The 57,671-nt window shown below is 34.4% G+C and carries 52 protein-coding genes; 38 read left to right on the forward strand and 14 right to left on the reverse strand.

From position 1 onward, the window contains the following. Nucleotides 1-211, forward strand: a 211-nt coding sequence (locus tag ACWZFG_RS07740; protein WP_455577357.1) for a YwbE family protein, incomplete at its 5' end; no start/stop codon positions are given. A 28-nt stretch (nt 212-239) separates the two neighbouring features. Continuing rightward, complete coding sequence (locus ACWZFG_RS07745; RefSeq protein ID WP_455577358.1) at nt 240-572, forward strand: arsenate reductase family protein; 333 nt, start codon at nt 240-242, stop codon at nt 570-572. A 187-nt stretch (nt 573-759) separates the two neighbouring features. On the opposite strand, the gene ACWZFG_RS07750 is transcribed toward ACWZFG_RS07745, so the two are convergent. After that, nucleotides 760-1,329, reverse strand: coding sequence for a TetR/AcrR family transcriptional regulator (locus ACWZFG_RS07750; RefSeq protein ID WP_418627348.1), 570 nt, complete (start codon nt 1,327-1,329; stop codon nt 760-762). A gap of 128 nt (nt 1,330-1,457) precedes the next feature. On the opposite strand from ACWZFG_RS07750, the gene ACWZFG_RS07755 reads away from it, so the two are divergent. The 6 genes from ACWZFG_RS07755 to ACWZFG_RS07780 all read left to right on the forward strand — a co-directional run bounded on the left by ACWZFG_RS07755 (nt 1,458) and on the right by ACWZFG_RS07780 (nt 5,989). Further along, nucleotides 1,458-2,117, forward strand: a complete 660-nt coding sequence (locus ACWZFG_RS07755) for an HXXEE domain-containing protein (protein ID WP_418627349.1) — start codon at nt 1,458-1,460, stop codon at nt 2,115-2,117. Nucleotides 2,118-2,155: 38 nt separating this feature from the next. Next, nucleotides 2,156-2,797 carry an HXXEE domain-containing protein gene (locus ACWZFG_RS07760; protein WP_418627350.1) on the forward strand — a complete coding sequence of 214 codons (642 nt, stop codon included), beginning with the start codon at nt 2,156-2,158 and terminating at the stop codon, nt 2,795-2,797. A 593-nt stretch (nt 2,798-3,390) separates the two neighbouring features. Continuing rightward, on the forward strand, nt 3,391-4,194 hold the full coding sequence (locus ACWZFG_RS07765; protein ID WP_455577359.1) for a TVP38/TMEM64 family protein: 804 nt from the start codon (nt 3,391-3,393) through the stop codon (nt 4,192-4,194). 111 nt (nt 4,195-4,305) lie between these two features. After that, nucleotides 4,306-4,944 carry a sporulation membrane protein YtaF gene (ytaF, locus tag ACWZFG_RS07770; protein ID WP_455577360.1) on the forward strand — a complete coding sequence of 213 codons (639 nt, stop codon included), beginning with the start codon at nt 4,306-4,308 and terminating at the stop codon, nt 4,942-4,944. A gap of 404 nt (nt 4,945-5,348) precedes the next feature. Further along, nucleotides 5,349-5,576: a hypothetical protein gene (locus ACWZFG_RS07775; protein ID WP_455577361.1), complete on the forward strand. Its 228-nt coding sequence runs from the start codon at nt 5,349-5,351 to the stop codon at nt 5,574-5,576. Further along, nucleotides 5,573-5,989, forward strand: a complete 417-nt coding sequence (locus tag ACWZFG_RS07780) for an amino acid kinase family protein (protein WP_455577362.1) — start codon at nt 5,573-5,575, stop codon at nt 5,987-5,989. Before ACWZFG_RS07775 ends, ACWZFG_RS07780 begins: the two co-directional genes overlap by 4 nt. 66 nt (nt 5,990-6,055) lie before the next feature. On the opposite strand, the gene ACWZFG_RS07785 is transcribed toward ACWZFG_RS07780, so the two are convergent. Beyond that, nucleotides 6,056-7,393 carry an MATE family efflux transporter gene (locus ACWZFG_RS07785; RefSeq protein WP_455577363.1) on the reverse strand — a complete coding sequence of 446 codons (1,338 nt, stop codon included), beginning with the start codon at nt 7,391-7,393 and terminating at the stop codon, nt 6,056-6,058. 311 nt (nt 7,394-7,704) lie between these two features. Here ACWZFG_RS07785 and ACWZFG_RS07790 point away from each other — a divergent pair, with 311 nt between their 5' ends. Then, nucleotides 7,705-8,784 (forward strand): HAD family hydrolase, encoded by a 1,080-nt coding sequence (locus ACWZFG_RS07790; RefSeq protein WP_455577364.1) that lies wholly within the window; start codon nt 7,705-7,707, stop codon nt 8,782-8,784. Between the two features lie 234 nt (nt 8,785-9,018). Here the strand turns inward: ACWZFG_RS07790 and bioC are convergent, their stop codons facing one another. Both bioC and ACWZFG_RS07800 read right to left on the reverse strand, forming a co-directional pair. After that, entirely contained in the window at nt 9,019-9,813 is a 795-nt protein-coding gene (gene bioC, locus ACWZFG_RS07795; RefSeq protein WP_455577365.1) for a malonyl-ACP O-methyltransferase BioC, read from the reverse strand. Further along, nucleotides 9,814-10,518 carry an alpha/beta fold hydrolase gene (locus tag ACWZFG_RS07800; protein ID WP_455577366.1) on the reverse strand — a complete coding sequence of 235 codons (705 nt, stop codon included), beginning with the start codon at nt 10,516-10,518 and terminating at the stop codon, nt 9,814-9,816. A 337-nt stretch (nt 10,519-10,855) separates the two neighbouring features. On the opposite strand from ACWZFG_RS07800, the gene ACWZFG_RS07805 reads away from it, so the two are divergent. Continuing rightward, nucleotides 10,856-11,053, forward strand: a complete 198-nt coding sequence (locus tag ACWZFG_RS07805) for a WG repeat-containing protein (RefSeq protein WP_309320370.1) — start codon at nt 10,856-10,858, stop codon at nt 11,051-11,053. Nucleotides 11,054-11,238: 185 nt separating this feature from the next. On the opposite strand, the gene ACWZFG_RS07810 is transcribed toward ACWZFG_RS07805, so the two are convergent. Beyond that, nucleotides 11,239-12,447 carry a GNAT family N-acetyltransferase gene (locus ACWZFG_RS07810; protein WP_418626896.1) on the reverse strand — a complete coding sequence of 403 codons (1,209 nt, stop codon included), beginning with the start codon at nt 12,445-12,447 and terminating at the stop codon, nt 11,239-11,241. A 443-nt stretch (nt 12,448-12,890) separates the two neighbouring features. On the opposite strand from ACWZFG_RS07810, the gene ACWZFG_RS07815 reads away from it, so the two are divergent. From ACWZFG_RS07815 to dtd, 3 genes are all read left to right on the forward strand, one after another. Beyond that, nucleotides 12,891-13,736 (forward strand): hypothetical protein, encoded by an 846-nt coding sequence (locus ACWZFG_RS07815; protein WP_455577367.1) that lies wholly within the window; start codon nt 12,891-12,893, stop codon nt 13,734-13,736. A 128-nt stretch (nt 13,737-13,864) separates the two neighbouring features. Further along, complete coding sequence (locus tag ACWZFG_RS07820) at nt 13,865-14,137, forward strand: zinc ribbon domain-containing protein (protein WP_455577368.1); 273 nt, start codon at nt 13,865-13,867, stop codon at nt 14,135-14,137. Nucleotides 14,138-14,411: 274 nt separating this feature from the next. Continuing rightward, the gene (dtd, locus tag ACWZFG_RS07825; RefSeq protein WP_418626899.1) at nt 14,412-14,855 is read left to right on the forward strand and encodes a D-aminoacyl-tRNA deacylase; all 444 of its coding nucleotides are present in this window, start codon (nt 14,412-14,414) and stop codon (nt 14,853-14,855) included. A gap of 196 nt (nt 14,856-15,051) precedes the next feature. On the opposite strand, the gene ACWZFG_RS07830 is transcribed toward dtd, so the two are convergent. Continuing rightward, on the reverse strand, nt 15,052-17,451 hold the full coding sequence (locus tag ACWZFG_RS07830) for a lipase family protein (RefSeq protein WP_455577369.1): 2,400 nt from the start codon (nt 17,449-17,451) through the stop codon (nt 15,052-15,054). 835 nt (nt 17,452-18,286) lie between these two features. Here ACWZFG_RS07830 and ACWZFG_RS07835 point away from each other — a divergent pair. The 4 genes from ACWZFG_RS07835 to ACWZFG_RS07850 all read left to right on the forward strand — a co-directional run bounded on the left by ACWZFG_RS07835 (nt 18,287) and on the right by ACWZFG_RS07850 (nt 22,239). Beyond that, nucleotides 18,287-18,832 (forward strand): cysteine hydrolase family protein, encoded by a 546-nt coding sequence (locus ACWZFG_RS07835; RefSeq protein ID WP_455577370.1) that lies wholly within the window; start codon nt 18,287-18,289, stop codon nt 18,830-18,832. 34 nt (nt 18,833-18,866) lie between these two features. Further along, the gene (locus tag ACWZFG_RS07840) at nt 18,867-19,805 is read left to right on the forward strand and encodes a DUF1848 domain-containing protein (protein WP_418626901.1); all 939 of its coding nucleotides are present in this window, start codon (nt 18,867-18,869) and stop codon (nt 19,803-19,805) included. 265 nt (nt 19,806-20,070) lie between these two features. After that, nucleotides 20,071-21,480, forward strand: a complete 1,410-nt coding sequence (locus tag ACWZFG_RS07845) for an alanine/glycine:cation symporter family protein (RefSeq protein ID WP_418626902.1) — start codon at nt 20,071-20,073, stop codon at nt 21,478-21,480. Between the two features lie 267 nt (nt 21,481-21,747). Further along, on the forward strand, nt 21,748-22,239 hold the full coding sequence (locus ACWZFG_RS07850) for a cupin domain-containing protein (RefSeq protein WP_418626903.1): 492 nt from the start codon (nt 21,748-21,750) through the stop codon (nt 22,237-22,239). A gap of 39 nt (nt 22,240-22,278) precedes the next feature. On the opposite strand, the gene ACWZFG_RS07855 is transcribed toward ACWZFG_RS07850, so the two are convergent. From ACWZFG_RS07855 to ACWZFG_RS07865, 3 genes are all read right to left on the reverse strand, one after another. Next, nucleotides 22,279-22,968 carry a metal-dependent hydrolase gene (locus ACWZFG_RS07855; RefSeq protein ID WP_418626904.1) on the reverse strand — a complete coding sequence of 230 codons (690 nt, stop codon included), beginning with the start codon at nt 22,966-22,968 and terminating at the stop codon, nt 22,279-22,281. A 164-nt stretch (nt 22,969-23,132) separates the two neighbouring features. After that, nucleotides 23,133-24,668, reverse strand: a complete 1,536-nt coding sequence (locus tag ACWZFG_RS07860; RefSeq protein WP_455577371.1) for an SLC13 family permease — start codon at nt 24,666-24,668, stop codon at nt 23,133-23,135. Nucleotides 24,669-24,811: 143 nt separating this feature from the next. After that, nucleotides 24,812-25,459, reverse strand: a complete 648-nt coding sequence (locus ACWZFG_RS07865; protein ID WP_418626875.1) for a hypothetical protein — start codon at nt 25,457-25,459, stop codon at nt 24,812-24,814. Between the two features lie 153 nt (nt 25,460-25,612). On the opposite strand from ACWZFG_RS07865, the gene ACWZFG_RS07870 reads away from it, so the two are divergent. The 5 genes from ACWZFG_RS07870 (at nt 25,613) to ACWZFG_RS07890 (ending at nt 30,349) form a co-directional block, all read left to right on the forward strand. Next, on the forward strand, nt 25,613-26,083 hold the full coding sequence (locus ACWZFG_RS07870) for a methylated-DNA--[protein]-cysteine S-methyltransferase (RefSeq protein WP_418626874.1): 471 nt from the start codon (nt 25,613-25,615) through the stop codon (nt 26,081-26,083). A gap of 189 nt (nt 26,084-26,272) precedes the next feature. Then, nucleotides 26,273-28,009 carry an indolepyruvate ferredoxin oxidoreductase subunit alpha gene (iorA, locus tag ACWZFG_RS07875; RefSeq protein ID WP_418626873.1) on the forward strand — a complete coding sequence of 579 codons (1,737 nt, stop codon included), beginning with the start codon at nt 26,273-26,275 and terminating at the stop codon, nt 28,007-28,009. A 3-nt stretch (nt 28,010-28,012) separates the two neighbouring features. Continuing rightward, nucleotides 28,013-28,588 carry an indolepyruvate oxidoreductase subunit beta gene (locus ACWZFG_RS07880; protein WP_418626872.1) on the forward strand — a complete coding sequence of 192 codons (576 nt, stop codon included), beginning with the start codon at nt 28,013-28,015 and terminating at the stop codon, nt 28,586-28,588. Nucleotides 28,589-28,609: 21 nt separating this feature from the next. Next, the gene (locus tag ACWZFG_RS07885) at nt 28,610-29,908 is read left to right on the forward strand and encodes a phenylacetate--CoA ligase family protein (protein WP_418626871.1); all 1,299 of its coding nucleotides are present in this window, start codon (nt 28,610-28,612) and stop codon (nt 29,906-29,908) included. Nucleotides 29,909-29,926: 18 nt separating this feature from the next. Beyond that, on the forward strand, nt 29,927-30,349 hold the full coding sequence (locus ACWZFG_RS07890; RefSeq protein WP_418626870.1) for an ACT domain-containing protein: 423 nt from the start codon (nt 29,927-29,929) through the stop codon (nt 30,347-30,349). Nucleotides 30,350-30,401: 52 nt separating this feature from the next. Here the strand turns inward: ACWZFG_RS07890 and ACWZFG_RS07895 are convergent, their stop codons facing one another. After that, nucleotides 30,402-32,063 (reverse strand): ribonuclease J, encoded by a 1,662-nt coding sequence (locus ACWZFG_RS07895; RefSeq protein WP_418626869.1) that lies wholly within the window; start codon nt 32,061-32,063, stop codon nt 30,402-30,404. 539 nt (nt 32,064-32,602) lie between these two features. On the opposite strand from ACWZFG_RS07895, the gene ACWZFG_RS07900 reads away from it, so the two are divergent. The 6 genes from ACWZFG_RS07900 to panD all read left to right on the forward strand — a co-directional run bounded on the left by ACWZFG_RS07900 (nt 32,603) and on the right by panD (nt 39,582). Next, nucleotides 32,603-34,306 (forward strand): diguanylate cyclase, encoded by a 1,704-nt coding sequence (locus ACWZFG_RS07900; RefSeq protein WP_455577372.1) that lies wholly within the window; start codon nt 32,603-32,605, stop codon nt 34,304-34,306. Between the two features lie 248 nt (nt 34,307-34,554). Continuing rightward, on the forward strand, nt 34,555-36,276 hold the full coding sequence (locus ACWZFG_RS07905; protein WP_418626515.1) for a methyl-accepting chemotaxis protein: 1,722 nt from the start codon (nt 34,555-34,557) through the stop codon (nt 36,274-36,276). 193 nt (nt 36,277-36,469) lie between these two features. Beyond that, a complete protein-coding gene (locus tag ACWZFG_RS07910) occupies nt 36,470-37,108 on the forward strand; it encodes a hypothetical protein (protein WP_418626514.1) in 639 nt (212 codons plus the stop codon). A gap of 374 nt (nt 37,109-37,482) precedes the next feature. Beyond that, on the forward strand, nt 37,483-38,313 hold the full coding sequence (gene panB, locus ACWZFG_RS07915) for a 3-methyl-2-oxobutanoate hydroxymethyltransferase (protein WP_418626513.1): 831 nt from the start codon (nt 37,483-37,485) through the stop codon (nt 38,311-38,313). 22 nt (nt 38,314-38,335) lie between these two features. Beyond that, on the forward strand, nt 38,336-39,187 hold the full coding sequence (panC, locus tag ACWZFG_RS07920) for a pantoate--beta-alanine ligase (RefSeq protein WP_418626517.1): 852 nt from the start codon (nt 38,336-38,338) through the stop codon (nt 39,185-39,187). After that, nucleotides 39,187-39,582: an aspartate 1-decarboxylase gene (gene panD / locus ACWZFG_RS07925; RefSeq protein WP_418626512.1), complete on the forward strand. Its 396-nt coding sequence runs from the start codon at nt 39,187-39,189 to the stop codon at nt 39,580-39,582. The genes panC and panD overlap by 1 nt, the downstream gene beginning before the upstream one ends. Nucleotides 39,583-39,728: 146 nt before the next feature. On the opposite strand, the gene ACWZFG_RS07930 is transcribed toward panD, so the two are convergent. Further along, a complete protein-coding gene (locus tag ACWZFG_RS07930) occupies nt 39,729-40,688 on the reverse strand; it encodes an L-lactate dehydrogenase (protein WP_418626511.1) in 960 nt (319 codons plus the stop codon). A 96-nt stretch (nt 40,689-40,784) separates the two neighbouring features. Continuing rightward, nucleotides 40,785-41,219, reverse strand: a complete 435-nt coding sequence (locus tag ACWZFG_RS07935) for a MarR family winged helix-turn-helix transcriptional regulator (protein WP_418626510.1) — start codon at nt 41,217-41,219, stop codon at nt 40,785-40,787. 223 nt (nt 41,220-41,442) lie between these two features. Between ACWZFG_RS07935 and ACWZFG_RS07940 the strand changes: the two genes are divergently transcribed. The 7 genes from ACWZFG_RS07940 (at nt 41,443) to htpG (ending at nt 51,870) form a co-directional block, all read left to right on the forward strand. Beyond that, nucleotides 41,443-42,582 carry an efflux RND transporter periplasmic adaptor subunit gene (locus ACWZFG_RS07940; protein WP_455577373.1) on the forward strand — a complete coding sequence of 380 codons (1,140 nt, stop codon included), beginning with the start codon at nt 41,443-41,445 and terminating at the stop codon, nt 42,580-42,582. A gap of 15 nt (nt 42,583-42,597) precedes the next feature. Then, complete coding sequence (locus ACWZFG_RS07945; protein WP_455577374.1) at nt 42,598-45,753, forward strand: efflux RND transporter permease subunit; 3,156 nt, start codon at nt 42,598-42,600, stop codon at nt 45,751-45,753. A gap of 217 nt (nt 45,754-45,970) precedes the next feature. Continuing rightward, nucleotides 45,971-46,513, forward strand: coding sequence for a hypothetical protein (locus ACWZFG_RS07950; RefSeq protein ID WP_418626507.1), 543 nt, complete (start codon nt 45,971-45,973; stop codon nt 46,511-46,513). A 167-nt stretch (nt 46,514-46,680) separates the two neighbouring features. Next, a complete protein-coding gene (gene hdhA, locus ACWZFG_RS07955; protein ID WP_455577375.1) occupies nt 46,681-47,469 on the forward strand; it encodes a 7alpha-hydroxysteroid dehydrogenase in 789 nt (262 codons plus the stop codon). Between the two features lie 95 nt (nt 47,470-47,564). After that, nucleotides 47,565-49,340, forward strand: coding sequence for a methyl-accepting chemotaxis protein (locus tag ACWZFG_RS07960; protein ID WP_455577376.1), 1,776 nt, complete (start codon nt 47,565-47,567; stop codon nt 49,338-49,340). A gap of 185 nt (nt 49,341-49,525) precedes the next feature. Then, nucleotides 49,526-49,783, forward strand: a complete 258-nt coding sequence (locus ACWZFG_RS07965) for a DUF4405 domain-containing protein (RefSeq protein ID WP_418626503.1) — start codon at nt 49,526-49,528, stop codon at nt 49,781-49,783. A 149-nt stretch (nt 49,784-49,932) separates the two neighbouring features. Then, a complete protein-coding gene (htpG, locus tag ACWZFG_RS07970; RefSeq protein ID WP_418626502.1) occupies nt 49,933-51,870 on the forward strand; it encodes a molecular chaperone HtpG in 1,938 nt (645 codons plus the stop codon). Nucleotides 51,871-52,131: 261 nt separating this feature from the next. Here the strand turns inward: htpG and ACWZFG_RS07975 are convergent, their stop codons facing one another. Together ACWZFG_RS07975 and ACWZFG_RS07980 are read right to left on the reverse strand one after the other, a co-directional pair. Continuing rightward, entirely contained in the window at nt 52,132-53,385 is a 1,254-nt protein-coding gene (locus tag ACWZFG_RS07975; RefSeq protein WP_418626501.1) for a sensor histidine kinase, read from the reverse strand. Continuing rightward, a complete protein-coding gene (locus tag ACWZFG_RS07980; RefSeq protein ID WP_455577377.1) occupies nt 53,378-54,049 on the reverse strand; it encodes a response regulator transcription factor in 672 nt (223 codons plus the stop codon). Before ACWZFG_RS07980 ends, ACWZFG_RS07975 begins: the two co-directional genes overlap by 8 nt. Nucleotides 54,050-54,239: 190 nt before the next feature. On the opposite strand from ACWZFG_RS07980, the gene ACWZFG_RS07985 reads away from it, so the two are divergent. The 3 genes from ACWZFG_RS07985 to ACWZFG_RS07995 all read left to right on the forward strand — a co-directional run bounded on the left by ACWZFG_RS07985 (nt 54,240) and on the right by ACWZFG_RS07995 (nt 57,525). After that, nucleotides 54,240-55,568, forward strand: coding sequence for a DEAD/DEAH box helicase (locus ACWZFG_RS07985; RefSeq protein WP_418626499.1), 1,329 nt, complete (start codon nt 54,240-54,242; stop codon nt 55,566-55,568). Nucleotides 55,569-55,666: 98 nt separating this feature from the next. After that, a complete protein-coding gene (locus ACWZFG_RS07990; RefSeq protein WP_418626498.1) occupies nt 55,667-56,149 on the forward strand; it encodes a DUF134 domain-containing protein in 483 nt (160 codons plus the stop codon). 179 nt (nt 56,150-56,328) lie between these two features. Continuing rightward, nucleotides 56,329-57,525 carry a dicarboxylate/amino acid:cation symporter gene (locus ACWZFG_RS07995; RefSeq protein WP_418626497.1) on the forward strand — a complete coding sequence of 399 codons (1,197 nt, stop codon included), beginning with the start codon at nt 56,329-56,331 and terminating at the stop codon, nt 57,523-57,525. Nucleotides 57,526-57,671: the final 146 nt, after the last annotated feature.

Genomic DNA, 57,671 nt, shown 5'->3' on the forward strand with positions numbered 1-57,671 from the left:
ATATAGGAGAGTACATATTATGGATGGAACAATTCGCAGTAATATAAAAATAGGTGCAAGTGTTATGGTAGTACAGAAACAGGATCAGAGAACAGGAAAGCTTACTCAGGGAATCGTTCAAAGGATACTTACAAATTCACCGAACCATCATCGCGGGATAAAAGTAATGCTTGAAGGTGGTATTGTTGGTCGGGTAAAAAGTATCCATTGATTTCGGTATAAAGGGGAAGTAATTGTATATGAATGTTCAGATATTTGGGACAGCAAAATGTTTTGATACAAAAAAGGCACAGCGTTATTTTAAGGAACGGAACGTTAAATTTCAATTCATCAACTTAAAGGAAAAAGCGATGAGTAAGGGGGAATTTAATAGTGTAAAGCAGGCAGTCGGTGGCCTGGATGCTATGATTAATGTGGAGTGTAAAGATCAAGATACGGTAGCATTAATCAAATATATTACCGAAGAAGCAAAAGTATTGGAAAATCAGCAGGTATTAAGGACTCCGATTGTTAGGAATGGCAGAATAGCGACCGTTGGCTATAGCCCGGAAGTATGGAAAGAATGGAACTGAAAATTCTGCCTAAACTTGGTGTGTCAAATTAATATTTCTGATTTTATATTTTTCGAAATATATGCTTCGCTTCCAACAGCAAAAATGCGATTTGGGAAAATTGCTTTAGATATAAGATAAGGCGTTAAGACTTTTTGGTCTTAGCGCCTTTTTCGTATGGAAAAAAGAACTATTTTGGTAAAATAGTTTAATGTAGAGATTCTTTTTTTATTAGAGAGATTAAACCTTCCGTTAATAATGTATTTAATAATGAAGCAAGACTTTCTGGCGAAATAGGCATCTTTTTATCGTACCAATTAACAAGAGATGAAATAATTGCGCCTAAAGAAAAATCGCATATAATATCAATTCGAGGGTCATTATTATCTAGATTAAATTTGTTAAATAATAATGGTTTAAGCGCATTTTTATATTTCGTTGAAAATGCAGGGTCACCGTTTGGACCAAGTAAAATACTCAAATAATATCCAAAATGCTCATAAGTTTCAGCTGCTTTGATAATATTATCTTTAGATTCTAAATTGTTGATTGCGATATCTAGATATGCAATCAGTTCATTAATAAGCTTATCTTCTGCATATTCTAGTAAATTATCAATATCAGTAAAATACTGATAAAAGGTACAACGATTATAGCCAGCTAAGTCTGTAATCATTTTTATTTTAATTTTAGAAAATGTGTTTTCGTTATATAATTTCCAAAAGGATTCTAATAAATTTGCTTTAGTTCTTTCACTGGTATCAGATTTTTTTTGCATATTTTATACCTCCATAAATCCAACATTTACGCTTATATCTGTCGGTTGATAAATAAAATTATCAATGTTAAAATTATTATACAACATGTTGTTGGATTTTCAAAGGCGAAGAAAAAGGGAGGATTATTATGAATTACTATAGAGATAATTGGTTCTATTTGACTATTATAGTTTTTATCGGTTTATCATTCTATATGGGCTTTTGGGGAGATGGACTGAGTTATATTCAAAAAATTCTCATGTTTAGCTTCATGTCATTGCTAGTTCATCAATATGAGGAGTATGTTTTACCAGGTGGTGCACCAATTATTATTAATAAGATTTTTTATGGAGAAAAAGAAAATTTCCGTCGTTATCCAGGAAATATGAAATCAATTATGATAGTAAATACATCAGCGTATGTTGTCTATATTTTAGCTATTATATTTCCAGAGCTTATATGGTTGGGGTTAGGAACAATATTTTTTAGTTTGTCACAATTTTTTGCTCATGGGATAAAAATAAATTACGGGATGAAATCTTGGTATAATCCAGGATTAGCAAGTGTTATTTTTCTTTTTATTCCAATAAGTATTCACTATATGGAGTTTGTTGTTAGAAACCAACTGGTAACAGGAATAGATTGGCTTTATGGAATTTTAATTTTTTTTGTAGCAAGTATTTTGACGATTATTTTCCCAGTTCAGAGATATAAAGAAGCTAATTCTCCCTATGAAGTGCCACAATGGCAGGTTGATGCTTTTGAGAAAGTAAAGAGGGTTGCTTCTTTGAAATGTAATAAAAAGTAATCATAGTTTTTTTAATTCATAAAGAGAAAGGGAGTATCATGAGAGTTATCATAAGACACTTTTACAATATTAGTGCATTTATTGGAGGAATTTGTGTTATTTTTGCTGTTGTTTTTTGGCAAGAATTAAGCCTGCTTCAAAGGCTTGCACTTTTAAATTTTGCAGTCATTAATTTTCATTTTTTTGAAGAGTTCGGATTTCCAGGTGGATTTCCAGCCTTTGCAAATACTATGTTTGCATGTAAACATAGCCCAGCCCCTGACCGTTATCCTCTAAATCAGTTATCTGCTTGTCTCACAAACTGGGGAACTGCGATTGTATTATATTTCCCCCCTATTTTCTTTCCAGATGTTATTTGGTTTGGGCTAGCTCCCATTCTTTTTGGTGGAGTAGCTCAACTTATTATGCATGGTTTATATAATAATCTCTTGTTAAAAAGATGTTATAATGCAGGGCTAATATCAACTCTATTTGGTCATTTTCCGATTGCGATTGTTTATATAAATTATATTGTGATGAATGATATGGCAACAATTTGGGACTGGATCATTGGTATAGCTATTATGGTTATTTGGTATGTTGTTATTGTTCGAGGAATATTTTTGAAGGGCTTTGGTGATATAAATTCACCTTATCCTTTTGAAAAAGTAGAGATGGAACGTTTTAAAAGATCAAAGTAATAGACGTTCTAATGTGGAAAATACAATTAAATAATTTATTTATATTTTTAACGAGCTTCATTTTTAAGAGGGCTGTTTTGTTTACATTGAGTAAATATACGAGTTTAGAATTCGCTTTAATATAAGATTGGGCGTTAAGGCTTTTTCTTCAAATATAACTAATTTAGGAATAAACATGATATTATCACCTTTACGATTATAGATAGAAAAGTAGCAGTAAAGTACATTTTTTTGAATCCATTATGATTTTTCTTAGTTTTATCATATAGTTTGAGGTTTATCCAAAGTTTAAAATTGTGTGAGATCTGCATTCCCTAGCGAAGATGCAATTTGCGAAAATTGTTTTAACTATATAGATTAGGTGTTAAGATCTTTAGTCTTAACACCTTTTTGTATTTTAGAAGAAAAATGTTATACAGAAAGAAAACGTGTGTATAGATGTGGAAGGTGATTCCTAATCATAAAATTATTGTGTATAATGCGGGAAAATATAATGATTAGTAATTAATAGAAAAGAGTTGCCTGATAGATTATAAAGCAATACAATGGAGGAAGTATTTTCTATATGGAAGATTATACGAGGAGGTTCGTTGATGTCATTGGGAAAATCGACAGTAATAATAAAGATAGGGGCTCTTTTACTAATAGGATTGTTCATTCTGATCATTTATGTTAGCAATCCAAAAATTTTTACTGGGTTGTGGCAAGTTCTGATTAGTGGGAATATGCAGGAAACGATAGAATATATTAAATCATTTGGCAGTTTGGCAATGATAGTTAGCTTTTTTTTAGGAGTGCTTGTAAATCTTATAGGTTTTCCACCAGCTGTTATTTTTTCGGCAGCAAATGCATTAGTTTTTGGTATATTTCAGGGAATATTGTTGTCTTGGATAGCTGAAACAGTAGGAGTTACTTTAAGTTTCTTACTATTAAGATTTCTATTTCGGGATGTAGCTGAAAAAATTATTGCTCAGCATGCTTCATTAAAAAGAATTGATTCGTTTAGTGGTAAAGATGGATTTAAAGTTATGTTGATTGCGCGAACCTTGCCGTATTTTCCATCAGGAGTTTTAAATGCTTTGGGAGCGGTAAGCCAGATTACATTATTTGATTATGTGTTATCTTCGCTAATTGGTAAATTGCCATCAACTGCTTTAGAAGCGATGATTGGGCATGATGCTTTAACAGCAGGAGAAAATCCGAAACGATTGCTGGTAGGGGTTAGTGTAACAGTTATTTTAATTGTTGGTTATTGGCTGTATAATAATCGAAAAAAGAAGGTTAAAGTGAAGTTCACTTCTTCTTGTAGAATTAGCAATATGAACGATGAAGAGAATTCAATTGCAATAGATGAAAAAGCAAAGCAAATAGAGGAAGACAAAGTAAAAAAACTATAGGCGGTATTTAGGACAGTCTAATTTTACATACACTTAAGCTCTCTTATTCCCATATACTATTTCACGATTAACTAGTGATTACTAAAGTGGGATGAGAGGGGACAAAATAAAATGAAGTGGTTGATTATTTTAGGATTTGCAGTATCATCTAGTATTGATAATTTAGGCGTAGGTTTATCTTATGGAATAAGGAACATTCGTATAAATTGGCTTTCTAATTTAATTATTGCTGCAATCTGTTTTATATTTAGTTATTTTGGGATTTTATTTGGTTTATGGATAGCTGATATATTGCCTGGTTCTTTGCCAGATATAGTTGCTGCATTTTTGTTGTTTGTCATTGGAATACGGATTATTTTAATGACTACTCCGAGAAAAAAGAAAAAACAAAATTTACAAATAGAAGAGAAGCAGGATGATAAAAGTTATTTTGAGCAAATTTTAAGTAAGCCGGAAATTGCCGATTTAGATAGGTCTAATGAGATAGGAATACTAGAGTCAATAATTTTAGGCTCAGCCTTATCGGCAAATGCTCTTACGAATGGATTAAGTGCTGGTTTAATTGGTTTATCGCCATTTGCGATATCGCTTACAGCAGCTGTCGGAAGTTTGCTTACGATTTCATTAGGAACTAATTTAGGAAAGAGAATGTCTGATGTTCATATTGGAAGATTTTCTTTAGGGGAGTTTGGAACATTAATTAGTGCACTGATTATCATTTTAATTGCTTTGGAAACTGTTTTTTACTAGATGTATGGTTCCAGGTTTGTTTATTGACAATGATCTTTACTATATCGTGAGAAGTTTAGTATAAGCTGGTTTTCATCAGTAAGCATGCAATAATAAAATGGGCTGTTACACTAAGAATTAGTACAACAGCCCCATTTTATTATTGATTCTATAACGGATATCTTTATCTATATTTTAAATAATCCAAAAATTTTTTTACTGCCAATGAGGCAGTTTTTTTATTGCATAGAGCAATTGCGATATTTCTATATGCAAGAATATCAAGTTTTTTAGAAGAAGTTTATAGGGAGTACGCTTTAATATTAATTGTGGTAGAATGCTGATTCCTACAACGCTTTTTGCAAAGGGCAATAGTTTCAATCCATCAGAGGTTAGTTTTATACCCAAGCGACTACGTTTGAGCTGTGATACGTTCCATTGGAGCGAATGAGCTACAGATGAAAAAACGGTCAACGAGTATAAGGTTAAAAGAAGCGGCAGCAGTTGGACAATGTAGCATTATATACTTATATGATAAATTTTTTAATAATTATGATAAAACGATTGCACAGATTTTGTTGAATGCGGAAGATATGGAAAATGAGGAGAAAAAGGAAAATTTAATTAATAGCTTAACGCATTACTTGAAATGAAAATTATTCCAGTTGCAAATGAAAATGATTCAGTAAGTTATATTGAAATTGAGCCAGAGGATAGCTTGTTTGGAGATAATGATATGCTTTCGGTTGTGGTTGCAGTACTGCGCAGGGCGAAAAAACTTATTATTTTATCTGATATCAATGGTTTTTATAATAATGATCCGCGCCTTTATCCAAAGGCAAAATTAATAGAATGCATCACAAAGATAGATGGAAATATCTTATCTCTAGCTGGAGATGCTAGTTCGCGGCGCGGTACAGGTGGCATGAAAACGAAAGTGCAAGCAGCGGAAATGGTAACTGTACCGGGAAGTTTTATAAATAAAATTATTTCAATATGGTATTTTAATGTATGTAACAAAAATGCAATTTTAGAAATTTGCTTAAAAGGTAAAGATAGGCGTTAAGAATTTTTGTCTTAACGCCTGTATAGTAACGATGAGTATATTAGTAAAGGCTGATAGAACATAAATTTAAAGCTTCTCGTTTCGATTACTAAAAATGTAATACATAATGCAAAGAATGATAGACAAAGTTGTTGCAATAGGGGATGCAAGCCCTATTTCGAACATTGTGACACCCTCTACTTTACTCATAAAATAAGAAAATGGGATACGAATTAAAAATGCGGCAAGCAGACCTTGTATCATGACAAACATTGTTCTGCCACAACCATTGAAATATCCCATAAAACAAAATAGGATCGAAACGAGAATGCAGTCAATAGCATACGATTTCATATAATCGGCACATGCTTCAATTACGTCATTGTCAGTTGAAAAAATTCCTGCTATCAAATTTCCATGGAAGAAAGCAATATAAAACATAATAAAGCCGAAAATTAGAGAAGTTGCCATGCCGTAAAACATAGCAAGCCTAGCTCGCTTTGGTTTTCTTGCTCCGATATTTTGCGCTGAAAATGCTGAAATGGCAGACATGTAGGCTATAGGAATCAACATGATAAAGATTACAATTTTTTCACTTACTCCTACGGCGGCTGATGCAACGAGACCTAGCACGTTTACAATTGCGGTAATAATCAAGAAAGAAAGATTGGTAAGTGCATCTTGTAGTGCTATTGGAGAACCAAGTAATAATATTTTTTTGGTTTCATTTTTATGAAAGCTAATATGCTTTTGGGAAAAATTAAAGGGGAGTTTTTTTCTTTTAATTATCATAATAGATAAAATAACACTTAGTGCTTGTGCAAGCACAGTAGCTATAGCGGCTCCGGCTGCATCAAGTTTAAAAAAACCAATTAAAAGTAAATCTCCTAAGATGTTTACTATGCATGCGATAATAACAAAAATTAATGGAAGTTTGGAATTGCCAAGGCCTCTAAAAATACCACTAATGACATTATACGCTACAATAAAAATTAAACCTGATGAGCAGATCATTGTATATTGAACAGTTTTTTCAAATGCTTCCATAGGTGTATTAAGAAGTGTGGCTAGAGGACGGGCGAAAATTAATAATAGTATAGTCAAGATTATTGCGATTGCTGTAAAAATACAAATGGATGCTCCCATCGTTTTTGCAGCGCGAGATTTATTTTGAGCACCTATTTTTTGCCCCAGCAACACAGTAGTACCCATTGTTAAACCTGTGATAATTCCTGTAATAGTTTGCATAATTTGACCGCCAGTAGCAACTGCAGACACGCCAGAAGCATCGCCAAACTGGCCTACAATTATTAAATCAACAGCGCCATACATAGCTTGAAGAAATATGGCGCACAAAATCGGTAAAGAAAATTTAAGCAAAGGTACAAGAATAGCACCTTCAGTAAAAGTATTTTTTTGCTCCATTTTTTATCCTCCTAAAATAAAAAAAGCCGGATAAAATACCGGGCGATCCCCCGACATCTTATCCGACTGTTGTAATTGCGATTACAAGCCTCCGATGAACGTAAGAAATAGTATCATAATAAAATTTAGTTGTCAACTATAGCTTTGTTTTGTTAATTACAATGCGATATAGGTTTGGCAATAAAATAAAATTGATATTTTTTAGCGTAAAATACCATTAAATAAATATTAAGTACAAATTATGACAAAATTTTTAATTTAAAAGGAGTATATTGAAGTTGTAGCAAAATATTTCTTAGGGAGGCAAAAAAATGAAGAAAACGAAAAAACTGGTTTCATTTATCCTTGTATTTGCCATGGCGATAGGCATTGCCACTTGTACACAGGCAGCATCTCGTGAAGAAATCGCTAATATTCATGTATCAAAAGCCGGAGATTTTAAGTATTGGGCGGATAATTCTCCAGCAAAGCAGACTCTTGTTAACTATGTTAAAGATGTTACAAACAAAAAAAGTGCTAATTTTATTCCTGTTGAAGACAGAATTGCAGTATTCGATTTGGATGGTACACTAATCTGTGAAACTACACCATCTTATTTTGAATGGATGATGTACTTGGACCGTGTATTAGATGATCCTACATATAATGCTTCTCAGGAAGATAAAGATTATGCTAAAGTTGTAAAAGCTGCAATTGATGCAAGACATCTTCCAGAAGATATGGAACTTAAAGAAGCTATTGCACAATCAAAAGCATTTGCAGGAATGACTTTCCCCGAATATGAAAATTATGTGAAAAAATTCATGGAAACTCCTGCTGAAGGATTGACCAATTTAAAACGTGGAGAATCTTTCTATTTACCAATGGTAGAAGTTGTTTCCTATCTCCAGGCAAACGACTTCACTGTTTATATCGTATCTGGTAGTGATAGACCTGCGTTACGTATTTTAGTTGATGGTATTATGAAGATTGCGCCAAATAATGTAATTGGAACGGATGCTGATATTCTTGCATCTCATCAAAATGGAAAAGATGGACTTGATTATGTTTATGCAAAAGACGATCAAATTATCCGTGGTGAGTTCTTACGCAAAAATGTAAAAATGAATAAAGTCTCTAATATTGCACAAGAAATTGGTAAACAGCCAGTATTAGCATTTGGTAATAGCAGTGGTGATGCTAGTATGTTCCAATATACGATAATAAACAATAAATATAAGAGTGCTGCATTTACACTTCTTTGTGATGATCTTGATCGCGAACTTGGCAACCAAAAGAAAGCTGATTCAATGGCAAAGAGTGCAAAGGAAAATGGATGGGTAGCTATTTCTATGAAAAATGACTTCAAAACAATTTATGGACCTGAAGTTAAAAGAGCTGCTGCTCAATAATAAAAATAAAAAGGTGATAAATCTTAGTAGAAAAGAGAACTTATTCTGAATTTGAGAAGGTTGAGTTCGATAAAATATCCTGTTCTTGTATGAGAACAGGATATTTTATTTGCTGTAGAAATAATATTTTTATTTTTATTTTAATTTTTAATAAAGAAATATTTATTATGTATGTAAATGAATAAGTTAAGTTCGTCTTAATGAAGATCAACGGTACTTTATTCAAAAATTACTCTAAACTTTTTGATTTTTTCCGTAAATAGCATGATAGGTTGTGTATACTTGATCATCTTTAGAGAACGTATCTTCATAATAAGTGAGCATATCTGTCATAACTTTTTTATTAACAAGAACATGGTCTGCTTGTGAAGAATTATTTGCACCAATTTTTTTTATGCTTCGTAAAAAATCTTTAGGAGAAGGAAAATATTCTGTATAGAATTTTTCTTGATGCGTGGAAATGAAACCTATGCTAGTGGAAATATTAATGAGTTCATTCATTTTGGAAAAAGAAGGTCCGATAATATAGTTTTGTTTTATCTGATTTTTTTGATATGCATAGGTAAAAGATTGACTGAGCTCGATAAAAGTTTTAGGCCCAAAGGTAGAATAGATTAAGTACCCATTGGGATTTAAACATTCGAAAAAACGTTGAAATGTTTGATTATAATCTGAAAACCATTGAAAAACTGCGTTAGAGATAATTAGATCATATTTTTTATCGGTTGAAATTTTTTCGCCATCTAAAATAGCGTAAGTAATATTTTGATAGTTAGATAATTTGTATTTGGCTGATTCAAGCATATCGGGAGAAATATCTGTGGCTAAAATATTCGCATCTGGAAATTTATCAGCAAGAATTTTTGTTAAATATCCAGTTCCACACCCAATTTCTAAAATTTCGTAATTTGATTTCTCTTCTAACAAATCATTTAGGACCAATGCCATTTTCTTTTGTACTTTTGCATATTCATCATATTCTTTAGCAGCTTTTGAAAAATGTTTGGTAATGATATTTTTGTTTAACATTTAAACATCCTCCTTGCCTTGCGAAAAAAATATTTTCTCGCAAGCTTTTTGCTGTGTCAGAAATGGAATATGACCGCAAGTGGGTAGTAAGGTAAGCTCAGCATTAAATAAATGTTCATATAAATATTTACCTGCGTCGACAGGACATATTTTATCAGAGGTTCCGTGAATAATTTGCATAGGGATTTTTATCTCCTTTAAAATATTCCGTAAATCTTTTTGCAATAAATATTGTAAATTTTCTTGTAGGTTATCTATATTGCTTACGAGCATTGCTGGGGATTGCTTTTGGATAAATTCTTGTTGAAAAGATTGTTCTTCGATCGAAAACATTAACTTATAAAATTCTTTTTGTGCAGCGATGGAATTTCTATGTATTTTTCTAGACAAGTTTTTTACGATAATTTCATTTAGGCCACAAGGATATGTTTCGTCTTGAACAAATTTTGCAGTTGATGATATTAGAATAAGCTTTTTTATTTTTCTTGGATGTTGATGCGCAAGTTCTAAAGCGAACATCCCTCCTAGAGACCAACCAATTAATGTTAGCGGATGAGAAGATTTTTTGTAAAGATGATAAAGCTGATGTTCTAAGTCGGAAAAACTTTTGTGCAAAGAGACATCATAAAAATTACTATTTTGTCTTAAGTTAAGCTTAGACCAGATTGTTTGATTCGTTGCCCAACCATTAATAAATAAAACCATAGAAATCCTCCACAAAAATACAATTTATTAGTTAACTTATTTTAAATCGTAGTTAACGAAAAGATTGTATCATTTTATTATGCGAGATGCAATGCAGGGAGCTTTACATTTTGATATAAAATTTTAAAATTATTTTAGATAATTAAAAGGAGATGGCTAAATGAAAGTTAGACCAAAATTTGCAGCGGTATTGATTGGGGTGATGATAGCAATATATGGGCATATTGCTTATGGTGCTGAATTAAATCAACTTGTTAATTCTACAGCTAGCATGATTTGATAAAAGCAGAAAAGAAATAGTTCCTGCAATTTATGAAACTTCGGGGTAATGTTTTTGGTGAAAAAAGATAAGAAAGAAGGTTATTGTAATATAGATGGAACAGGTGTATTACCAATAGAATTTGATGAAGTTCCAGATGGTTATAATGGTTTTATTTCTGCAAAGAAAGATAATAAATGGGGATTTATAGATAAGACAGGAAATATGGTTATAGAACCACAGTATGAAGAAGTAGGTCGTTTTTTTAATAAGTAATGAAAAATCCCATAGAAATAATAGGTTGAATTCAGTATGCTTATTATAGAGGATAGTAAAAAAGTTATGATAAAATAGTAAAATCCGTTAAGATGAAACTCTTAACGGATTTTACTATTTTGGAGAATATTTAAAATGAAACAAGAGGTTGGGGAATTTTAATCGACCTAATACTAAAAACATTATTAAAAATAATCCGAGAAGTACGGAGTTTGCTGTTCTATTGCATCTTCTAGCATATCTATTGTTTGAGGCGTACACTCGATTCGACCAATTTTGTGCAGATAATCTGGTCGTTTATATCCTAACAGCATAGTTGTTAAAGTTTGAATATCAATTTTATCATGACACTTTTTCAATGAACGACGAGTAGATCCCTTACCATTTTTTGAAATTTTAAGTGTGAAGGTTCCTTGATTCCATGAAAGCAATGGATCGTGTAGTGTAAAAGTCCATTCTCTATCTATAATGGAGGTTTTGAAGGGATAAAGTTGAATGAATTGTTCAAAGTCAACGATTCTTGCCATAAAATAAGGAGAAATCGTTTCCTTGATATTTGCATCTTCTAACAAAAAAGCTAAAGGCTCATCTGTAAAGGTGTTTCCTATAACTTTAGAAATCATTGAGAAATGTGCACCAATAAAATTCCACAAACCTAATCGAGCATCTTCATTTAGAAAAATAATATCTTTGATATGAAATATATCATCGGCAATCCAATAGATTACATACCCGTCTGGTTTTTCATCTTCATTATAGTATATTGCTGCCATTAAGTCGTCAGAATCCCATAACCAATACTCATTCCAGGCGAGGTCGTCTCTTAATAAAGCGCCGTGAGTTTGATAAGCAAATCTATGATAAGCTTCTTTTAAGCTGTCGCTATCTGTGGATACACGACGGACATCTCCGCCGACTTGTTGTCTTTTGGGAAGCTGGTAATCGCAGATTTCATAAGTGATTTTATCAGAGATAATTTCCCAGCCTTTTCTTCGATAATATGGGATAGAATATGGATATAAATAAGAAATAAATTGTTTTTTATTTCTCATTTCATTTAAGACTTGATATAACAATTTATGCATTAAGCCTTGATTAGAATATTCAGGATAAGTCCCCACGCCTGTTAATCCACCCATATCATAAGTGCGATTAAAAATACGAACTTTCATAGGATATACCGCGACTTGGGAGATGAGGGTATCTCTATCAAACCAGCCTAAAACATTTGCTTTTTCCAATGTGGGAAATTTGGCCAGTTGTATGTCCTTTTCCTCCCAGCCTATTTTATTAAGATCATTTTCTGTAACTTGAAAAACATATCGTAGTAATTGGTTGTATTGTTCAAGATGTTCGATACTGACCTTTTTCATTTTTAAATTTTTTTTCTTCATTCTATTACTCCTATGATAAAATACATGAAATACTTTAATAGTATTTCACAGCAATATTAAAATAAAACTTTATCTTACGATAAAGTTTTATTTTAAAAAGTAACTACTATAGAGCATGGAATTATCAAACTAAAAAGGCTTCGGAGAAAAATTAAGACTATAGATTTTTTAAGAAACTTTTATAGAGGAGAATGATTACCGATTATCGAAATGGATAATCAATATAAAAACGACTAATTACAACAAATTTCTACATTTTTATTAAGGGAATAGAATAAATGTACGATAATTAAGTGGGGGGAAAATATGATAGTAGCAAGCAATAAAGGAAAAAGTTTGATTCTCTAATTCTAATTTAAATTAGATATTATTTTCTTAGTAAAATGAAGTTTGGTGAAAGCTATATCTAGCTAAATTTTGCTTTAATGGAAGGAGTGTAAAATTTGAATATTGGTTTTAAAAATAATGGGGGCTTTTTACACGATTTTTTTTGCAAGATAAATTTTTATTTTGAGAGCTTTAAATTTATAGAAAAGATTTTTTTTATCTTATTAGGATTAAGTATATGGACAATTTATATAAATGAGAATTATCAATTATTTAGAGTGCAGAGTGAAATTTTATTAACAATTGCTTTAACGATAATTTGTAGCGTGATATTTTATTTTGTAACGGCCCGTTATCCAGAGTGGAGAAAACATAACCAGTTGAGAAACAGTTATGCAGTTCATCTATTCTCTGAATTGGCTGATTTTTTGCTAGAATGTGAGGAAAGGCAAAGTAAAATTATTGAATTGAATCAAAAATATAACGTAATAGAGGATATGCCATGTTGTAAGGGAAATTCGATAAATGACATTATTTTGTATGCAATAAAGTATGAAAGCTTATTTTTAGAAAAATGTGACTGGAGTTTAATGAACAAGTTAAATTTTAATACTGGAGAGAGTGCCGAAAATTTTGCAGGAAAATTTTCTAATTTGTATAAAAAGATAAAATGGGCACCTATTGATATAGTTATTTATAGATTCTTGGAAGCAAAGGATATATTAATTATTAATAGTATTTTTGAAGAAGATGAAATTACTTTAATTAAGTATTTAGGGGAAAGATTTTCTTCATGCAAAGAGGAGTTTAAAATTTTAGATATTGATATAGCGAAAAATATCAAGACTAATATAGGAGAAGAATATCGTTCCTTTATTGAGGCAATTGACATAGTAAGAAATATTCGAGGATTTGAGCAACATATCTTACGAAGTCTTGAAGAAAAACGTAAGCAGAAATAATTTATACTAGAAAAAGTTTGTGGTGTTTTAATAATCGAAATTGTTTAATTATATGCGATATATTAAGAATCGAAATTGTTTAATTATATGCGATATATTAAGAATAAAAAATAAAAGGGAGCGTTTAAATGGAAGAAAAATATTGTCAAAGTTGTGGTATGCCAATGGGGAATACAGAAGAAATGTATGGTACGGAAGCTGATGGAGGTAAAAGTAAAGAGTATTGTAAATATTGCTATGAAAATGGAAAATTTGTCGCTAATTGCTCTATGGAAGAAATGATAGAATTTTGTGTTCCGCATATGGTAGCTGCACATAAAGAAATATCTGAAGATTCAGCTAGAAAAATGATGGGCGAATATTTCCCAAAATTAAAACGTTGGCAAAAAGATAATAGCTAATATTAACCATAGAAAGTAGTAAAACCTAACAATTTGAATATTGTTAGGTTTTCTACTTTAGGCTATATTTAAAATAAAATATTCAACAATAGAATTTGTAGAGCATTTCATTCTATACAAGACCTGTATAAGATAACGAGAGTAATTATTGGGAATTAAAGATATTAAAGGGAGTGCCAAAACATTTTAGTATTTATTGACGATTGGATGTAATTATGCGATTTTAGCATTTTAAAGATATTAGATCACTGTATATTTAAAAGGGGATTTGTACATGCGAGCAGTAGTAACTAGAGTAAAAAGTGCATCAGTTCTGATTGAGGGGGAAGTGAACGGCAGTATTGGACAAGGGTTTCTTGTCCTTTTAGGAATTGCGCCTGAGGATACAGAATTTGAGGCAGTCAAACTGGCAGATAAAATTTGTGGAGCACGCGTTTTTGAAGATGAAAACGGAAAGATGAATTTGAATCTAGAAACAGTAGGCGGACAACTTCTAGTTGTATCACAGTTTACGTTGTTTGCAGATTTAAAAAGTAGACGTCCGGGCTTTTCAAATGCGGCAAAACCATCAATTGCAATTCCATTGTATGAAAAGTTTATGGAGGAGTGTAGAAATCGTGGCTTTAGCGTAGAACACGGTGAGTTTGGAGCGGATATGCAAGTTGTATCAATCAACGATGGTCCAGTGACGTTACTTTTTGATACAGTGGAACTATAGTCAAGATGAGAATGAAAATTTTCTTACCTAGGGATTTAGCTGATCTTAATTGATAGAGCAGGTTAATTATCGGATAAAATCGTTTAAAGGAAAAGACTGGTAAATTTCACATCGTTTACTAGCCTTTTCCTTTTTATTTTTGTAATAATTATTTAAATTTTATGTATTGCTTTACGGAATAAATTATAACTAAAGACTAACTGATTTTAACAAAACTATTTTTTTCAATTTTGTAGTCACCATCATTAAATTTAAAACTATTTAGATTTTCGCCATAAGACCAGTTGGCTATAGTTAAGCTGTTGTTTATATTTGCTACTGTATCTTGATATGAAATTACCAAATCATCGGTGCTTTTTAGAATTGTATATTTTGCCATATCAAAGAAATCATTAAATTTGACTATATCTGAATTAGTACTGCCAATAATCTGATCATTCCCAAAATTGATATCAAAGACATAAGTATTTTTCCCTGCATTACCGAACAATAAGTCATTACCAAAACCGGAATATAAAACATTATCATTTATAGAGCCCACTAAGATACTGCCATTATACAATTTATTATTCTCTGCTTTTATATCTCCGCTACCGGCAACAACATTATATAAAGTATCGTCAACATAGGCTTTACCATTTGTAAAGGAAAATAATAACTGATTGCTATTGTTTGCAAAACTATCAAATGCATTCTTGAATGTTACACTTGCATTTTTGTTTCCTAAAGTATCTGTCATGATAATGTCACTTCCTGATTGACTCCACTTCATGTCTTGATATTTAATTTCATCAGCGAAATTAAATAATACGGTAGAATTTTCAGCGAGTTTTCCACCGAAAAATACAGAGTCATTACCGAAATTGGTGTAGTTCCGTTCCCATTTGATTTGCATTTGCCCGGCAGCTTTATCATTAATAATAAATGTGTCGTCACCAGCATTCCCACAAAGAATATCGTTGCCATTCTGCCAAACTAAAATATCATCACCGTCACCGCCGAATAATAAGTCATTACCAGAGCCGCCAATTAAAATGTCATTGCCAGCACCGCCATACAAGATATTATTTCCTGCGATACCATATAAAGTATCATTTCCTGCTTCGCCTGCTAAATAATCATCGCCTGATCCACCATAAATAGTATCATTACCTAAACCACCAGCTAAAATATTACCGCCTGATCCAGCATAAATAGTATCATTCCCATCACCAGCGATAACTATAGTTGCTTCATTGCCTGTTTCTATACAATTGGATTCATTACTTCCGAACATAGTTGCTTCTGGTAATCCTAAAGATGAGCCAGACCATGCCTGTTCAGGATATAGGGGATTATATTTTACGATATCACCTGACCATAAGGTAATGGATTGTTCAGGTTCATGTCTATCGAATCTCGTAATACTGATATTATCTAATCCAGATAATAATCCGAGTAAAGTGTCTGGCATCTTGTCCGGTGTTGTTAAATTCATTGATTGTAATTTTTTAAGATTTTCATAGCGTTCATCCATTAAATGTTCTCTTGCAGTTAATAAATACGGAACTTCTATACTGATTCCAACATGGCCATCTTTTTTTGCATCTTCATCATAGTTTATAAATCCAACCGGATCACCGATTGTAATTAAATTTATTATATTGCTAAAATCATTTGCAGAGAATGTCTCAACAATGGCTTTTGACATATCAATTCGTTTAGCTAAACTTTTATCTGCTAAACTCATCGTTGTTCCGCTGGGCAAAAAGATTGTTTCGCCTGCAATCAATTGCTGCTGTGCGTACATCTTAAGTTGTCTTAGCATACCTGGCCCGGCTTCAGCTAAAGTTGGCAATGCAATTCCAGTATCAATATAATACATTCCTGACATCATTTGGGCTAATCCTCCCCCCAATGAATGACCAGCTACAGATATACTATATTCTGGGCCAAAATCATTTTGCAGTTGTTTCATTATCTCTTTAAATTCTTTATAGCCTTCACGCATTTGAGGTGGAATAACACCTAACCCAATTTCTAAATCAGCCACTCCATCTTTACTAAGAAAAACTGAGCCAGACTCTTTATCTGCTTGGGTTCCTTCTAAAGTTATTGCTATTTGCTTACTTCCTTCATCTATATAGATACGACTATTATACCCATGTAAAGTAGTAGTATCTTTATATAGAGACCATTTGTTTAGCATTTCTGAATTTGTACTTAAACGGTTTTTATAAATTAGCCAAGATAAATCACCTATAGAAGTTCCTGTTTTAAAATTACTATGAATTGTTACATTGTCACTTGCAGAAATTGCATTTCCCTGCCTTTCCATAGTTTCTATCTCTGATCTACTTGGAAATATATTGATGATATTTGTAAGTGAATCAATTTTTAAACCGATAAGTCCACGTAAAAAATCTGCACCTTTACTTATAAGATTACTTTTTCTTTCTTCAATTGATTTTTGCCCTGCGATTGTACCATTTTGCTTATCTACCCCACTTAATAAGCTTGACAAATGTCTTCCGCGATCTGTACTTGCCATTGGTGTATCAGTATTCTCTAATGACTCACTGTTCCACCCTTTTTTCAATTTTTCAATTAAATCCATTTTACCTAAATCCTCCTCCGTTATTTTGCCTAGATTATTTATTAATAAAATTACGGGTGTAATTCTATTAACGTATGGTGTTTTCTATATATTTAACATTGCGAAAATATATTTATTGTACAGTTCGTAAAAATAATTGTGATTGAAGTAAGTAGAAGTTATCAAAAGGTATTTATGGGTAAGTTAATGAATTATATGATAAAAATATTATCTAGTGAATACCTAGTCGCATAAAAACAAAAGACTATGAAGTGATGAGGGATAATTCGACTAATTTCGACAAATTCCTGCAAAAGTAAGAATCTTTTAATATCAAAAATGCTACTAAATCGTAAATGATTCAATAGCATTTTTGATGGAGTTTCAAACATGTACTTTGACGTCAGCTTAGTAATGGATTCATCTAATGTCAAAGGTAAAGTAGCGGTATATTCTTTAAGAAAGAGCAAATAAAAATTTTATAAAAAGCTTCTTAGATTTTAGATGAAAAAACTGAGTTACTTTACTATACTGTAAATAAGTTATTATAAAAAATTTAATAGTAAAAATAGTTTAATACGATTCAATAAAAAGAAAGTTCTATAGAAAATAGATTATGATAAATACAATGGGGGTATTTTTATGATAGATTAAAGTGATAAATTTCGTTGTGGTAAAATTTTACATGGGACGGGTGATGGTATTATACAGATGTGTATGGAGTGATTTCAGATACGCCAATTTTTATTAAAATCAATTATTCGGTAAGGGAATATTTTGCAGTGGGGAAAATGCTGATGTTGAATTTGTATAATGAAGGTAAATTTTTGTAAGAGAATAAAATATGGGGGTTGGAATGATGGAGTGTACAGCAATTATCGTTATTGATATGCAGACAAGTTTAGTGGAAGGTAATCCATATCATAGGGATATATTAATTGAAAATATACGGAGTCTAATTGATATGGGAAGAAAAAAGAATTTTGCGGTAATTTATATTCGACATCATGGAAAATCGAGTGGATTGGTGAAAAATTCAGATGGTTGGCAGATTTATAAGGCGCTTACTCCGCAAAAAGATGAAAAAATATTTGATAAGCAATATAATAGTGCATTTAAAAATACTGGATTAAAGCAATATTTAGAAGAGAAGAAAATTAAAAATCTAATTCTTGTTGGGATGCAAACAGAATATTGTATAGATGTTACGTGTAAAGTTGCTTTTGAATATGGATTTAAAATTGTAATTCCAGAGGATGCAATTAGTACATATGATAATTCTTGGTTAAGTGGAAAACAATTGAATGAATATTATACGCAACGTATATGGAATCATTGCTTTGCAAATGTATTATCCACGCAAGAAATTTTGAAATCTGCTGAAAAGTTATTTATCAAATAGGAATTTTTCAGTGGGGCATTTTAGGTGAATACAAATGATTTTGAGTGTAAGCAGAAGAACAGATATTCCAAATTATTATAGTGATTGGTTTTATCGTCGATTGCAAGAGGGATTTGTTCATGTTCGTAATCCGATGAATTTTCAACAAGTGAGTAAAATTCCCATAACATCTGATGTTGTTGATTGTATTGTCTTTTGGACAAAAAATCCGGAACCAATGCTATCTAGATTGTATGAGTTAAACGGTTATCCTTATTATTTTCAATTTACGTTGAATGCTTATGGAAAAGATATTGAACCAATGCTGCCAAGTAAGGGGAAAGTTCTTATTAATACATTTAAACACTTATCAAAGATGATTGGGCGAGAAAAAGTGATTTGGCGATATGATCCAATACTTATTAATGATAAGTACACCGCAGAATATCATTTTAGGTACTTTGAAAAGTTAGCAGAAAAACTATGCAGGTTTACTGAGTGCTGCACAATAAGTTTTCTTGATTTTTATCGATGTATGAAAAAGCAAATGGAGAAATTAGGAGTCAAAATACTCAGTGAAAATGAGCAAAAAGAAATTGCTTTTACCCTTGCAGAGGTTGCTATGCGGTATCAAATAAAAATGAATGTTTGTACAGAAGCATTTGATTTATCAGAGCAGAAAATAATGCCTGCGCATTGTATCGATAAAGATTTAATTGAAAGAATTACTGGATATAAATTAAAAAGTAAAAAAGATAGATACCAAAGAAAAGAATGTGGATGTATAAGTAGTATTGATATTGGTATGTACGATACTTGTATCAATAGTTGTACATATTGTTATGCAAATCATCATCAAGATATTGAAAGCAAAATGAGGTTGCATGATCCATACTCTTCATTATTATATGGTTATTTAGTAAAGGGGGATAGAGTTTCTGATCGATTAGTAAAATCTCTGCGCAACATAGATATAGAATTATTTTCGAATTAAATAAAAATATTTCTATAACGTATGATTCAAATGAAGATAGGATAATATTATATAAAATAAGGATTTTATATAATAAATGACGAGTTTTAGCGATCGTTTTGCTGAGATTAAAATGAAGTTTACCTTATTTTGATTCCGGTAGTATTAAAACTATTTTTGAAAACACTTTGTTTATGATATAATAGCGGTTATGTAAAAACGTAATTTGTTCGTGTTAGGTTTTTATTGAATCAGTATGGATATAGAAAGGGTTGAAGAGGGATTTATGGAATTATTGGATTCTTTTGTAAATAGTATCAATGATATTATATGGTCATATATTTTGATTTTTATGTTGTTGGTACTAGGTGCATATTTTTCATTTGCAACGAAATTTGTGCAAATACGAATGATTGGAGAAATGTTTCGCTTACTTACACAAGGAGTTGGCAGTAAGGTTGGAGAAAATAGAGTTTCTTCATTTCAGGCTTTTTGTATTAGTACGGCGTCACGTGTTGGTGTAGGAAATATTGCTGGGGTTGCAATAGCAATCGTTAGTGGCGGTCCGGGTGCGATTCTTTGGATGTGGATTATTGCAATGATTGGTTCGGCAACTGGTTTTATCGAAAGTACATTAGCACAAGTTTATAAGATTAATGATGGTAAGGGTGGATATCGTGGTGGTCCGGCGTATTATATTAAAAATGCACTTGGACAGCGTGGGATTGCGATATTTTTTGCCGTGCTGATTAGTATTACGTTTGGATTGATTTTTAATTCTGTACAAGCTAATACGATTACGCTTGCCGTTCAATCGGCATTTGGTATTGAGCGGATGATGATGGGGATTGGTTTGGCAATTTTAACGGCCATCGTTATTTTTGGTGGTGTTACGCGAATTGCAAAAGTAACTGAGTGGTTAGTACCGATTATGGCGAGCATTTATATTTTAGTTGCTTTGTATATTATTGTTACGAATTTATCGATGTTGCCACTTGTCTTTGAAGAGATTTTCTCAACTGCATTTAGTGCGGATGCTGCATTAGGTGGTGGACTTGGAGCTGCAATGATGGCAGGTATTAAACGCGGCCTTTTTTCTAATGAAGCTGGGATGGGGTCAGTACCGAATGCAGCAGCGACAGCAGATGTTTCTCATCCAGTGCAGCAGGGCTTGATTCAAGCTTTGGGAGTATTTGTTGATACGTTAATCGTATGCTCATCTTCCGCGTTTATTGTTTTGTTAACTGTCGATTATAATATGACAAATTTAACAGGAATTGAGTTAGTACAAGCTTCGTTAGCTTCACATATCGGTGCATTTGCACCAAGCTTATTGGCGATTTTCGTATTGTTGTTTGCCTTTAGTTCTATTATTGGAAACTATTATTATGGAGAAAGTAATATTGAATTTCTACATTCTAGCCCAATTTGGTTAATGATTTTTCGGATCGCTGTAGTGGGGATGGTTTTATTTGGTTCAGTTGCGAAGATTTCGTTGGTGTGGGATCTGGCAGATTTATTTATGGGTCTTATGGCGATTACTAATTTAATTGCTATAGCTTTTTTAGCGAAGTATGCTTTAATTGCATTGAAAGATTATACAGCGCAAAAACGTAAAGGAATAAAAGAGCCTGTTTTTGACGCGGAGATTTTACCAAGTCAAAAAGGGATAGAAGTTTGGCACGATAAAGAATAAAAAAAAATCCAAGTGGTTTAATAAGCTGCTTGGATTTTTTTATTTTGAGAGTTGATAAAGTAAACTTTCTAAAAAATAAACTTATCCACAATAAATTGTTCTTATTTACTTATATTTTGTGGATAAGTTATAGTTAATTAAATAAATTATTGGGACGCAAATATTATTACGTTGTATTTTTGAATAAATTTTGATAGTCTAAATAGAAAAGCTTAGTAATAATATGCAATGGATATACGTTATTTAGATGAATGGAGTGTAATTTGAATGAGAGATACAAAGCAGTTAATTGTAGGACTTAATTTAAAGAAACATCCAGAGGGCGGTTGGTTTTCTCGAGTATATAGTGCTCCAAAGCGTTTGCAAGATGTTGATAGAGCAATATCAGGGAGCATTTATTTTTTATTAGACCGAGAAGAAGTTTCACATTTCCATCAAATTGATTGTGACGAAATTTGGTATTACCATGAAGGCTGCGGGTTAAAGGTATATTTGATTTATCCAGATGGACGATTGCAAGAAGAGGTTTTGGGAATAGATTTTACTAAGGGAGAAAAACCAATGGTGATTATACCTAAAGGAGCTATTTTTGCTGCGGAAAATATAAAGAGGGATGAATTTACTTTAATTAGTTGTGTAACGACGCCACAATTTACTTTTGATGGATTTAAACTTTTTACACAAGATGAATTACTTAAAAAATATCCGGAGTATCGTAGCATAATAGAAAAAATGGCTTTTGCTAAAATAGCCGAATAAAAAACTCTACAAAGGATACGTCCTTTGTAGAGTTTCTATTTAAATAGATATCGTTTCTTTGTAATTGATGAGTGTAGTGTTAAATCCATTTGACTGCATTTTTTCTTGCCATTCTGCTGGATTTGCTTGTATATCTTCAAATGTATCATAATGTATTGGTATATACTGTTTAGCTTTGATTTTTTTGGCGACGATAATAGATTCATCAATGTCGGTGGTATAAATACCGCCAATTGGAAGAGCTGCAATGGCAATTGTATGTGTATCGCCAATCGTTTTCATTTCATCAAATAAATATGTGTCGCCTAGGTGATAAAGTGTTTTGCCGTTCATTGTAAGAAGTATGCCTGTCGGTGGAGCAGTATCTTTGAGATTATTTATAATATCGACTTTATCCCCATGAATTGCTGGGGTTAATTCTATTTCGCCCCAAGCAAGTTGCGTTCTTACGCCTATTTGTGCAGAAATTGTGGATACACTATGATCGCTTAGTAGAAAATGATTACATAGTTGACGGCTGGCGACGATTGGGCAATGATTATTTTTGGCAATTGTGATACTATCTCCGATATGATCATGATGTCCATGGCTTACGATGACAGCATCAACGTTTATTGATTTTGGATCAATGTCAATGAGGGGATTTTTACTTAAATATGGATCAATAATTACAGAATAATTTTTTGACTGAACAAGTAGGCTGGCATGTCCTAGATATGTAATTTTCATAAATACCTCCGTTGCGTTTTCTTTCATTGCTATTTTAGGTGATTTTGCAATAAAAAGCAAAAGAAAGTTTGAATTGGAATATAAAGGTAGCCTATAGGAGAGACACTAAAAACTGTCGCCTATAGGCTACCTTTTAATTTGAAGTATTTTTTTTAGAATATATTTTAGCTTAATATCCAAGTGACAAAATAGATTACAATTGGAATCGTAATTAAAAAAATCCCGATTAAATCTATAATAAAGCCAGTAGAAATCATTTTTGTAATAGGTACATAGCCGCTAGCATATACGATTGCATTTGGTGGAGTAGAAACTGGAAGCATAAAGCCGAGTGACGCAGATAACGCAATTGCAACGGCTACTGGTGTAGGATCAAAACCAGCAGAAAGAGCCGCTGTAATTCCAAGGGGGCCAACCATATTGGTTGCGGCTGTATGCGAAGTTAGTTCAGACATGATTAATGCAAGTAAAGAAAACACGGTAACTATCATAAGTAAATTTGGCTCGCCTAAAGAATTGGCAATGCCATCGCCAATCCATTTTGATAAGCCTGTCGTGTACATCATGTGCCCTAAGGATAAGCCACCACCAAAAAGAATAAGTGTGCCCCATTCAATTCCATCTACAGCGTCTTTCCATTTTAATGTGAACGTGCGCTTTTCCCAATTTACAGGGAGAAGAAAAAGCAATAATGCGGCAAGCATTGCGACAATTGATTCAGGCAATAGTTGATCGTACAGTTTTAATACAGGAGAATCACTACCTAAAAATATATTAAGAATCCCAGGAAATATCCAGAGACAGACAGCTAGTCCAAAAGCAAATGCCGTATTTTTTTGCCCTTGTGTCCAACTGCCCAGTTCTTGTACTTTTTTATCAATCAGTTCTTTTGCACCATTGATAGAGGAAACGTCAGCTGGAAATAGCTTTTTTAAAAGCAGATAAGTGATAATAAAATAAAAAATCATTGCAATGGAGCCCCATGTCATCCATTCAAAAAAAGAAATCTTGATATTCGCCATTTGATCAAGAAATCCTAACATAATTAAATTTGGTGGAGTACCAATTGGTGTTAAAACCCCACCGATAGACGCCGCATATGCGGTCATTAGCATCAATCCAGTAGCATATTTGTATTCGTGCAAATGAATATTCCTTCCATTAGCGGCAAACATATCTTTGATTGCGGTTAATAAACCTAAGGCAATCGGCATCATCATAGCTGCTGTTGCGGTGTTGCTTACCCAACCGGAACAGAGCATAGAGGCAATTCCAATTGCCAAAAATATTCTTGTTGGACTTGAGCCAACCCATTTCATTGACAAAAGTCCAAAAGCGAACCTTTTATCTAATCCATGAACCATCATTGCTTTAGCGAGGATAAAACCCCCCATAAACAAGAAAATAATTGGATTTGCGAAAGGGGCAAATCCATCTTTTACAGAAATAACACCAAAAATAACTGCTAAAGTTGGTCCTAATAAAGAGGTAACTGCGATGGGGACAGGCTCAGTAATCCACCATAAAGAAACTAAGGTCATAATTGCAAGGAGTTTATGGGCCGACAATGTTAACCCTGGTATCGGTAAGAAAAAAATAATAAGTGCGAATAGAGGAGCGATAAATAAGCCTAAAGTATGACGTTTGCGATCAAAGCTATGTTCAAAGCTTTGAGATTTTTTATTTGTGGATGATGGCAATCGTTTCACCTCATTATAATGGTATTTTTAACTATATCACCATATTGTAGCAAAATTTTCTATAAATTTCAAATAAATTCAAAATAAAAAATATCCTATCTATTTAGCATAACGAAATAGATAGGATATTTCTATTCATTGGTTTATGATTCAATTATCGTACTTTCCGTGGAGCCTGCAAGCTTTTGCTCTAAGTCTGAAAAGCGTTTCATAATTTCATCATATGTATCGTTACAGATTTGAGGTAAAGATGATTTTGTCACGGAATTAAAAGTTGTACCAGCTTGTTTAAATCCTGCTTCAACGGCTGATTTCATGGTTGCGAGCCTTTCTGGATCGCCGTTTGCAATTTTTTCAGCTAAAGAAAAGATCCGAGTGGCCACAGCATCCACTGAGTAATTACCGCCTTCTGCTATTGCAGAAGCAGCTTCTTCTGGAGTTGTTCCAATGGATGGAAGATTGAATTCGCTAGCGTCTATAAATACACCATTAAAATTCAGTTGTACACCATTTTGATATTCTTGATTATGGCTTTGCAGAATGTTTTGCATCATAGATTGCAACATTTGTTGTTGTGAGGTTGCTTGATATTCTTGCAGTGCTCGTGTTTGCTCACTGCTTAATCCTTTAGGACGGTCATAAGTAACTTTTTCTGTAGATTTGCCAAGCGCAACAATTGTATCAGTATCCTTTTGATTATCTTTACTTGTTAATTTTTGAGTTGTTTCTTTTGCTGCTTGGGTATAAGATTGATTTACATATGTGTTTTGTATTGATGATGATATTTCCATTTGGTTTCCCTCCTTAGAAAAAATATATCCTTATACAAAATATATCGTATTTTTTAGAAAAAAAATAAGTGGTGAATGACGTAGCTGGCAGGATTACTGAAAATTAAAGACAAGGTATAATAAAAGTAAAATTTCTGAAAGCGGGAAGTTGAGATGAGATATTTTTCTTATGATAAAAATAATTATGGTGAATTTATTTTCGTGGAGGATGGAGTGGGCATTAGTCAACTTGAATTGAAAAAAGATTGCTTTTCATACGGGGAGATGGTAGAGAAAGAAACAGCTTTATTAGCACAGGCGAAATTAGAAGTAAGGGAATTTTTTATAGGAAAGCGAAAAAATTTTACTGTTCCCCTCAGCTTACACGGTACAGATTTTCAAATGAAGGTGTGGCAGAAACTTAGAGAAATTCCTTATGGACAAACCTACACTTATGGACAGCTGGCAACTTCAATCGGCAATCCAAAAGCTGCAAGGGCTGTAGGAATGGCAAACAATCGTAATCCTATTTTGTTTATGGTTCCTTGCCATCGAGTGATCGGAAGTACTGGTGCATTGACCGGCTATGCAGCAGGTCTGGATTTAAAAGCGAAATTATTGCAAATGGAAAAAGAATTTAAATAAACTATATAAAGTTTACAAATTTACAAAAACATTTAGACGTTATGTTTGATTTATTATATAATAAAATATGTATGTATTTTGACGAGAAATACAAATGAATGGAATAGTATAAGGATAAATTTATCTAAAGCTAATATTTTATCCTTAAAATATTAGCTTTAGATAATGGAATGAGAGGATTCTATTTCGATGAAGAAAAAAGTAATTTTATTAGGAAATGAAGCGATTGCCCGTGGGGCGTATGAAGCTGGTGTTAAGGTATCGGCAGCTTATCCGGGGACACCAAGCACAGAAATTAGTGAAAGCATTGCAAAGTATGATGAAATTTACGCGGAATGGTCGCCAAACGAAAAAGTTGCCGCAGAAGTGGCGATGGGAGCATCGATTGCAGGTGTGCGTGCATTGGCATCAATGAAACAAGTTGGACTAAATGTAGCGGCAGATCCACTCTATACGTTTTCTTATATGGGAGTCAATGGTGGAATGGTACTTGCAGTTGCCGATGATCCTGGTTTATATAGTTCACAAAATGAACAGGATACAAGAGCAGTTGCAAGAGCTGCTCACGTACCGGTACTTGAACCGTCAGATAGCCAAGAAGCGAAAGACTTTGTCAAATTTGCTTATGAATTAAGCGAAAAATATGATACGCCTGTGATTGTACGAACAACGACTAGATTGTCTCATTCACAAGGAATTGTTGAATTATGTGAGCGCGAGGATGTTTCCGATAAGGAATATGTACGTGACATCAAGAAAAATGTAATGATTCCAGGGCATGCAAAATTTCGTCATCCAGTAGTGGAGGAGAGAGATAAACGCCTTGCGGAAGATGGGGCGGATTTTCCTGTGAATTGTGTAGAAATGAACGATTCGAAAATTGGCATTATCACGAGTGGGATTCCGTATCAATATGTAAAAGAAGCTTTACCGACAGCTTCTGTATTAAAACTTGGAATTGTGAATCCACTCCCGCGTCCATTAATTGAAGCTTTTGCTGCAAAAGTAGATACGCTTTATGTCGTAGAAGAATTAGATCCTGTGATTGAAGAACAAGTGAAATCATGGGGGATAGAAGTTATTGGTAAAGAGATTTTTACTTTACAAGGTGAATATAGTGCAAATATGATTCGTCAAGCGATTGCAAAAGAAGAGTTACCGTTAGAAAATCCAGCGACGGTATCGCCGCGTCCACCGGTATTATGTCCGGGATGTCCGCATCGTAGTGTGTTCACGGTATTAAATAAATTAAAAATACATGCGGCAGGTGATATTGGTTGTTATACGCTGGGCGCACTGGCACCTCTTAATGTAATTGATGAATTTATTTGCATGGGTGCAAGTATTAGTACAATGCATGGAATAGAAAAAGGCAGAGGTAAAGAGTTTGCAAAAGATTGGGTTGCCGTTATCGGTGATTCAACGTTTTTACATACAGGGATCAATTCTTTAATGAATATGGTTTATAATAAAGCGACAGGTACGGTAATTATTCTTGATAATTCTACAACGGGAATGACGGGGCATCAAGATCATCCTGCAACAGGTAAAACACTAAAAGGTGAAACGACGTATATGATGAATCTTATGGCGTTGTGTAAAGCGATGGGCATCCCAAATGTTATGGAAATTGATGCATTTGATCTGGATGCGATGACAGTAGCAGTAAAAGAAGCTGTAGTAAAAGATGAAATTACGGTTATTATAGCGAAGTCGCCTTGTGTACTATTAGATAAACGCAAACGCATACCGTATATTGCCCTTGCGGATAAATGTCGTAAATGTGGAATGTGTTTAAAACCGGGCTGTCCGGCGATGTCAAAGAACGCAGATGGCACAATTCATATTGATGATACACTTTGTACTGGCTGTGGTCTGTGTCAGGATTTATGTAAATTTTCAGCGATCCGGAAAGCAGGTGAATAATTGATGTCAGTAAAAAATATTATTATTGCCGGCGTTGGCGGGCAGGGGACTTTATTAACAAGTCGTATCTTAGGTGGTTTGGCATTAGAAGCTGGCTATGATGTAAAATTATCAGAAGTTCATGGTATGGCGCAACGCGGCGGTAGTGTTGTTACCTATGTGCGATATGGTCAGGAAGTTGCTGAACCAATTGTTGAAGAAGGTATGGCGGATATTTTGATTGCGTTTGAACGTTTAGAAGCAATGCGCTTCGCCCATTTCTTGAAAAAAGATGGTGTAATTATCGCCAACGATCAACGGATTGATCCAATGCCAGTTCTATTAGGAATGGACGAGTATCCTAAAAATATTTTTGAGCAGTTAGAAAAAAAATATCAAGTTTATGCAATTGATGCTGGCTTGGAAGCAAAAAAATTAGGTAATCCAAAGGTATCCAATATGATTGTCCTTGGGATTGCTGCAAAGAATATGAACTTCAGCAAAGCACAGTGGTATGATATTATTGAAAAAATTGTACCGCCGAAAACAGTGGAGTTAAATAAAAAAGCCTTTGATATCGGCTATGAATTCAGTAAATAATGAAGTAGAGGGATGAAAAACATGATTTGGAATGAAGCAAAAGAATGCATGAGCCGTGACCAGTTGAAGGTATTGCAAAGTGCAAGACTAGTGAAAATGGTGGATCGTGTATATCGTCAAGTACCGTTTTATCGTCGTAAGATGCAAGAGTTAGGAATCGAGCCTGGCGATATTCAAAGCATTGAAGATTTAGATAAACTTCCATTTACAACGAAAGATGATTTAAGGGGAAATTATCCGTTTGGATTAGTTGCAGTACCGCGTTCACAAGTTGCCCGTATTCATGCGTCATCAGGTACGACGGGCAAAGCAACAGTTGTTGCCTATACTCGTCGCGATATTGACATATGGTCAGAATGCGTAGCTAGAGTTTTAACTATGGCAAATATTACAGCAGAAGATATGGTGCACGTTGCTTATGGTTATGGCATTTTTACAGGTGGACTAGGTCTTCATTACGGTGTTGAATACCTTGGGGGAACGGCACTTCCTATGTCTTCCGGCAATACGAAAAAGCAAATTACAATGATGGAAGATTTCGGAGCTACAGCTCTTGCATGTACACCTTCGTATGCGGTACATTTAGCAGAAGCATTAGAGGAAGCTGGGAAGATTGATAAAATAAAATTGAAATCAGCCATTTTAGGCGCTGAACCTTGGACAGAAAATATGCGTCTTCAATTGGAAAATAAACTAGGAATTAATGCTTTTGATATTTATGGGCTTAGTGAAATTATGGGACCTGGTGTTGCAGGCGACTGTATTTATCATAAAGGACTTCATGTGTGTGAAGATCATTTTGTACCTGAGATTATTGACCCGAACACATTAAAACCGGTAGCGGAAGGTGAAACGGGTGAGCTTGTATTCACTACGGTTACAAAAGAAGCATTGCCACTCTTTAGATATCGAACGAAGGATTTAACGAGCATTTCTTATGAAAAATGTGAATGTGGCAGAACGTCAGCGCGCATTTCACGCTTCAAAGGACGTTCAGATGATATGCTGATCATTCGTGGCATTAATGTGTTCCCTTCACAAGTGGAAAGTGCATTGCTTGAAGTAGATGGAATTTTACCGCAGTATATGTTAATCGTCGATCGTGTAGATAATCTTGATACATTAGAAGTACAGGTAGAAGTAGAAGATCGTTTCTTCTCCGATGAAATCAGACATTTAGATGCATTGACAAAAAAGATCAGCGGCGTATTAAAAAGCGCACTGAACATCGTTGCGAAAGTAAAATTGGTGGAACCGAAAACATTAACACGTAGCGAAGGTAAAGCAAAACGCGTAATCGACAAGAGACATTTATACTAAGAGAGGGGTGGAGTTCTTATGTTTATTAAACAAGTGTCGGTTTTTATTGAAAATCGTGCGGGAAGGTTGGCTGATTTATTAGAGATTCTAGCAAGAAATAACGTGAATTTAATCGCGCTTAGCTTGGCTGATACAGCGGAATACGGAATGATGCGAATGGTTGTGTCCGATGCTGAGGCTGCAATCAAGGCGCTGAAGGCAGAAGGAATGTCGGCAATGCTTACGGATGTCATTTGTGTTCGCATTGATCATGCGGCAGGCTCTCTACATAAGGCGATGAAGGACATCATTACGGAAGTTGGTATTGAATATATGTATGCGTTTTCGATTGGCAAAGAAGCATTGAATGTTATCAAGTTCTCTGAGCCGGAAAAAGCTGCCGAGTTGATTAAAAAAAATAATATCGGTATTTGGAATGCTGGAGATATTGAAAATATCTAAATAAACATAAAAAAGTGCAGTTCGAAATGAACTGCACTTTTTATGTTTAGGATTAGACTTCCATAATGATTGGTAGAATCATCGGACGGCGTCCTGTTTTTTCATATAAATATTTTCCTAGTGCTTCACGAATTTGTTGTTTTAATGTTGCCCATTCCATAATATTGTTTCCCAAACAATTTTCAAGGGCGGTTTGCACTCTAAATTGTGCTTCATTCATGAGTTCTTCTGAATCACGAACATAGACAAATCCACGTGATACTAAGTCCGGACCGGCAAGAATGATATTTCCTTCTTTTTGCAAAGTAACAACGACGATAACGACGCCTTCTTGAGAGAATTGTTGACGATCACGTAAAACGATATTGCCGACATCGCCAACACCAAGACCATCGACAAATACTTTACCAGATGGAACTTTTCCGTTAATTTTCGCGCTGTCTGACGTAAATTCAAATACGCAACCATTTTCACCGATTAAAATATTTTCTTTAGGAATTCCTAAACGTTCAGCGATTTTACCATGTTGTTTTAACATACGATATTCGCCGTGAACTGGGATAAAGAATTTTGGACGAACAAGGTTAAGCATTAATTTCAATTCTTCTTGGCTGGCATGTCCAGAAACGTGAATGCCCGAAATTTTTTCGTATACGACATGTGCACCTAAGCGAAGTAAGTTATCAATTGTTTTTGATACGGATGTTTCGTTGCCTGGAATTGGTGTTGCTGCAATAAGAACGGTGTCACCAGGATTTACTGAAACGGTACGATGATTATTTGTAGCCATACGGCTAAGACCGGACATCGGTTCACCTTGGCTGCCGGTTGTTAAAATTAAAACCTGATCTTCGCGATAATTATTCATTTCTTCCGGTTCAATTAAGGTGCCTTCCGGCATTTCTAAATAGCCGAGTTGTGTAGCGATATTCACAACATTTACCATACTGCGTCCGAAAATAATAACTTTACGTTTATATTTGCAAGCGGAATGAATTGCCTGTTGTATTCGCGATACATTAGATGCGAAGGTTGCAAGTATGATACGTCCGCGTGATTGTTGGAATGCATCATCAAGGGTGAGGGATACTTCCATTTCAGAACCAGTATATCCTGGACGTTCAGCATTTGTACTATCTGACATTAGCAGTAAAACACCTTTATTTCCAAGTTCAGCAAATTTATGAATATCAATTAACTTACCGTCGACAGGTGTTTGGTCAATTTTAAAGTCCCCCGTATGGACAACTGTACCGACTGGAGTATTGAAATAGATGCCGCAAGCATCTGGAATGGAATGGCTGCCTTGAATAAATCCGACTTTAAATATTCCTAGCTGAATGATATCACCAGCTTGTACTGGAACAAGTTTGCAAGCCCCGACATTATTTTCTTTTAAACGACCTTCTACTAAGCCAAGTGCTAACCTTGTTCCATATACAGGAACATTGATTTCTCTGAGTAAGTAGGATAATGAACCAATATGATCTTCGTGTCCATGTGTCAAGACAACTCCACGAACTTTATCGATATTGTTTTTTAGATACGTTATATCAGGAATTACTAAATCAATTCCATACATATCATCATCTGGGAATGCTAGACCGGCATCTAAAATGACGATATCGTCACCATATTGAAACACGGTCATGTTTTTCCCTATTTCCCCCAATCCTCCTAGGGGAATTACTAATAATTTGTTTTGATCTTCCAAGAATAGTACCTCCAATATTTTGATATTTATCTGATGAGCATTCTTTCATTTAATAGCTCATTTAAGACTAAAAGTTTAATTCATGATGCTTATTATTTTTTATCAATATAAATAAAGTAAGACTTAATTCAAGTGAAGTTCTAACTTCCTTGAATCTTAATCGCACTTGTCTCAGGAACAATCTACTCTTACTCCCGATTATAGAAGTTGGGAGCCTTAAAACAGACTAGTTACCAGATAAAGCAAACGAATAGATTTTATCCTACTAATCAAACTTTCCTACATAATAAAAATCCGCTCAAAATCATTATCTTGATTGTATCATAGTTATGGCTAGAAATTCAAATGAAAAGCATAAATTATTTATATTTTTCTAAAATTAAAGTGAATTCCCTTAATTTTTATATTTATCTAGAAATAAATAGTTTTACCTAATTTTAAAACTGATTTCCTAAATTCTTTTATTTTCCACGAAGAAAAAAAATGATATGATATAAATAAGAAAATAAAATTTAGAGAAAATGACTGTGGTGAAAGTTATGAGGGAAAAAAATTCTTTTTTAATCGCAAAAATTATGCTTTTAGTTTTCTTATTAAGTAATTATAGTGTCGCATTGTGTTCAGAGCTCAATGGTGAATGGAAATACCATGAAGGCGATTCATTTGTAGCAGAAGACAAAGCAGAATTATGGCTTCAATCTGCAATCGCGAATGATCATGAATGGAAATCTTTTGACTTTCCTCAACAACCTCCGCTGTCTGTAAATACGAATGTCGTATGGTTAACGACTACTTTGCCAAAAGGCCAGTATATTCGCCCCTTATTATTTTTTACGACAACTGAACAATCTTTTCGTGTTTATTTAGATAAAAAAATGATTTATCAATATGGAGATATCCAATATAAACGCTTTTCTTATGGAATGAGTTGGCATATGGTCGCGTTGCCAGAAAAATATGAAGGAAAAAATTTAACATTTCAAATGTATTCAAATTATCCTGATCGTTTGGGGATTTTTGATAGAATGATGTTGGATGATAGCGTTCGTCAGACAATAAGGCTATTTCAATACGATGCTATGTATGTCGTTGCTTTTCCGGTAACAATTTTTATGATTTTAATTATGATATGTTACTACCTTAGTATGCATAAACATTATAGATTACATGTATATGCGATGATATTTTTCTCATTTTTTGCATTATGGCTCGTCGCGGCATCAAATACAAAACTACTTTTTCTTAATTTTCCAGTGATATGGTGGTATTTACTACTTCTTTCTGTCTATAGTATGCCCGTTTTTTTAAATTTAACAGTCTATGAAGTTATTGAAGAGAGTGAAAAGAAAAAAATAAAATTTGTTGTAGCATATTACATAACTTTAGCTCTAATTGCTCTTATAGGTGAGTGTATTGGATTAAGTACGATGAATTACTTATTATCGCCATTTTATATTAGCGGCGGGATTGTGCAAACCTATGTAGCATATCAATTGGCGGTATCGGCTTATCGGGGAAACGAAGACAGCAAAGCGTTACTTATTGGATTAATGGGATTACCATTAGCTGCTTTGTATGATGGTTTAGGTGCCCATTTTAGAATTGTTCCCTGGGTTACGCATGTAACGCCTTTAGGGATTTTTGCATTTGCATTTTTTATTTTGAGAATCCTTAGCTACAATGTAAGAAAAGAACAAGAATTAGCTGATTTAGCTTTAAATCTACAAGATGAAATTGCTGTTGTTACACGAAAATCGCAAATTGATGATTTAACGAAATGTTATAATCGTAATAAATTTAACGAAGCGTTAGAGAAAGAAGTTGCCCTCAGCAGTCATAATACATCTCCATTGTCTATGCTTATGATAGATATAGATCTTTTTAAAAGAATTAATGATACTTATGGACATGATGTAGGCGATGAAGTACTGATTAGATTTACTGAGGTTATTCGAACTAAGCTGGATAAACGACATATTTTTATTCGTTATGGGGGAGAAGAGTTCATTATTTTATGCCGAGATTCGGATAAGGTGGAAGCTTCCCAGCTAGCTGAATTAATAAGAAGAACAGTTGAGGACACTATATTGCTTGAAAATGAAAAGATTACGTGTAGTATAGGTGTAAGCCAATGGCGTAATACGGGAACGAATAGTGGTAATTTCCTAAAGAGGTCAGATTTAGCATTATATGCCGCGAAAAATCGCGGAAGAAACAAAGTTATTGTTGAAGATCAAATATAAGATACAAAGGTTGCTCTTATTTTATAATAAACAAAATTAAAAAAATTTTTATGTAAAAAGTACAAAAAAATTTTTGAACTGTAGAAAAGTACAATAGATGAAAAAAATTTGGGGAAAATATGTCGAATTTTGAGAGGGGAGAAGAGGAAAGAAGAGAATATAAATAAAGTAACATATTTATATTTTCATTAGACTAAGGAGGATAGATTAATTTATTTGCAAGACGATGAATTAAAAGGAGGATAAAAATGTCAATTAAAGCAAAGTTAATTACTAGTTTTACAGTATTAGTCTGTTTACTTATTGGGTTAGGTTCATTTGCAAACTATTCATTATCAGAAGTGAATAGTAAAACCGTTGAAATTACTGATAGTTGGATGGAAGGAACACGCATATTAAATAATATTGGCACAAATTTAGATAAAATACGCAGAGAAGAACTAAATCATTTGATTGAACGAGATATAAATAAAATGACAGCGATTGAAAAAGATATTGAAAAAGATGTTTTGTCTGTCAATAATGAATTTGAAGAGTATAGAAAATTGATAGATAATATTGAGTATAATAGCCAAGAAGAAAAAGAGAAAGATATAGCAGCTATCAATGAAATTGAAAAATTATATCAAGATTATTATGGGATTTCTAAAGAGGTAATAAAGTTTAGTCGAGCTGGTGATCAAATTCAAGCTGGTGATTTGGTAAGGGGGCGTTCATTTGAGGTATATGCTGACTTAGCAAATAAAGTACAGGGATTAATATCATTTAATAATGATGGTGCAAAAGCCGCAAAACTGGAAAGTAACGAAATTTATAAATCGAATAGTTTATATTCAAATATTATTATGGTAGCTGCATTTATTATTGCGGTTGCAGTTGCTTATTTTATGGTTCGGGATATTAGAAAATCTATTCTGGAGCTTATGCGAGTTTCAGAGGCAGTGAGTAAAGGCGACTTAAATGTACAGGCAGAAGTGTATTCTAATGATGAATTAGGAAAATTATCTACTGAATATAATGGTATGATTGGCAGCATTAAGGCGCTGATTTCACAAATTCAAAAGACCTCTAGTCAGGTGGCAGCCGCATCAGAAGAATTGACAGCTAGTGCGGATCAGTCAGCTCAAGTTACTCAACAAATAGCACAATCTATTACGCATGTATCTGAATTCTCAGAAAATCAAGTAGATGCGGTAAATGTGACGACTGATGTCGTGCAACAAATGTCGGCAGGAATAGAAGAAACCTCTGCAACAATTAGTATGACAGCTGATCAAACTAGCGAAGCGGTAAAGGCAGCACAAGACGGCAATGAATCTATTAAAAATGCTGTAATGCAGATGAATAATATTGAGATGACTGTAAGTCGTTCAGCACAGGTTGTTACTAAACTTGGGGAAAATTCCAAAGAAATTGGACAGATTGTAGAAACGATATCAGGGATCGCAGGGCAGACAAATCTTCTGGCTTTAAATGCGGCAATCGAAGCAGCGCGTGCAGGTGAACAAGGAAAAGGTTTTGCTGTAGTTGCAGAAGAGGTTAGAAAGCTTGCAGAACAATCGAAAGCAGCAGCAGAACGTATTGCAAATTTAATTGAAGGCATTCAAAAAGATACAGAAGAAGCAGTCGTTGTAATGAATGAAGGAACTGCTGAAGTTAAAGTTGGAGCTGAAGTTGTTAGTGCGGCAGGTAGTGCTTTTGAAAAAATATTAGAAATGGTTAATCATGTGAATCGTCAGTCGAAGGAAATTGCAACGACGATGGAAGAAATGGCAAATGGAACACAGCATATTGTTACTTCTGTAGAAGATATAGATAAATCATGTAAGAAGATGTCTGATGAAACGCAGACTGTATCTGCATCGACTGAAGAGCAGTCAGCGGCTATGCAAGAAATTGCCTCTGCAAGTCGAAGTCTAGCAGTTCTCGCGCAAGAATTAAATGAGGAAAGTGCTAAATTTAAGTTATAAAAACTACTTTTAAATAAACCATAACGCATAATATTTTTGCGTTATGGTTTATTTTATCTGATAACTTACCCATTAGATAAATGTAACGAGGATTTGAATAACGCCAAAAATCCTACCATTTATTGCCCTGGAGAAGGATTTATGATATTTTAAAGGTAAGATTAGTTTAAATCTGTAAAAGAGGTGAAGAGAAGTGTTACAAAAAGTCGTTTTAATTTTTGCTGGAATATTTCTATTTATGATAGGAACATGTTTTGCCGAGTTGTCACAAGATCAAAAATTTAATGTGAATTATACTGGGATTAATGGAGAAAAACTGTCTTTTGATCATGAAGAAGGATCTTCGCAAATTGTTGTAAAAAACAAATCTACAAAAAGCAAGCCAATTGATATTATTTTGAAGTTAAAGAATTCTCCGGATACAATTCATGACAAGCGGATTTTGACACTGCGTCGCATCGATGTTGCCGGTAAATCTTTTTGGTATGTGAAAAGCAGTTGGAGTGGAAAAGAGGCAGTTTCAATTAATACGCAATTTTGGTTAATTGGAGAATGTAATGGGAAAATTGTTCCCTATGCAACTGAGAAAATATTTGGTGATGTTGATACATATGATTCTATTTATATTATGCCTGCACAAGCTTATCGAAAACAAACGGCAAATGGTGTATTTAACCCAGAACCGGTGCTTGTTGTCGAAAAACATTTAGCAAACGATTATTTAAAAATGGAAACAGCGATTATTTATTGGGATGAAGACGCACAATGGTTCTCATATACGGGAAAATATTTATATCCATATCCCGTATATGTAGATGGAAAAGAAATATAATAAAAAAGTTATTTCTTCATAATTAATTGGAGAAATAACTTTTTTTGTGACAATTTTATGAAAATTACAACTTCTTTTACTTCTAAAATTTAAATAAATGAAATGCTTGTATTTCATTTATGAGTGTGCTATTATCCATTTGTGGCAGGTAGTAGATAACATCCTTGTTGGAGTTGTACTGTGGCTTGCTAGAAATTATATTCATAAATTAAAAGAAAATTTACCCGCTTAGATCTATAGTAGACTGAGACGGAAGGCGAATTTTTTATAGGATAACTATGCCTTTCGGAGTCTGCCGAAAGGCTTTTTTATTTGCCTGAAGCAGCAAAAATCTCGAAACTCCAATTGAGGTCTGCGGTGTTGGAGGATGGAAAATGGCAAAAATAACGGTAGCAACATTAAAGGAAAGAAAGCAAAGGAAAACACCAATTACAATGCTTACTTCCTATGATTATGCGATGGCAAGAATGGTTGATAATGCTGGCATAGATATGATATTAGTAGGCGACTCTTTAGGAAATGTTGTATTAGGGTATGAATCGACGATTCCTGTAACTGTTGATGATATGATTCATCATGCAAAAGCAGTATGCCGTGGGGTAAATCAGGCGATGGTGGTTGTTGATATGCCATTTATGTCATATCAAATAAGTGTTGTAGATGCACTGCGTAATGCTGGTCGCATCATGAAGGAATCTGGTGCACAAGCGGTAAAAGTTGAAGGTGGAAAAGAAATTATTGAAGTAGTGCGAGCAATGGTTGACGCGGGGATTCCTGTCGTTGGACACTTAGGGCTTACACCGCAATCTATTCATCAATTGGGTGGATTTAAAGTACAGGGAAAAGATATGGAAACAGCACAGAAGATGATTGATGATGCTAAATTGCTTGAGGATGCTGGTGTGTGCGCTTTGGTTCTTGAATGCGTCCCAGAAAAATTGGCACAGAAGATTACAGATACAATTCATGTACCGACGATTGGAATTGGTGCTGGTAATGTCTGTGATGGTCAGGTTTTGGTAGTGAATGATATGCTTGGTATGTATAGTGACTTTACACCGAAATTTGTTAAAAAGTTTGCTGATTTGAGTAAATTAATGCAAGAAGCAATTGAGGAATATAAACAAGAAGTTATAAATCGCGAGTTTCCTGCAAAGGAGCATACGTTTACAATATCGGATGAGGTTTTAGAAAAATTGTATTAATTGCGAGGTTAAATAAATGAAAATTAAAGTGTTAACTACGGTAGCAGAAGTTAAATCATTTGTTAGAGCAGTGAAAAAAGCAGGAAAAACGATTGGGTTAGTTCCGACAATGGGAGCGCTACATGAGGGACATTTAACGTTAATGCGTCATGCGAAAAAAAATGCGGATGTTGTTATTGCAAGTGTATTTGTAAATCCGACACAATTTGGTCCGAATGAAGATTTTGATGCATATCCGCGTGAATTTTCCCGTGATTGTGAAAAACTAGACTCCGTTGGTGTTGATGCGGTTTTCCATCCGAGTGCAGAAGAAATGTATCCAAAGGGATATACAGCTTATGTAACTGTAGATGGAGATATTACAAATAAATTATGCGGTGCAAAGCGTCCAGGACATTTTCGTGGTGTAGCAACAGTTGTTACAAAACTATTTAATATTACGGAGGCTGACAAAGCTTTCTTTGGACAAAAAGATGCACAACAAGTCGTTGTGATTAAAAGGTTTGTGCGTGACTTAAATATGAATGTTGAAGTGAATATGGTGCCGATTGTTCGCGCCGAAGATGGTTTAGCGCTTAGTTCGCGAAATAAATATTTATCCGATAAAGAAAAAAAAGCCGCTCTCGTTTTATCGCAAAGTTTGAAAGAAGCACAAAAAGCTTTTAAAAGCGGCAAAAAATCCGTAACGGAATTGAAAGCGTTAATAACGGAAAAAATTCAAGCAGAACCGTTAGCACAAATTGATTATATAGATATTTATACTTTCCCTGACTTAGAAGAATGTGAAATGATAGTGAAAGAAGCGCTGGTTGCATTAGCAGTTAAGTTCGGTACAACTCGCTTAATTGACAATACAATCCTAGGAGGAGAATAATGTTACTTAATTTATTGAAGTCAAAAATTCATTGTGCAACTGTTACAGAGGCAAATTTAAAATATATGGGCAGTATTACAATTGATGAAACGCTAATGAAAGCGGCAAACATATTACCAAATGAACGTGTACAAGTGGTGAATAATAATAATGGGGCCAGGCTTGAAACTTATGTTATTCCAGGTAAAGCCGATTCAGGTGTCATTTGTTTAAATGGATCAGCAGCAAGACTTGTGCAACCAGAGGATGTTGTTATTATTATGGCGTATGCTTGGATGGAAGAAAAAGAAGCGCAAGAATATCAACCGATCGTCGTTATGGTAGATGAGAAGAATAAAATGCGTGAAATACGCAGTAAAGAAAAAGAACGTCAAATAGATAAACAGAGTTCTTAACTCCATCTGAATTTTAGAAATCGTTATCCAAAGATAAAAAAGCGAACAAATTCAAATTTAGAATTTGTTCGCTTTTTTATTTGATAGCTAGGACAATAATGGTTTAAAATTCTACCTTACTCCTAGTCTATTTTATATAATATGAATTAAATTAACTTGTTTGCTAGTAGAACACCCTTTATGCTATTTGCACTGAAATGTAATTTTTCTAATTCGTCAGTTGGAAGGTTGACTTCAAAACGACGTTCAATACCGTTTTCGCTAATTAATGAAGGAAGACTTAATGCAACCTTTGTTAAACCGTACTCACCCATTAATGGCGTAGATACAGGAAGGATACTTCTCTCATTTCCTAAAACTGCCTTTGCGAGTCGACAAGCCCCCATCGCAATACCTGTATTAGTATAGCCTTTGCAATTGAGAACGTCGTAAGCAACTTGAACAACTGATTTTGCAACTTCCTGACGGTCGAGTGATTCCGATTTCTTAAAAAATTTATCAAGTTGATCAGCCGGAATTCCACCAATATTAAGTAAACTCCAAGCGGGAAATGCTGAATTTCCATGCTCCCCTAACATATACCCTTGTACATCTTTAGCATCTACGTTATAGTGATTTGCAATAATGCGTTTAAACCGTAATGTTTCTAATGTTGTACCTGTTCCAAATAAACGATTCTCTGGATAGTCAAAACATTTGGCTGCGCAATAAGTTGTAACATCTAATGGATTTGTAATCATGATGATTACAGCATCTTTTGTATAGTGGGTAATTTGTGGCATAATGTCATGAATTACGGCGATGTTGCGCTCTGCAAGTACAAGTCTGTCTAAATTTTCTCCAGGCATTATACTTGGCCCAGCAGCGATAATAATAACGCCTGCATCTTTACATTCTGAATAATCGCCAATGTGGACATTGATGTTTTGGCTATAGTTACAAGGTGTAGCGTGACTTGCATCAAGTGCTTCACCAAAGGCTTTTTTTTCATCCGTATCAATTAAAACAATTTCATTTGCTAATTGAAAAGCAATTGCTCTATTCAAAACGGCAGAGCCAACATGACCAACGCCGATAATTACCAGTTTACTTTTAAGAAATTTCATAAAGAACAACTCCTTAGATTAATCTTATCAATCAATGAAATTAAGTTTACAACTTTACAATAAATGAGTCAATAAAAAACAGAGGAAAATCCTCTGTTAAAAATACTTATTAATTAAGCGTATTAACGCAATTTGTGCTTGTCTTATTTCTTCGAGATTATTTATATTTGATATTGTTTCTAATCTTTGTTCAAATAAATGTACAATATTATTATGGTGGGCAAAAAGTAGGTTATAGCCCTCGGAAGTAATGGATATATTTACACTACGGCGATCATTTTTATCTTGTTCACGCGTGATATATCCAGACTTATGTAATTTGTCAATAATAGGAGACATTTGCTGCTTGGAAATTTTCAACTTACATGATAATTCACCAATCGTTTGTGTACCGTTATTACCGAGGCAGATCAGCGTTCCAAAATGGTTTAATGGCAAAGGAATCGAAAGAGGTTGAATAAATTTTTGATGAAAAATAGTAAGTAAATGTGAGAAATTTTCTGCAATTTCTTTATTTCTAGCAGTCGACATTGGTATAAGCTCCATTCTGTTTTTTAATGAAAATCCATTGACAAAATTATAGTATTACTATACTATAGAATTCGTGAATAGTAAATAGTTATTTACTATTGTAAAGGGGAAAACCTAAAATTTGCGGTGATTTTCATAAACTTTTAAATAAGCAGTCATGAAATTGTTGTAGGTTTTAAATAGTAAAGGGAGGTAGAGGAAAATAGTATTTTCAAGAAAAAAAATGAAAGCCTGTTGCTTAAGCTTGGTTGCTGTATTTGCGCTTTCGGCTGTTTTAGGGTGTGGCAATACGAAACAAGCATCACAAAGCGGACAACCAGTTAAAGTAAAAGCTGTTCAGGTCATTCAAAAAGATACACCGATGACTTCTGAATATGCTGGGCAAATTCAGGCAAAAAATGAAATTAAAATTCAAGCAAGAGTATCTGGCAATATTATTGAAAAGCTAGTCAATGGTGGGGATAGTGTACATAAAGGGCAACCTTTATTTAGAATAGATCCTCGTCAATATGAAAGTGCATTAAATTCTGCACAAGCAAGTTTAGCACAGGCAGAAGCGAATTTGAGTAATGCACGACTAGATACAGACCGCTATCGTCAATTGGCGGCCGCTGATGCAATTGCAGAGCAAACTTTAAATACACAACAATCTGTAGAAGAACAAAATGCAGCTGTTGTAGAATTTAATCGTGCAAATGTTCAAAAAGCAGCGGATGACCTTGCAGATACAGTAATTGTTTCTCCAATTGATGGTCGTATGGACGTTAACGATTTAAGTGTTGGTACGTATGTTACAGCAGGTTCTACTACTATGGCTACTGTATCATCAACGAACCCTGTATTCGTTCAATTTAGCATGAGTGAAAATGAATACTTAAAATTGGCCTCATTACACAAAAATGGAATGACAGAACAATGGGGGGAAACTGTTGCGATCACACTTAGTGATGGAACACAATACCCTATTACAGGTAAAGTAACGCAAGTCGATAGGGGCTTAGCACAAAATAGTGGGACATTAACTTTTAAAGCAACTTTTGAAAATCCAAATGCAATTTTAATCCCTGGTATGTTTGCTAGAGTAAAAATTAGCGGGGAAACAATTCCAAATGCCATCTTGGTTCCACAACGTGCTGTTCAACAGTTGTTGGAAAAGAGTTTCGTAACTGTAGTTGGTGCGGATAATAAAGCGGAATCACGTGAGGTAAAACTTGGTTCTAAAGTGGGTAGTTACTATATTGTCGAATCCGGTTTAACAGCGGCTGATCAAGTTGTTGTTGAAGGTTTAACAAAAATTCAAAGTGGTGTAGCCCTAGATGTGACTTTAGTAACTCCAGAAGAGTTGCAATTGTCCTTAAATTAAGGGGGCGAATAGATAGTGGCAAAATTTTTTATTGAACGTCCGATTTTTGCAATCGTAGTTTCTGTGATGATGGTACTTTTAGGTACGATTTCAGCTTTCAGTTTACCGATTGCACAGTATCCACAGATTCAGCCTCCGACAGTTAGTGTATCGACTTCTTATACAGGAGCGAATGCTGATGTAGTTAACCAGACGGTTGCTCAGGTAATTGAGCAGCAGATTAATGGTGTTGAGGGTATGGACTATATGTCATCTACAAGTGATGATAGTGGTCGTTATAGCCTTAGTGTAACATTTTCTTCTGACACTGATGGGGATATCGCATCAGTACAAACACAAAATAAAGTAGCACAGGCAAATGCGAGCTTGCCAAGTGAAGTAAAACAAGTCGGAATTACGACGAAAAAAGCTTCAACAGATATGTCCTACATGGTTGCTTTATATTCGCCAAACGGAACATACGATTCGGTTTTCTTAAAAAACTATGCGGATATTTATATCTTTGATGCATTAAAACGCGTTAAAGGTGTCGGCGATATTATGGTATTCGGTCCGGACTTTTCCATGCGTGTATGGATTAATCCGGATAAAATGGCAGAGCTAGGATTAACGATTGCCGAAGTTTCTAAAGCAATTCAAGAACAAAATATTCAAGCTCCGGCAGGTACAATTGGTCAGATGCCAGCTCCTGACACACAAGAGTTTCAATATACGGGTAAAGTTCAAGGACGTCTTACAACAGCAGAGGATTTTGGAAACGTAATTGTTCGTGCAGAGCCTAATGGTTCTTTTATCTATTTAAAAGATATAGCTCGAGTAGAAACAGGTGCGAAAACTACAAATATTAATAGTACTTTAAATAATATGAATTCAGTTGGCTTTGGTATTCAATTAACAAATGATGCTAATGCGCTTGAATCTGTTGATGCTGTAAAAGCAGTTATTGAGGATGCGAAAAAGAGCTTCCCACCAGATATGGAAATTAAAGAGATTGTTGATAATACAGAGTATGTAAGGGAATCCATTCATGAAGTTGTTAAGACTTTCTTTGAAGCTTTATTACTTGTATTATTAGTAGTATTCCTCTTTTTACAAAGCTGGCGTGCAACGCTTATTCCAATGCTTGCAATTCCAGTATCGTTAGTTGCGACCTTCGGTGCGTTCGCCGTATTGGGATTCTCAATCAATACGCTAACGTTATTTGCGATGGTTCTTGCGATTGGGCTTGTAGTTGACGATGCGATTGTTGTTATTGAAGCCGTTGAGCACAATATGCGTTATAAAGGTTTATCTCCAAAAGAAGCAACAAAACTTGCTATGGATGAAGTATCAGGCCCGGTAGTTGCTATTGCATTCGTACTTGCTTGCGTATTTATTCCAGTTGCATTTTTCAGTGGAATGACAGGAATTCTGTATAAACAATTCGCGCTCACAATTGCGATATCAATGGCTTTATCTGCTTTCGTGGCATTGTCGTTAACGCCAGCACTTTGTGCGATGATGTTAAAACCACATGATCCTAATGCCCATAAAGGCTTCTTAGGAAGGTTCTTTGATAAATTTAATGAATGGTTTGAAGCAAAAACTGAAAGCTACGGTAAAGCTGTTCATGCAGTAATTAAGAAAGCAAAATATGCATGTTTATTTTTGCTGATTGTTATTATTGGCACATATGGAATGTTTAAAATTGTACCAAGTACATTTATTCCAGATGAAGACCAAGGGTTTTATCTAGTATCAATTTCTTTACCAGAAGGTACGAGCTTAAATCATACAAAAGAGACAGTAAAAAATGTTGGTGAAGTATTACGATCTCAACCAGGCGTAAGAGATACTTTAGAGATTGTCGGTTATGATATTTTATCTGGTTCTTCTAAATCTAATGCGGGAACGATGTTCGTTGGGTTAACTCCTTGGAGTCAAAGAACTACTGAGGACTTAAAAATTGATGCGCAAGTAAAACGCGCTTATGGTGCTACTGCTCAATTTGGTGAAGCTAGTATTATGGCAATGAATATGCCAGCATTACCTGGTCTTGGCATGGTTGGTGGTTTCACAATGATGCTTCAAGATATGTCTGGACATACAGATGAAGAGTTAGATGCGATTACAAAACAATTTGTTATGGCGGCGAATCAACGTCCAGAAATTGCGAAAGCATATTCAACGTTTAAAATTAATTCTCCAGGAATTGAATTTGAAGTTGACCGTGAAAAAGTAAAAAATCTTGGGGTAAATCTTGATGATGTATTTACTGCTCTGCAAGTAAACTTTGGTGGTACACAAGTCAATGACTTTAATCGCTTTGGGCGTACTTATAAAGTTATGATGCAGGCGGATACACAATTTAGAAATGAAGCAGATATGACACGGTTCTTATATGTTAGATCTTCAACGGGGATGATGATTCCTGTCGATACTCTTTTAAAACCAAAAACGATTACTGCGGCATCAAGTATTAGCCGTTTTAATGCAGCACGCAGCATTCAAATTAATGGTGCAGCAGCTCCGGGCTATAGCTCTGGTCAAGCATTGAAAGCAATGCAAGAAGTTGCAGAACAAACTTTGCCTGATGGATTTAAATACGAGTGGTCAGGGCAAAGTCGTGAAGAGTCAAAAGCAGGCAGCAGTACGATGATCATCTTTGCGTTAGCAATCATCTTTGTATTCCTCTGTTTGGCAGCTCTTTACGAAAGCTGGAGCGTTCCGTATGCGGTATTGCTTTGCGTACCGACAGGTATTTTTGGGGCTCTTTTAGCAGAGTACTCAAGAAATCTTCAAAATAGTGTTTATATGCAAATTGGGCTTGTTATGTTGATTGGTTTAGCGGCGAAAAATGCAATTCTAATCGTAGAATATGCAAAAGTTCGTGTTGATCGTGGTATGGAACCAGTTGAAGCTGCGATTGAAGCTGCTAAACTCCGTTTACGTCCGATTATCATGACGTCACTTGCCTTTATTATTGGATGTCTTCCATTGGCTGTGGCAACTGGTGCAGGGGCGGCATCAAGAAATGCAATGGGGACTGCCGTTGTTGGTGGTATGTTAGTAGCAACGATAATGGGAATTTATCTAATTCCGGTTATGTTTGTTGTTGTTGAAAAACTAGCAGCTAGATTTAATACACGGAAAAAGAAAAACGTGCAAAAAGATGTTACAATAACTAAATAAAGTATTTTCAATAGGCTTTATTTTAGAAATGCGTTTGGCATAGCCAAACGCATTTCTTTTAAAATCCTCAAAACTGTAGTATAATGGTAAAACTAAGATAAGTAGACTGTTATAGAAAACGATTAGAAATCTCTATGGACAGTTGAAACATTCAATGAAATAATAGCTTTTTTAAGCAGATTGATCATTGAATAAATAAAGTAGGAGGAATAAACGAATGAAAAAACTATTTTATCAAAGTAAGAAACATTTATTTATTTTTGCAGTAACTCTTTTCGCAATAATCGTGCTACCACTTAGAACTGAGGCGGCTCCATATACATATACGAATACGGAATATGGTTTTTCTATTACTTGCCCAGATAAACCGCAAGGCATTATTTCTTTAAATCGAACACGGGATGAAAAAGGGGTCCTCTTAGTATTTGAGGGAGATGCGAATGAAGTGAAGTATGGTTGGCTAATTTTAGTTGATGCTTTTACGGATAAAGATATGCCAAAATTGAAAGATATGCCAAAGCAGGAGTTGGATGCTTATATGCAACTTTTACTTCATAATGGGGCAAATGAAGTTGTAGCTGTAGTGCCAATTGAAGAAGACCCAGCACTTTACACAATTAATAAAGGTGAAAAAAAGGAAGCCGTTACATATATTCAAAGTAAACGTAACTATATGGTAACTTTAATTTCACCAATGGATAAATTTAAAGAAAGAATTAATCCATATCAAGAAGGGTTAATTAGCTTTAAATCAAAATAAATTATTTTTGCTATTAAAAGGCTTTCGGGCACGGCAAATCAGTAAGATAAAAGGGATGTTAACTAATATTAGTTAGCATCCCTTTTTGTATAAATCCTACTTTTTTGAACAAGATAATTATAAAATTTATAAAAAAGAAGCTTTGTTCTGCGAGAAGGAGTGTTAGAATGGGGATTTTAGATGGAAAAGTAGCATTAGTTACAGCGGCAACACAAGGAATTGGTAGAGCTTCAGCTATTATACTAGCGAAACATGGAGCTAGTGTATATATTGGGGGGCAAACGATTGAATCAGGGGAAGAGGTAGTAAAGGAGATTGAAAAAAACGGTGGACGAGCAAAAGCGCTTTTTTTTGAAGCAACACAAATTGAGACTTATCAATCAATTGTAGAGGAAACTGTAAATACTGAAGGAAAAATTGATATTTTAGTTAATAATTATGGTCGCACAAATGTGAAAAAGGATTTTGATTTATTAAAAGGAGATACTGAAACTTTTTTCGGAATTTTGCAAGATAACATTCAAAGTGTTTATTTGCCGAGCAAATTTGCAATTCCGTATATGATAAAAAATAATGGCGGTAGCATTGTTAATATTTCAAGTATAGGTGCAATTTTACCTGATGTGTCAAGGTTGGCTTATGGTGTTTCAAAAGCAGGAATTAATTTTTTAACGCAAAATATCGCAGTACAATATGCACGTCAAAATGTAAGGTGTAATGCAATTATGCCAGGCTTAATTGCAACTAATTCAGCAATGAACAATATGAGCAAAGATTTTATTGAGACTTTTTTAAAACACGTTCCAATAAAACGATTTGGTAAACCAGAGGATATTGCAAATGCAGTTTTATTTTTTGCCAGTGATCAATCTGCATTTATTACAGGGGAAACACTTCCTGTTGCAGGTGGTTATGGTCTTCCAGCGCCTCTTTATGGTGAAAATGTTATGCAATAACAAGAAATCCATAAGAAAAGACTTTAGGCTACTTTTATTTTTCTGAATATTTAGTATAATTAAACTATTAGGAAAAAGATAGGGGGAAATGTAGAATGAAGTCAATAAAAGCACAAATAATCTTAACAATGAATCTTATCAGTATTATCTCTATTTTTTGTATAGGTGGATTCTTCATTTATCAGATGATTAGCGCTAATGTGAATGCAAGAGAAACTTATCGTACACAGCTTGAAGAAAAGTATAATGATGAGTTTCGATTACAAGTGCAAAATGTAGTTAGTTTAGTAGAAAAATTTCATCAGGATCAGGAAAAAGGATTGTTAACAGAAGAACAGGCGAGAAAACAAGCAGCAGATTTAGTAAGAGAGCTGCGCTATGATGATGGCAAAGGATATTTTTGGATTGATACAGCAGAGGGGATAAATGTTGTTTTATTAGGACGCCCGGCAGAAGGAAAATCTAGAATTAATGATGTTGACCCGAATGGTGTATACTACATAAAAGAAATCCTTCAAAATGGACAAAAAGATGGTGGTGGCTATTCGGAATATTCTTTTCCAAAGCCTGGTGAAAGTGAGCCATTAAAAAAACGTGCATATAGTATAGCGTACAAGCCTTATAATTGGGTAATTGGCACAGGGAACTGGGTGGATGAAATCGATAAAAAATCAGCAATCTATAATGAGAGCCTTAATGAAAATTTGAAAAAAGATATTTTACTTGCTATAGGTATTCTGATTGTAATTCAAATGATTGTTTTATTTATTTCAGTTTATATTGGACGATATTTTGCTGCACCAATTATTGCTGCGACGAATAAAATTGATAAGTATTCAAAAGGCGATTATTCCCATGATGGAAGTTTAGCAGTTTTTCAGCGAAAAGATGAAATTGGCACGATGATTAAAGCACTCTATCTTTTAGATTTAAATATGCGAAATTTATTAAAGTCAATTTCAAGCTCTTCTGAGCATGTAGCATCTGCATCAGAAGAACTCACAGCAAGTGCGGACCAATCGGCTTTAGTTAGTGGACAAATTGCAACATCTATTACAGACGTAGCAGCTTCCTCAAATCAACAAGTGGATGCGATAAACTCTGTCTCTTCCGTTGTTCAGCAATTATCTGCAAGCATTGAAGAAGCATCGGCAAATGCATCTCTGTCAGCAGATAAAGCTTCTCAAGCAGCTGAGACCGCTAAAACAGGTGGTGCGGATGTATATAATGCAATTAATCAAATGAATTTAATTGAAGCTGCAGTGAATGATTCAGCAGAAGTGGTAAGAAAATTAGGAGAACGGTCAAAAGAAATCGGAATGATTGTTGATACAATTTCAGGAATTGCTGGACAAACTAATTTATTGGCACTAAATGCAGCAATAGAAGCGGCACGTGCGGGAGAACATGGACGTGGCTTTGCAGTTGTTGCTGAAGAAGTAAGAAAACTTGCAGAGCAATCACAAGATGCAGCAAAACAAATTGCAAATTTAATTCATGAAATTCAAGGTGATACAGATAATGCTGTACTTTCTATGGATAAAGGTACAAAAGAAGTGCAAGATGGAACAAAAGTAGTGATCAGTGCGGGAGAATCGTTTAAGGAAATTGTAAATTTAGTAGAAAGTGTTGCACAGCAATCTAGAGGGATTGCTGCAACGATTCATGAAATGGCTACAGGAACAGAACAAATTGTAATTTCTGTACAGTCAATTGATGAAAGGACAAAAAGAGTAGCTGAAGAATCAGAAACGGTATCAGCAGCAACTGAAGAACAAACTGCATCTGTTAATGAAATTGCTACAGCTAGTCAGTCCTTAGCGACGATGGCACAAAAACTACAAGTGGAAGTAAATAAATTTAAAATTTAGACAAATAATTATGGGTAAAGGTTGTAGTTTTTACTGCAACCTTTATTTTATAAAATAGTTATATAAAGAAGGCTTTCAGATAAGATTTATTTTTGTTGAAAATCCATTAAATAGAATGATTTTGTCATATTTTTGTCGTGAATTTTTGATAAAATAACTTCAAGAAATAGGCAGAGGTGATAATAATGAATAAAAATTTACGTTTTTTATATTGTATGAATTGGACATTGCTTATCATTGGCATCGTTTGTCTAGTTACGGGTTATATTTTAGATTTTCATATTTTCCGTGAGATCTTTGTTCGATCAACAATGGGAATTTTTAAACAGGTGCATAAATGGAGCGGTTATTTTTTCACAGCGTTCTTACTTTGGCATTTGCTTAATAAATGGGGATGGTTTAGCGGAATGACAAAAAAATTAAAAGAAATAAAAGAGGAGTAGAGTTTAAATTATGCTAAAATTTCTTGAAGATTTAGCATAATTTTTTTATCAGATATTGATTTCAACGCAAAATCGCGGTATTATATCAATAGATTAGCACTCACGACGTTAGAGTGCTAACAATAATACTGAAAAAAGGGGTTTGAATAATGGCAAAAGAAATGCGCGAGTTTCAAGCTGAAACGAAACAATTACTGGACTTGATGGTTCATTCTATTTATACGAATCGTGAAATATTTTTGAGGGAATTGATATCTAATGCGTCAGATGCGATTGATAAACTTCGTTTTGAATCATTGACGAATAAAGAATTACTAGAAGGCAAAGAAGATTTTGAAATTTTCTTAGTCCCAGATAAAGAGAGTCATACATTAACGATTTCTGATAATGGGATTGGGATGACTTATGATGAAGTGATTGAAAATGTCGGAACGATTGCAAAATCAGGCACAAAAGCATTTTTAGAAAAATTAAAAGAAGAAAAAGAATCTACGACGGATAAAGATTTAATTGGACAATTTGGTGTAGGTTTTTATTCTGCATTTATGGTAGCGGAAAAAGTAACTTTAATCACACGCAAAGCCGGCGAAACGAAAGCAGTAAAATGGGAATCCACAGGTGACGGTAGTTACAGTATTGAAGAAACGGAAAAAGAAACGCGTGGGACAAGCATCATTTTAACGCTTGGTGAAGAATTCTATGGTGATAAAGCAGAGGAAGACTTTACGAATGAATATGCTTTAAAAGCATTAGTAAAAAAATATTCCGATTACGTTCGCTTCCCAATTAAAATGAATTTTGAACTTGAAGAAACACCAAAAGATGATGAAGGAAAAGAAATTGAAGGGGCTGAAAAAGTAAAACGTATTGAAGTACGTACATTGAATTCTATGCGTCCACTTTGGACAAAGAATAAGAGCGAAATAAAACCAGAAGAGTACACTGAGTTTTATAAAAATTTATTCCATGAGTGGGAAGAACCGTTTGAAGTGATTCATTCCAAAGCAGAAGGTACAGTGGAATATACGACGATGTTATTCCTGCCAAAACGTGCACCATATAATTTATATCATACGGATTATGAACCTGGCATTCAATTATATTCTCGTCATGTATTTATCATGGATAAATGTAAAGAATTATTGCCAGATTACTTACGGTTCGTGCGTGGGCTTGTAGATTCACCAGATTTTTCTTTGAACATTTCTCGTGAACTTTTACAACAAAGTCGTGAATTAAAATTAATTGGGAAAAATCTTGAAAAGAACGTATTGAAGACTTTAGATAAAATGCTTAAAAATGAGCGTGAAAGATATGAAACGTTCTGGAATGAGTTCGGGAAATCCTTTAAAATTGGCGTCTACACTGCTCCTCAAGATAGCAGCAAATTAAAAGACTTATTGCTATTTGCTACATCTAAAGAAGGCACAGCCCTTACAACATTAAAAGAATATATAGAAAGAATGCCGGAAAGTCAAAATTTAATTTACTATGCAACTGGTAAAGATGCAGCTACTATTGAAAGATTACCGCAAATGGAATTATTGAAAGAAAAGGGCATTGAAGTTCTATACTTATATGATAATGTAGATGAATTTGCTATTGAAGCATTACGTGAATATGGTGATAAGAAATTCCATTCTGTAAGTCGTGGCGATTTAAATCTCGATGATGTAGAATCACAAGAAGTTAAGAAAGAAACAGAAACAATTGCGAAAGATAACGAAGATTTAATCAAGGCAGTGAAAGAAAATTTAGAAGGCAAAATTGCTGATGTGAAAATTAGTAACCGTCTAAAATCAAGCGCTGTTTGTTTAGTCAGCGGCGATAACGGCATCAGCTTGTCAATGGAACAGGTTTTTGCTGAAGCAAATAATCCAATGTTTAAAGCAAGTCGTATTTTAGAAATCAATCCACATCATGAAGTATTTAGCAGGCTACAATCACTTCATAATGGCGAGCAGAACGATACCTTTAAAGATTACTGTGAAATGCTTTATGCACAAGCTTTATTGATTGAAGGCATCTTGCCAGAAGATCCAATTGGTTTTGCAAATAAAATTGCAAAATTGATGGCGGACAAGTAATTTTAGGTAAGGTTAGTTTTTCAAAGAATTTTCAAAGAAAACTATAAGATAATAGAAGATGTAGATGAACCCATTTACTTCATCACAAATGTACTTACCTCACTAAGTACACACATCCATTTTATCTTATTCGAAAATAATCAGAGCTTTGGCTCTGATTATTTTTGTTTGTATAGCCATGAAAAAAGTGCCTGCAATGGCACTTTTTATCCAGAGATAGGATTCAGATAAATTGAAAACGCCACCTAAATCAAGACTACTTCATTTTGATAATGGCAATTTGATTATTACGGTAGTTCCCTCCTTTAATTGGCTGTCAATTGTAATACTTCCGTCATGCTGTTCGATAATCCATTTGGCTAAGGAGAGGCCGAGACCACTGCCGCCTTTATGACGAGATTCGTCCACTTGATAGAACCTGTCAAATAATTTAGGCAGGTGATGCTTGGCAATACCTTCTCCTGTATCGTTAATTGTAATAATACATTTATCATAAGAAATAGTAAGCTTGGTTGTAATTATGCCATTAGTATCTGTATGACGTATTGCATTGTCTAAAATGATGGTGAGGACTTGACGAATTTTAGGTTCATCAGCAAGTATCGTTGTCGGAGTGAATGATGAATAGTTAAGTCGTAAGGATTTTTTCTCGGCTAATAATTGAATGGATTTCAATGTATCGATAATTAATTCATCAATTCGAATTTTTTTCATGCTTAGTAGCTGTTGTTTAGCATCGGCGCGTGCCAAAAATAACAGAGAGTTAATAAGCTGTGACATACGAGTTGTTTCTTCTTGAATATTATGAATCCAATGAGTGTTTTCATCGATAGTTTCTTTGCTGTTTGCTCCTTTTAAAATATCTAAATTGGTTTGAATAATTGTTAATGGCGTTCTTAATTCATGCGAAGCATCAGATACGAAATTCTTTTGATTTTTTAACGCCTTACGAATTGGTGCTATTGCTTTGTTTGCCATGAAGAAACTTGCAGCAAAGGAAAGAAGTGCACAGCAGAGTCCAACGAGAAGAAATATGTAGAGCTGAGATTGTAACAACTCATTTTGTCTAGATAAATCATTACATACAATTAGCGTTTCGGAATCGCTTAACATTGTTTTGGTGTAGATGATGTCCGTATTAACAAAAGAAATTTTTCCTTCAGTTTGAGGAAGTGTTAAAATCTTTTCAACAAAGGCAGGGATTAAATCATCTTTAATAGTAATTCCTGAGGAACAAGCAATAATTTTTTGATCTTTTACCTTTAAATAAAAAAAACTGGGTTCTGGTGGGGGAATCATACCAATGATTGTTGGGGGATGCTGACGCTTGCGTTCTGGAATATCTGTAAGCTGGCCAGACCTAATTTCCTCACTTAGTTTACTCATCACGTGATAAGAACCTTGATTTACGCCATAGTTTGTTAACATAAAGGTACCTGTGATAAGAACTGTAAATAATGCCATAATAATAGCGACGTTAATAAAAGTTAATTTTAAACGCAACTTGTTAAACATCAGTATCCTCCTCAAATGAGTACCCAATACCACGGATTGTTCTTATATTAGGAATGTTAAGCTTTTTGCGCAGGTAATAGATATAAAGATCCACATTGGAAATATTAGCATCACTGTCGTAGCCCCAGATTTTCTCCATGATTCGCTCTTTGGTAATCACTTGTCCGACATTATGCATAAGCAGTGATAAGAGAGCGGCTTCTTTTGCTGTTAATTGAATTTTTTCATTACCTTTGATCGCTTCTCCGTGCAGAATGTGAAGCGTAAGATCACCAATAGAAATGGTATTGTCTGTTGTTTTTTTATTTGTACGGCGTAACAATGCTTTAATACGTGCAAGAAGTTCTTCTGTAAAAAATGGTTTGATTAGATAATCATCTGCTCCACACTCTAAACCTTCCACTCGGTCACTAGGAGCATCTTTTGCTGTTAAAAAAAGTATAGGGATAGTAAGTTTTAATTTTCGTATTTCTTTTAATACAGATAAACCGTCTAAATGTGGCAACATGCGGTCGAGAATAATTACATCATAGGGATTTGTACAAGCCATATTTAATCCTGTTAATCCGTCTAAAGCTGTATCGACTGTATAACCGGCTCGCCTCAACAGGACAGTTAATGCTTCGCTTAACTTAACTTCATCTTCAATTAAAAGTAATTTCATGATAAAATCCTTTCATTTGCATTCTATAGCATTTTTACTATATCGCATAATTCTTTGAAGAAAATTTGTTTTTTATGAAAAATTCATCTAATATATAGTATAAAGTATAAAGAAGTAATAGAATAGTCATAATCTATTGAAAGAAAAACGTCAATAAAGTAAATTATTTAAAATTTAAAGGGGATAGAGAATGAAAAAATTTTTTCAAGAATTAAAAATTAGTGAGAATTTGTGCAAAGTTTTAAAAGAAAATGGAATTACAGAGGCGACACCTGTCCAAACAGCGGCTATTCCAGCGATAAGAAGTGGGAATGATGTTGTTGTGCAAGCACAAACGGGAACAGGGAAAACACTGGCTTTTTTATTGCCGATTATGGAAAAAATAAAAGTGAATGTGCCAGTTGCACAATCTCTAATTGTTGCACCAACACGAGAATTAGCACTTCAGATTACAGCCGTTGCACAAAAGATTGGTGCGCCAATAGGTGTGCGTTCCCTTACTGTTTATGGTGGACAGGCAGTAGATAGGCAAGTACAAAAGCTAGGACAGAATCCACATATTATTATTGGAACGCCAGGGAGGATTCTTGACCATTTACGTCGTAAAACGCTGGATTTATCTAGTGTGAACAAAGTGGTTTTAGATGAAGCGGACCAAATGATGCATATGGGATTTATTGAAGAAGTTGAAGGAATTTTGAAAGAAACTGCTGGAGATCGTCAGTTGATGTTTTTCTCGGCGACGATTCCTGATAGGATTCGTGGATTATCTCGCCACTACATGCGAATGCCGCAAGATATTAATATTAAGTCAGAGACGATTACATTAGAGGGTATAGAGCAAATTATTATTGATACAAATGAAGCATCAAAACTAGATCAATTATGTGCGATGATTAATCAATATCAGCCATATCTAGCAATGGTATTTTGTCATACAAAACAACGTGTTATACAAGTGACTGCGGAACTTGCAAAACGTGGGTATTTAGTTGATGAATTGCACGGAGACCTTACGCAAGCGAAGCGTACCCTTGTTATGCGGAGATTTGCTACTGCGAAATTGCAGGTTCTTGTAGCTACGGATATTGCTTGTCGTGGGCTAGACATTGAAGGTGTAACCCATGTATTTAATTATGATATTCCACATGATGTGGAAACATATATTCATCGGATCGGTAGAACTGGACGCGCTGGTGAAATTGGCAAAGCGATTACTTTTGTTAATGCTCGTCAATACGATTATCTTCGCATGATTGAGCAGGGAATTCAAACTAGAATTCAGAAGGAAAAGGCAACAGTAAAAGCAAACAAAGAGCAGGTGGCGAAATCTTCAAAAGAAGGAAATGAAAAGAAAAATGAAAAAACCGAACAGCAAAAACGTGCGCCATTAAGCAAATATGCAAATCGCAAAGGCAGTGGCCATGGTGGAGTGAATCAGCGCAGTCGCCGTAAACCAAAGCCAACAGGGCAACAAAGTCGCGAAACTGCATCGCGCAGACCGAAGAAACGACGATAATTTAGATAAAGCCGCCTTTGGGCGGTTTTTTTCTTGCTTAAAATTACTATAGGCGCTATAATATAAATGGGCATATGCTCAATTGGAGGTCGGCTGTAATGGTGAGAATACGTTGTTGTGGTATTGTCGATGACTTTCCTAGATGCAAGAGATTTTTAGCGGAAGCAGAGAATGCGGAAACAATACTTTTGCAGGTGGAAGAGTATGAGGCGATTCGATTGAAAGATTATGAAGGTCTGGAGCAAAATGAAGCCGCAAAAATAATGGGGCTTTCAAGAGCAACTTTTCAAAGAGTATTGCAGTCGGCAAAACAAAAAGTTGCAGAAGCTTTAGTTAAAGGCTGCAATATATTGATTGAAGGGGGATTTTTTAAAATGGCAAACAGAAAATTTGAGTGTCAGGATTGCAAACATGTATGGGAAGTAGCACCTTGTAGTGAAGGTGGTAAACATGGATATGAAATTGAGTGCCCGAAATGCGGCAGCTTAAAAAAGATTAAATTAATGAATGGTGAACGTCATGTTTGTGGTGGTGGGCATCATGGGCAAAATGGTCATGGATGCTGCGGTGGGCATCACTAAGAATAGATAAAAATCTAAGAAAAGGCAAAGGTATAGATTGATATACTTTTGTCTTTTTTTGTAGGAAAAAAGAAATTGTACAAAATATACAAAATATTTTGCATATTAAAATATTTTTATGTATAATTAATATGTAGAATTTAATAAATAAAAATAATGAAATGATAGGAGGAAGAAAATTGAATTTATCTGTAAAAATCTTAATTTCATTGATTCTAGCAATTATTGCCGGATTAATCGCTGGGGCGGAAAACCTACCTTGGATTAAGCTGTGGATTGCACCAATTGGGACAATGTTTATCAATTTAATCAAAATGATGATCGTTCCAGTTGTTATGGCATCAATTATCGTAGGTGCAGCTAGTTTGGGTGATACGAAAAAGTTAGGTAGAATTGGCGTAAAAGTTATGGCATTTTACTTAATTACTACAGCCATTGCGATGATTATTGGGTTAGGTGTTGCTGGTGTAGTTCATCCTGGTGATGGGATTACCATTGCAGCAGAGGCAGCAAAAACAGATGTAAAAGCTGCTCCGACAATTATGGAAGTAATTGTTAACATGGTTCCAGCCAATCCGTTAAAAGCGATGACAAATGTGGACATGTTACCGATTATCGTATTTTCATTGATTATTGGTATTGGAATTACGCATGTTGGGCAAAAAGCATTGCCATTACAAAATTTCTTTGAAGCGTTGGCGGAAGTGAGTTATAAAATTATTACTCTTATCATGGAACTTGCTCCATATGGTGTATTTGCGTTATTATTACCAGTTGTTGCGGCAAACGGACCAAAAGTTTTATTGCCTTTATTATCTGTAATTATTGCGGCATTTGCTGCTAGCATTCTCCATGCTGTTATTACTTATGCAAGTGTAATACAAGCAGTAGGGAAAATGAGTCCGATTAAATTCTTTAAGGGTATGGCTGAAGCGATGATGATTGCATTTACTACTTGTAGCAGTGCAGGTACGCTTCCAGTTAATATGAAGAACTGTCAAGAAAAGCTTGGTGTATCTAAAGAAGTTTCTAGTTTCGTATTACCATTGGGGGCTACCATCAATATGGATGGTACAGCAATCTATATGAGTGTTTGTACATTATTTATTGCGAATGTATATGGTGTTGACTTAACTGCAGCACAAATGTTAATCGTAGTGTTAACTGGTACTTTGGCTTCTATTGGTACAGCTGGTGTCCCAGGTGCCGGGATGATTATGCTAGCTATGGTATTACAAGCAGTTAACCTTCCACTAGAGGGAATCGCGTTGGTTGCTGGTATTGATCGTGTACTTGATATGTGTCGTACGACTCTAAATATTACAGGTGATGCGGCAGCAGCAGTTGTAATTAACAAAACGGAAGAAAATAAATAAGATAATTTCGTCATACGATGATGATAAGTGAGATGATGTGTAGAGAGATTTTTCTTTCTTTGCACATCATTTTTTTGTAGCGCTTCCATAGAAAAAGGATTTTCGCGATTGGAGGAGAATTTTTAAGTCGGAATAAGTGAAAGCAA

Source organism: Anaerosinus sp. (assembly GCF_965318445.1).

Bases quoted from the DNA above. Each gene is read 5' to 3' on its own strand.
- ACWZFG_RS07885 (WP_418626871.1), top strand. From the start codon at position 28,610: ATGATTTGGAATGAAGCAAAAGAATGCATGAGCCGTGACCAGTTGAAG.
- ACWZFG_RS07975 (WP_418626501.1), bottom strand. From the start codon at position 53,385: ATGTTTAACAAGTTGCGTTTAAAATTAACTTTTATTAACGTCGCTATT.
- ACWZFG_RS07950 (WP_418626507.1), top strand. From the start codon at position 45,971: ATGAAAAAACTATTTTATCAAAGTAAGAAACATTTATTTATTTTTGCA.
- ACWZFG_RS07750 (WP_418627348.1), bottom strand. From the start codon at position 1,329: ATGCAAAAAAAATCTGATACCAGTGAAAGAACTAAAGCAAATTTATTA.
- ACWZFG_RS07845 (WP_418626902.1), top strand. From the start codon at position 20,071: ATGGAATTATTGGATTCTTTTGTAAATAGTATCAATGATATTATATGG.
- ACWZFG_RS07820 (WP_455577368.1), top strand. From the start codon at position 13,865: ATGGAAGAAAAATATTGTCAAAGTTGTGGTATGCCAATGGGGAATACA.
- ACWZFG_RS07965 (WP_418626503.1), top strand. From the start codon at position 49,526: ATGAATAAAAATTTACGTTTTTTATATTGTATGAATTGGACATTGCTT.
- ACWZFG_RS07835 (WP_455577370.1), top strand. From the start codon at position 18,287: ATGATGGAGTGTACAGCAATTATCGTTATTGATATGCAGACAAGTTTA.
- dtd (WP_418626899.1), top strand. From the start codon at position 14,412: ATGCGAGCAGTAGTAACTAGAGTAAAAAGTGCATCAGTTCTGATTGAG.
- ACWZFG_RS07840 (WP_418626901.1), top strand. From the start codon at position 18,867: ATGATTTTGAGTGTAAGCAGAAGAACAGATATTCCAAATTATTATAGT.
- ACWZFG_RS07870 (WP_418626874.1), top strand. From the start codon at position 25,613: ATGAGATATTTTTCTTATGATAAAAATAATTATGGTGAATTTATTTTC.
- ACWZFG_RS07985 (WP_418626499.1), top strand. From the start codon at position 54,240: ATGAAAAAATTTTTTCAAGAATTAAAAATTAGTGAGAATTTGTGCAAA.
- ACWZFG_RS07755 (WP_418627349.1), top strand. From the start codon at position 1,458: ATGAATTACTATAGAGATAATTGGTTCTATTTGACTATTATAGTTTTT.
- ACWZFG_RS07850 (WP_418626903.1), top strand. From the start codon at position 21,748: ATGAGAGATACAAAGCAGTTAATTGTAGGACTTAATTTAAAGAAACAT.
- ACWZFG_RS07990 (WP_418626498.1), top strand. From the start codon at position 55,667: ATGGTGAGAATACGTTGTTGTGGTATTGTCGATGACTTTCCTAGATGC.
- ACWZFG_RS07800 (WP_455577366.1), bottom strand. From the start codon at position 10,518: ATGGTTTTATTTATTAATGGTTGGGCAACGAATCAAACAATCTGGTCT.
- ACWZFG_RS07760 (WP_418627350.1), top strand. From the start codon at position 2,156: ATGAGAGTTATCATAAGACACTTTTACAATATTAGTGCATTTATTGGA.
- panD (WP_418626512.1), top strand. From the start codon at position 39,187: ATGTTACTTAATTTATTGAAGTCAAAAATTCATTGTGCAACTGTTACA.
- ACWZFG_RS07980 (WP_455577377.1), bottom strand. From the start codon at position 54,049: ATGAAATTACTTTTAATTGAAGATGAAGTTAAGTTAAGCGAAGCATTA.
- ACWZFG_RS07900 (WP_455577372.1), top strand. From the start codon at position 32,603: ATGAGGGAAAAAAATTCTTTTTTAATCGCAAAAATTATGCTTTTAGTT.
- htpG (WP_418626502.1), top strand. From the start codon at position 49,933: ATGGCAAAAGAAATGCGCGAGTTTCAAGCTGAAACGAAACAATTACTG.
- ACWZFG_RS07940 (WP_455577373.1), top strand. From the start codon at position 41,443: ATGAAAGCCTGTTGCTTAAGCTTGGTTGCTGTATTTGCGCTTTCGGCT.
- ACWZFG_RS07790 (WP_455577364.1), top strand. From the start codon at position 7,705: ATGAAGAAAACGAAAAAACTGGTTTCATTTATCCTTGTATTTGCCATG.
- hdhA (WP_455577375.1), top strand. From the start codon at position 46,681: ATGGGGATTTTAGATGGAAAAGTAGCATTAGTTACAGCGGCAACACAA.
- ACWZFG_RS07855 (WP_418626904.1), bottom strand. From the start codon at position 22,968: ATGAAAATTACATATCTAGGACATGCCAGCCTACTTGTTCAGTCAAAA.
- ACWZFG_RS07905 (WP_418626515.1), top strand. From the start codon at position 34,555: ATGTCAATTAAAGCAAAGTTAATTACTAGTTTTACAGTATTAGTCTGT.
- ACWZFG_RS07830 (WP_455577369.1), bottom strand. From the start codon at position 17,451: ATGGATTTAATTGAAAAATTGAAAAAAGGGTGGAACAGTGAGTCATTA.
- ACWZFG_RS07785 (WP_455577363.1), bottom strand. From the start codon at position 7,393: ATGGAGCAAAAAAATACTTTTACTGAAGGTGCTATTCTTGTACCTTTG.
- ACWZFG_RS07890 (WP_418626870.1), top strand. From the start codon at position 29,927: ATGTTTATTAAACAAGTGTCGGTTTTTATTGAAAATCGTGCGGGAAGG.
- ACWZFG_RS07745 (WP_455577358.1), top strand. From the start codon at position 240: ATGAATGTTCAGATATTTGGGACAGCAAAATGTTTTGATACAAAAAAG.
- bioC (WP_455577365.1), bottom strand. From the start codon at position 9,813: ATGTTAAACAAAAATATCATTACCAAACATTTTTCAAAAGCTGCTAAA.
- panB (WP_418626513.1), top strand. From the start codon at position 37,483: ATGGCAAAAATAACGGTAGCAACATTAAAGGAAAGAAAGCAAAGGAAA.
- ACWZFG_RS07780 (WP_455577362.1), top strand. From the start codon at position 5,573: ATGAAAATTATTCCAGTTGCAAATGAAAATGATTCAGTAAGTTATATT.
- ACWZFG_RS07880 (WP_418626872.1), top strand. From the start codon at position 28,013: ATGTCAGTAAAAAATATTATTATTGCCGGCGTTGGCGGGCAGGGGACT.
- ACWZFG_RS07935 (WP_418626510.1), bottom strand. From the start codon at position 41,219: ATGTCGACTGCTAGAAATAAAGAAATTGCAGAAAATTTCTCACATTTA.
- ACWZFG_RS07865 (WP_418626875.1), bottom strand. From the start codon at position 25,459: ATGGAAATATCATCATCAATACAAAACACATATGTAAATCAATCTTAT.
- ytaF (WP_455577360.1), top strand. From the start codon at position 4,306: ATGAAGTGGTTGATTATTTTAGGATTTGCAGTATCATCTAGTATTGAT.
- ACWZFG_RS07960 (WP_455577376.1), top strand. From the start codon at position 47,565: ATGAAGTCAATAAAAGCACAAATAATCTTAACAATGAATCTTATCAGT.
- iorA (WP_418626873.1), top strand. From the start codon at position 26,273: ATGAAGAAAAAAGTAATTTTATTAGGAAATGAAGCGATTGCCCGTGGG.
- ACWZFG_RS07810 (WP_418626896.1), bottom strand. From the start codon at position 12,447: ATGAAGAAAAAAAATTTAAAAATGAAAAAGGTCAGTATCGAACATCTT.
- ACWZFG_RS07930 (WP_418626511.1), bottom strand. From the start codon at position 40,688: ATGAAATTTCTTAAAAGTAAACTGGTAATTATCGGCGTTGGTCATGTT.
- ACWZFG_RS07765 (WP_455577359.1), top strand. From the start codon at position 3,391: ATGTCATTGGGAAAATCGACAGTAATAATAAAGATAGGGGCTCTTTTA.